At 61.8% G+C, this 56715-nt stretch carries 54 protein-coding genes and 1 tRNA gene (1 of these 55 only partly in view); 11 read left to right on the forward strand and 44 right to left on the reverse strand.

From position 1 onward, the window contains the following. Positions 1-349: 349 nt before the first annotated feature. The 3 genes from MR825_RS00130 to MR825_RS00140 all read right to left on the reverse strand — a co-directional run bounded on the left by MR825_RS00130 (position 350) and on the right by MR825_RS00140 (position 3185). Positions 350-425, reverse strand: a tRNA-Ala gene (locus tag MR825_RS00130). A 150-nt stretch (positions 426-575) separates the two neighbouring features. Then, positions 576-1892, reverse strand: coding sequence for an Ig-like domain-containing protein (locus MR825_RS00135; protein ID WP_287877887.1), 1317 nt, complete (start codon positions 1890-1892; stop codon positions 576-578). Between the two features lie 105 nt (positions 1893-1997). Next, a complete protein-coding gene (locus tag MR825_RS00140; RefSeq protein WP_186908262.1) occupies positions 1998-3185 on the reverse strand; it encodes an FtsW/RodA/SpoVE family cell cycle protein in 1188 nt (395 codons plus the stop codon). Positions 3186-3353: 168 nt separating this feature from the next. On the opposite strand from MR825_RS00140, the gene tsaE reads away from it, so the two are divergent. From tsaE to upp, 3 genes are read left to right on the forward strand one after another with little or no spacing between them, the layout of a single operon-like run. Continuing rightward, on the forward strand, positions 3354-3782 hold the full coding sequence (gene tsaE, locus MR825_RS00145; protein WP_186908261.1) for a tRNA (adenosine(37)-N6)-threonylcarbamoyltransferase complex ATPase subunit type 1 TsaE: 429 nt from the start codon (positions 3354-3356) through the stop codon (positions 3780-3782). Further along, positions 3779-4489 (forward strand): tRNA (adenosine(37)-N6)-threonylcarbamoyltransferase complex dimerization subunit type 1 TsaB, encoded by a 711-nt coding sequence (gene tsaB, locus MR825_RS00150; protein ID WP_186908260.1) that lies wholly within the window; start codon positions 3779-3781, stop codon positions 4487-4489. The genes tsaE and tsaB overlap by 4 nt, the downstream gene beginning before the upstream one ends. A gap of 10 nt (positions 4490-4499) precedes the next feature. Beyond that, positions 4500-5129, forward strand: a complete 630-nt coding sequence (upp, locus tag MR825_RS00155; RefSeq protein ID WP_186908290.1) for a uracil phosphoribosyltransferase — start codon at positions 4500-4502, stop codon at positions 5127-5129. A 254-nt stretch (positions 5130-5383) separates the two neighbouring features. Here the strand turns inward: upp and MR825_RS00160 are convergent, their stop codons facing one another. The 5 genes from MR825_RS00160 to MR825_RS00180 all read right to left on the reverse strand — a co-directional run bounded on the left by MR825_RS00160 (position 5384) and on the right by MR825_RS00180 (position 11115). After that, positions 5384-6223, reverse strand: coding sequence for a metal ABC transporter permease (locus tag MR825_RS00160; RefSeq protein WP_186908259.1), 840 nt, complete (start codon positions 6221-6223; stop codon positions 5384-5386). Then, positions 6223-6993 carry a metal ABC transporter ATP-binding protein gene (locus MR825_RS00165; RefSeq protein WP_186908258.1) on the reverse strand — a complete coding sequence of 257 codons (771 nt, stop codon included), beginning with the start codon at positions 6991-6993 and terminating at the stop codon, positions 6223-6225. The genes MR825_RS00160 and MR825_RS00165 overlap by 1 nt, the downstream gene beginning before the upstream one ends. Further along, positions 6990-7901, reverse strand: coding sequence for a metal ABC transporter substrate-binding protein (locus MR825_RS00170; protein ID WP_256174582.1), 912 nt, complete (start codon positions 7899-7901; stop codon positions 6990-6992). The genes MR825_RS00165 and MR825_RS00170 overlap by 4 nt, the downstream gene beginning before the upstream one ends. A gap of 97 nt (positions 7902-7998) precedes the next feature. Beyond that, positions 7999-8841, reverse strand: coding sequence for a hypothetical protein (locus tag MR825_RS00175; protein WP_186908256.1), 843 nt, complete (start codon positions 8839-8841; stop codon positions 7999-8001). 27 nt (positions 8842-8868) lie between these two features. Further along, a complete protein-coding gene (locus MR825_RS00180) occupies positions 8869-11115 on the reverse strand; it encodes a hydratase (protein WP_186908255.1) in 2247 nt (748 codons plus the stop codon). A gap of 196 nt (positions 11116-11311) precedes the next feature. On the opposite strand from MR825_RS00180, the gene MR825_RS00185 reads away from it, so the two are divergent. Next, complete coding sequence (locus MR825_RS00185) at positions 11312-11677, forward strand: hypothetical protein (RefSeq protein ID WP_287877902.1); 366 nt, start codon at positions 11312-11314, stop codon at positions 11675-11677. 152 nt (positions 11678-11829) lie between these two features. On the opposite strand, the gene MR825_RS00190 is transcribed toward MR825_RS00185, so the two are convergent. The 7 genes from MR825_RS00190 to MR825_RS00220 all read right to left on the reverse strand — a co-directional run bounded on the left by MR825_RS00190 (position 11830) and on the right by MR825_RS00220 (position 18381). Beyond that, positions 11830-12726, reverse strand: coding sequence for a sensor histidine kinase (locus MR825_RS00190; RefSeq protein WP_287877905.1), 897 nt, complete (start codon positions 12724-12726; stop codon positions 11830-11832). A 286-nt stretch (positions 12727-13012) separates the two neighbouring features. Continuing rightward, complete coding sequence (locus MR825_RS00195) at positions 13013-13768, reverse strand: ABC transporter permease subunit (protein WP_256174578.1); 756 nt, start codon at positions 13766-13768, stop codon at positions 13013-13015. Between the two features lie 21 nt (positions 13769-13789). Next, on the reverse strand, positions 13790-14545 hold the full coding sequence (locus MR825_RS00200) for an ABC transporter permease (protein WP_287877908.1): 756 nt from the start codon (positions 14543-14545) through the stop codon (positions 13790-13792). Next, complete coding sequence (locus MR825_RS00205; protein WP_186906079.1) at positions 14538-15461, reverse strand: ABC transporter ATP-binding protein; 924 nt, start codon at positions 15459-15461, stop codon at positions 14538-14540. Before MR825_RS00205 ends, MR825_RS00200 begins: the two co-directional genes overlap by 8 nt. Before the next feature lie 82 nt (positions 15462-15543). Next, entirely contained in the window at positions 15544-16251 is a 708-nt protein-coding gene (locus MR825_RS00210; RefSeq protein ID WP_186906080.1) for a response regulator transcription factor, read from the reverse strand. Between the two features lies 1 nt (position 16252). Continuing rightward, positions 16253-17977 carry an Rqc2 family fibronectin-binding protein gene (locus MR825_RS00215; protein WP_186906081.1) on the reverse strand — a complete coding sequence of 575 codons (1725 nt, stop codon included), beginning with the start codon at positions 17975-17977 and terminating at the stop codon, positions 16253-16255. Next, entirely contained in the window at positions 17968-18381 is a 414-nt protein-coding gene (locus MR825_RS00220; protein ID WP_186906082.1) for a Mini-ribonuclease 3, read from the reverse strand. The genes MR825_RS00215 and MR825_RS00220 overlap by 10 nt, the downstream gene beginning before the upstream one ends. Positions 18382-18467: 86 nt before the next feature. Between MR825_RS00220 and MR825_RS00225 the strand changes: the two genes are divergently transcribed. Together MR825_RS00225 and MR825_RS00230 are read left to right on the forward strand one after the other, a co-directional pair. Then, the gene (locus MR825_RS00225) at positions 18468-19088 is read left to right on the forward strand and encodes a superoxide dismutase (protein ID WP_186906083.1); all 621 of its coding nucleotides are present in this window, start codon (positions 18468-18470) and stop codon (positions 19086-19088) included. A gap of 71 nt (positions 19089-19159) precedes the next feature. Further along, complete coding sequence (locus MR825_RS00230; protein WP_287877913.1) at positions 19160-20536, forward strand: PepSY1/2 domain-containing protein; 1377 nt, start codon at positions 19160-19162, stop codon at positions 20534-20536. 130 nt (positions 20537-20666) lie between these two features. Here the strand turns inward: MR825_RS00230 and MR825_RS00235 are convergent, their stop codons facing one another. The 13 genes from MR825_RS00235 to MR825_RS00295 form a co-directional block, all read right to left on the reverse strand. Continuing rightward, positions 20667-21560: a DMT family transporter gene (locus tag MR825_RS00235; protein WP_186906085.1), complete on the reverse strand. Its 894-nt coding sequence runs from the start codon at positions 21558-21560 to the stop codon at positions 20667-20669. Positions 21561-21579: 19 nt separating this feature from the next. Beyond that, complete coding sequence (locus MR825_RS00240) at positions 21580-21999, reverse strand: aconitase X swivel domain-containing protein (protein WP_186906086.1); 420 nt, start codon at positions 21997-21999, stop codon at positions 21580-21582. Positions 22000-22001: 2 nt separating this feature from the next. Further along, complete coding sequence (locus MR825_RS00245; protein ID WP_186906087.1) at positions 22002-23216, reverse strand: aconitase X; 1215 nt, start codon at positions 23214-23216, stop codon at positions 22002-22004. 36 nt (positions 23217-23252) lie between these two features. Beyond that, positions 23253-23921: an RraA family protein gene (locus MR825_RS00250; protein ID WP_243204621.1), complete on the reverse strand. Its 669-nt coding sequence runs from the start codon at positions 23919-23921 to the stop codon at positions 23253-23255. A gap of 99 nt (positions 23922-24020) precedes the next feature. Beyond that, positions 24021-24635, reverse strand: coding sequence for an RraA family protein (locus tag MR825_RS00255; RefSeq protein ID WP_287877923.1), 615 nt, complete (start codon positions 24633-24635; stop codon positions 24021-24023). A 15-nt stretch (positions 24636-24650) separates the two neighbouring features. Continuing rightward, positions 24651-26006 carry a UbiD family decarboxylase gene (locus MR825_RS00260; RefSeq protein ID WP_287877926.1) on the reverse strand — a complete coding sequence of 452 codons (1356 nt, stop codon included), beginning with the start codon at positions 26004-26006 and terminating at the stop codon, positions 24651-24653. A 16-nt stretch (positions 26007-26022) separates the two neighbouring features. Beyond that, complete coding sequence (locus MR825_RS00265) at positions 26023-27924, reverse strand: TRAP transporter permease (protein ID WP_287877929.1); 1902 nt, start codon at positions 27922-27924, stop codon at positions 26023-26025. A gap of 79 nt (positions 27925-28003) precedes the next feature. Next, complete coding sequence (locus MR825_RS00270; RefSeq protein WP_287877931.1) at positions 28004-29065, reverse strand: TAXI family TRAP transporter solute-binding subunit; 1062 nt, start codon at positions 29063-29065, stop codon at positions 28004-28006. Between the two features lie 89 nt (positions 29066-29154). Further along, positions 29155-30174, reverse strand: coding sequence for a TAXI family TRAP transporter solute-binding subunit (locus tag MR825_RS00275; protein ID WP_287877933.1), 1020 nt, complete (start codon positions 30172-30174; stop codon positions 29155-29157). Positions 30175-30214: 40 nt separating this feature from the next. Continuing rightward, positions 30215-32170, reverse strand: a complete 1956-nt coding sequence (locus tag MR825_RS00280; RefSeq protein ID WP_287877935.1) for a TRAP transporter permease — start codon at positions 32168-32170, stop codon at positions 30215-30217. A gap of 59 nt (positions 32171-32229) precedes the next feature. After that, on the reverse strand, positions 32230-32895 hold the full coding sequence (locus MR825_RS00285) for an RraA family protein (RefSeq protein ID WP_287877938.1): 666 nt from the start codon (positions 32893-32895) through the stop codon (positions 32230-32232). A 1-nt stretch (position 32896) separates the two neighbouring features. After that, a complete protein-coding gene (locus MR825_RS00290) occupies positions 32897-34537 on the reverse strand; it encodes an FAD-binding protein (RefSeq protein WP_186906093.1) in 1641 nt (546 codons plus the stop codon). Positions 34538-34564: 27 nt separating this feature from the next. Beyond that, complete coding sequence (locus MR825_RS00295; protein ID WP_186906094.1) at positions 34565-35770, reverse strand: 4Fe-4S binding protein; 1206 nt, start codon at positions 35768-35770, stop codon at positions 34565-34567. 476 nt (positions 35771-36246) lie between these two features. On the opposite strand from MR825_RS00295, the gene MR825_RS00300 reads away from it, so the two are divergent. Together MR825_RS00300 and MR825_RS00305 are read left to right on the forward strand one after the other, a co-directional pair. Continuing rightward, positions 36247-36840 carry a UbiX family flavin prenyltransferase gene (locus MR825_RS00300; protein WP_186906095.1) on the forward strand — a complete coding sequence of 198 codons (594 nt, stop codon included), beginning with the start codon at positions 36247-36249 and terminating at the stop codon, positions 36838-36840. Positions 36841-36844: 4 nt separating this feature from the next. After that, entirely contained in the window at positions 36845-37507 is a 663-nt protein-coding gene (locus MR825_RS00305) for a GntR family transcriptional regulator (RefSeq protein ID WP_186906096.1), read from the forward strand. 383 nt (positions 37508-37890) lie between these two features. Here MR825_RS00305 and MR825_RS00310 read toward each other — a convergent pair whose 3' ends face one another. From MR825_RS00310 to MR825_RS00360, 11 genes are all read right to left on the reverse strand, one after another. After that, entirely contained in the window at positions 37891-38820 is a 930-nt protein-coding gene (locus MR825_RS00310; protein WP_186906097.1) for a tocopherol cyclase family protein, read from the reverse strand. Between the two features lie 16 nt (positions 38821-38836). Further along, positions 38837-39478 (reverse strand): HDIG domain-containing metalloprotein, encoded by a 642-nt coding sequence (locus MR825_RS00315; RefSeq protein ID WP_287877944.1) that lies wholly within the window; start codon positions 39476-39478, stop codon positions 38837-38839. A gap of 795 nt (positions 39479-40273) precedes the next feature. Further along, positions 40274-41398 (reverse strand): ABC transporter ATP-binding protein, encoded by a 1125-nt coding sequence (locus MR825_RS00320; protein WP_287877946.1) that lies wholly within the window; start codon positions 41396-41398, stop codon positions 40274-40276. 186 nt (positions 41399-41584) lie between these two features. Beyond that, positions 41585-42712, reverse strand: a complete 1128-nt coding sequence (nagA, locus tag MR825_RS00325) for an N-acetylglucosamine-6-phosphate deacetylase (RefSeq protein ID WP_186906098.1) — start codon at positions 42710-42712, stop codon at positions 41585-41587. Beyond that, entirely contained in the window at positions 42703-43455 is a 753-nt protein-coding gene (gene nagB / locus MR825_RS00330; RefSeq protein ID WP_186906353.1) for a glucosamine-6-phosphate deaminase, read from the reverse strand. The genes nagA and nagB overlap by 10 nt, the downstream gene beginning before the upstream one ends. 104 nt (positions 43456-43559) lie before the next feature. Then, a complete protein-coding gene (locus MR825_RS00335) occupies positions 43560-44465 on the reverse strand; it encodes a dihydrodipicolinate synthase family protein (protein WP_186906099.1) in 906 nt (301 codons plus the stop codon). Between the two features lie 79 nt (positions 44466-44544). Beyond that, positions 44545-45468, reverse strand: a complete 924-nt coding sequence (locus tag MR825_RS00340; protein ID WP_186906100.1) for a carbohydrate ABC transporter permease — start codon at positions 45466-45468, stop codon at positions 44545-44547. Positions 45469-45483: 15 nt separating this feature from the next. Continuing rightward, positions 45484-46365, reverse strand: coding sequence for a carbohydrate ABC transporter permease (locus MR825_RS00345; RefSeq protein WP_287878066.1), 882 nt, complete (start codon positions 46363-46365; stop codon positions 45484-45486). A gap of 209 nt (positions 46366-46574) precedes the next feature. Continuing rightward, positions 46575-47945, reverse strand: coding sequence for an extracellular solute-binding protein (locus MR825_RS00350; protein ID WP_287877951.1), 1371 nt, complete (start codon positions 47943-47945; stop codon positions 46575-46577). A gap of 159 nt (positions 47946-48104) precedes the next feature. Then, positions 48105-48959: a MurR/RpiR family transcriptional regulator gene (locus tag MR825_RS00355; protein WP_186906102.1), complete on the reverse strand. Its 855-nt coding sequence runs from the start codon at positions 48957-48959 to the stop codon at positions 48105-48107. 11 nt (positions 48960-48970) lie between these two features. Then, on the reverse strand, positions 48971-50176 hold the full coding sequence (locus MR825_RS00360) for an AGE family epimerase/isomerase (protein WP_186906103.1): 1206 nt from the start codon (positions 50174-50176) through the stop codon (positions 48971-48973). Positions 50177-50362: 186 nt separating this feature from the next. On the opposite strand from MR825_RS00360, the gene MR825_RS00365 reads away from it, so the two are divergent. Further along, positions 50363-51745, forward strand: a complete 1383-nt coding sequence (locus MR825_RS00365; protein ID WP_186906104.1) for an ROK family protein — start codon at positions 50363-50365, stop codon at positions 51743-51745. Positions 51746-51755: 10 nt separating this feature from the next. Then, a complete protein-coding gene (locus MR825_RS00370) occupies positions 51756-52418 on the forward strand; it encodes a GDSL-type esterase/lipase family protein (protein ID WP_186906105.1) in 663 nt (220 codons plus the stop codon). A gap of 63 nt (positions 52419-52481) precedes the next feature. Here the strand turns inward: MR825_RS00370 and pepT are convergent, their stop codons facing one another. Continuing rightward, on the reverse strand, positions 52482-53699 hold the full coding sequence (pepT, locus tag MR825_RS00375; protein ID WP_352408164.1) for a peptidase T: 1218 nt from the start codon (positions 53697-53699) through the stop codon (positions 52482-52484). Between the two features lie 105 nt (positions 53700-53804). On the opposite strand from pepT, the gene MR825_RS00380 reads away from it, so the two are divergent. Next, positions 53805-54740, forward strand: a complete 936-nt coding sequence (locus tag MR825_RS00380; protein ID WP_186906107.1) for an alpha/beta hydrolase — start codon at positions 53805-53807, stop codon at positions 54738-54740. A gap of 53 nt (positions 54741-54793) precedes the next feature. On the opposite strand, the gene MR825_RS00385 is transcribed toward MR825_RS00380, so the two are convergent. The 4 genes from MR825_RS00385 to plsX form a co-directional block, all read right to left on the reverse strand. Next, on the reverse strand, positions 54794-55147 hold the full coding sequence (locus tag MR825_RS00385) for an arsenate reductase family protein (protein WP_186906108.1): 354 nt from the start codon (positions 55145-55147) through the stop codon (positions 54794-54796). A 287-nt stretch (positions 55148-55434) separates the two neighbouring features. Further along, a complete protein-coding gene (rnc, locus tag MR825_RS00390; RefSeq protein WP_186906109.1) occupies positions 55435-56106 on the reverse strand; it encodes a ribonuclease III in 672 nt (223 codons plus the stop codon). A 65-nt stretch (positions 56107-56171) separates the two neighbouring features. Next, entirely contained in the window at positions 56172-56405 is a 234-nt protein-coding gene (acpP, locus tag MR825_RS00395; RefSeq protein ID WP_186906110.1) for an acyl carrier protein, read from the reverse strand. Positions 56406-56498: 93 nt separating this feature from the next. After that, on the reverse strand, positions 56499-56715 hold the end of the coding sequence (plsX, locus tag MR825_RS00400) for a phosphate acyltransferase PlsX (protein WP_186906111.1). 821 nt of this gene lie beyond the right edge of the window; the window shows 217 of its 1038 coding nt (coding positions 822-1038); the start codon falls outside the window, past its right edge; its stop codon occupies positions 56499-56501.

The following is a 56715-nucleotide window of genomic DNA, read 5'->3' on the forward strand; positions in this document are numbered from 1 at the left end:
TTTATTAAGTTTTGTGAGGGGTGTGTAACCGCTTCAACCGGGCTCCCAGCTGAGCTATACCCCCAGATGTGGGAAAGAACGTTTATTTAGTTTTGTTGAGGGGTGCTGTTACACGCTTGTACCGCGCTCCCAGCTGAGCTATACCCCCATGTAAGGGGTGCGCTGAGTAATTTCTTATTCAATTAGTGCGGGGGTTGTTTACCGCTTCAACCGGGCTCCCAGCTGAGCTATACCCCCAAATAAAAGGGTGTGCTGAGTATTTCTTATTCAATTCTTCTGAGGGGTGTGTAACCGCTTCAACCGGGCTCCCAGCTGAGCTATACCCCCAGATACGATATTCAGTTGTAATTGGTGGAGATAAGCGGGATCGAACCGCTGACCTCTTGAATGCCATTCAAGCGCTCTCCCAGCTGAGCTATACCCCCAGATGACGTTCGGCGCACACCGTTTTCTCGACCGAACGCATATTATTTTAGCAAATCCCCGTAGGTTTGTCAACACAATTTCACGATTTCTTCCCGCAATTTTTAAAAATGGGGAGCGCGACCCTGCCGCACTCCCCATTGGGAACGTCTTCACCACTGAAGCCAGCCGCCGTTGTCCCGATTATCCATCAGTTCCAGCGCGGCACACAGCATTTGTGCAGCCTCGCCGCGGGTCAGGACTTCCGACAGGGCCTGTGCGCTGCTTCCATTCACCGGAAGCACGCCGCAGGTGGCCAAATTTGCCGCCGACTGGCTGGCCCAGGTCGGAACGGCATCCGTATCCATCGTAGGCGCGCTCACATCGGTGACCTGGAGAGCCCGATCCAGCAGGACCGCGGCCTCGGCAGGGGTGATGCCGTCTCCGGCGTTGAAGACCACCCGTCCCTGCGCATCCCGGCTCCCCTGAACCAGTCCGGATTTTAAAGCGGAGGATACATAGCCCTTGGCCCAGGTCGGGATGGCGTCATCGTCATAAAAGCCGGTACGCTCCACCCCCTCCAGTACTTTCGCTCCGGCGCACTCCATGGCCATAGCCACGAACTGGCTCCGGGTGACCGGCGTGTCCGGCTGGAAGAAATACTGCGCGCCCATACGCTCGCCCACAAAAATCCCCTCCTCCGCCAGGCGGATAGCGGCTTTGTGCGCGGGATGGCCCGAGAGATCCGCGTAGGTGACCTTCGTATCGGCCTTCGCGATCCGGATCTTGACCGTGGCGGGATCGGAGGAGTTGCCCACGGTATCCACCGCCACATACGTGAAGCTGTCCTTTCCCGTCTTGTTTTCGTAGGGCGTGTAGACAAACTCGCCGCTCCCATCCTCCGATAGGGTCACGGCGCCTCGGGCAGGTTTGCCGACGATGTGGAACGTCAGCAGATCCCCTTCCGGGTCTACGGCGGCAAACTGTGCGGTAATCGCTACATTTTTATAGGTGCTCAATTCCAGATTTTCTGCAATCGGCGCGCTGTTTTCCGCTGCAAGCAGATAGAGACCCACACTCACGCCGCTCCCCTGCCGGCCGTCGGAAAAGATCGGGACAAAAGAGAATGCGGCGGAGGAGACTGTGGCTGCGGCCAGGGGCGTAAAGCGCAGTCCGTCCACGGCGTTCATCGTCACCACGTCGCCTATGCCCACCGCCTGTCCGCCCAGTGTGAGGGCGCCGGCCGCCGGGTCGGGCAGCGAGCTGATGACGATGGAGTCCAGCGTGGTCTTACCGTCCTCCACACGAAAATCCGCTTGTGTGAAGGAGATGGCGCCGGTAACAGGGCCGTTTTTGGAGAAAGCGGCTACGGTAGGAGCCGCCTCCTCATTGCGAAAGAGAAGCGCGGATGCGGGAAGCGACGCGGAGAGCAGGACGGCCGCCAGTGCCGCCGCGGGGAGCGCACGGCGCAGAAGAACACGGTGTTTCAAGGGAATGACCTCCTTATTTGGTAGAGACTGTAGTCATAGTCTTTGCCAAAGAAAGGAGAATATGCAGCCGGGGCGCACGGAGGATCTCCGTGCGCCCCGGTCGCGTCAAATCCTGCTGCGGTCCCGCAGCCAGCTGGGCAGGCTGCGCATCTTGATGCTGGAAACCACGCCCATGGCGGCGTACATGGTAACGATGGAGGAGCCTCCATAGCTGATGAACGGCAAGGTCAGCCCTACGACCGGGAACACATACAGGCACATGCCCACATTGACGCCGACCTGTACCATCAGCATGCCCGCATAGCCCATGGCGATCAGTGCCGATTGGGGGGAACAGGCCCTCCGGGCCACCCAGATGCAGCGCAGGATGATGGCCGCCAGGATCAAAAGCAGCAGCAGGCAGCCGGCCAGGCCAAACTCCTCGCCGCAGACCGCGAAGATCTCATCGGTCTCACGGGCGGGCAGGGAGCTCTCGTAGACGCTCTGGGTCTGGATCCCCTGGAGATAACCCAGGCCGGTAAGCCCTCCGCTGCCGATGGCCAGAATGCTGCGATACTGCTGCCAGCCCGCGCCCTGGGTCTGCTCCCAGAGAGTCTCCGTATTGCCCCGCAGGCGGTCTACCACCACCAGGATGCGCTTGGCAAAATATTTGTCGCTGATGTGGGGCCAGATCACCGCCACCGCGATCACACCCAGGATCACAGCCAGCAGAAACCAGCGCTTTTTCACCCCGCCCGCCCAGGCCATGATAACGAAAATCAACAGATACGTCAGGCCCATGCCAAAATCCCCGGAGGTAACGGCAATGAGGGCGAACATGAACAGGGTGTGCCCCGCCAGCTGGAACACAGACCAGGGGCGGCTGATTCCCCGTTCGCCCAGGCGGGTCATCTGCCAGGCCAGCAGAAGAACAAAGGTGAGCTTGGCAAGCTCCGCAGGCTGGAGATTCACCGGAAAGCCGGGGATGTGGACCCAGCTGCGGTTGCCGCCCACCTCCACCCCCAGCGGCGTGCGGACCAGCACGTTGATGGCGGCGTTGAACAGGAGCATCAGCTTCCAGGATTTTTCCGTAAAAAGCTCAATATCCACCGACGACATGACCACGTAGACCAGGATACCCAGGAGGATGGCCGCAGTCTGGACGATCATGTTGCGGTTGCGGTTGAACTCCAGGTAGCGGGTGGCGCTGTAAATCAGGACCAGGCCGTATCCGCTGGCGAGGATACACAGGCAGAGCAGCAGCAGGTCTCCTTTGCGGAAAAATGCACGGATGGAATCAGAAAACCAGGACAACCGCTCTCACCTCCCTTTTCTCTGGACTGCGGACTGCGCGTTGGGGCTGTACCGGGATCAGCGCTTCCGGCTTTGGATCGGAAAGCGGATTTAGTTTATCATCTTTTTTGCATTTGGTAAACGGGTGTGGTACAATATTTAAGTTAAATTTCACATTTGAGGTGTTCCATGGAATATCGATCCAATTCCCCCGGGGAAACCGAGGCGCTCGGCGCGGCTTTGGCCAAACTGCTTTGGCCGGGCGCAGTGGTGGCCTTTACCGGGGACCTGGGGGCGGGCAAGACCGCCTTTGTACGCGGGATGGCCCAGGGCCTTGGTGTGGCCGGGCGGGTGACCAGCCCCACCTTTACCATCGTCAACGAGTATGAGGGCGGCCGCCTGCCTCTCTTCCACTTCGATCTGTACCGTCTCGCCTCCTCCGACGAGCTGTTTGAGATCGGCTGGGAGGACTATCTCCGCCGGGGGGGCGTGTGTGCGGTGGAGTGGAGCGAAAACGCCGCCGGCGCGCTGGAGAGAGACACCGTCCGGGTAGACCTGCGCCGGGGCGCGGAAGACGGACAGCGTGTGATCACGATCCAGGGGGTGGATGGAATATGAAGATACTGGCTCTGGAGTCCTCTGCCGCGGCCTGCTCCGCGGCCTTGTGCGAGGACGAATTTTTGCTGGCGCAATCCTTCCAAAACAGCGGCCTGACCCACTCCCGCACCCTGATGCCCATGGTACAGTCCATGCTGGAGCACTGCGGCCATACCCTGGCGGAGGTGGACGTAGTGGCGGTAGCGGCCGGCCCCGGCTCCTTTACGGGGCTTCGGATCGGCGTATCCGCAGCAAAGGGTCTGGCCTGGCCCGACGAAAAGCCCTGTGCGGCCTGCTCCACACTGGAATCCATGGCCTGGTGCCTGGCTCACACCGGCATGGAGCTCTGCGCCGTGATGGACGCCCGGCGCAATCAGGTCTATAACGCCCGCTTTCGCTCCACCGGCGACGGCCTCCTCCGCCTGTGTCCCGACCGTGCCGTCGCCCTGGCCGAACTGGCCGAAGAATTAAAAACCAGCGGAAAACCGCAAATTTTGGTTGGAGACGGCGCGGTTTTATGCTATACTACCCTCAAGGAATCGGGGCTGGACGTCCGCCTGGCGCCGCCGCATCTGCGTTTCCAGAGCGCCTGGGGCGTTGCCCGCTGTGCGCTGGAGCAGGTCAGGACGGGGCGGCTCACCGACGCGGCGAGCCTCTCACCGGACTATCACCGGCTCTCCCAGGCCGAACGGGAGCGGCTGGCAAAAGAACAAAACAAAGGGGAATAGCGCCATGAACATGGAAAAGGTACACATTCTGGATCACCCGCTGCTCCAGCACAAGCTCTCCATCCTGCGAGATGAGAACACCGGCGTCAAGGACTTCCGCGAGGTCGTCTCCGAGATCGCCACCCTGATGTGCTATGAGGCCACCCGCGACCTGCCGCTGGAGGACGTGGAGATCAAGACGCCCATCACCACCGCTACCTTCAAGAGCATCGCCGGCAAAAAGCTGGCCATTGTTCCGGTGCTGCGGGCCGGTCTGGGCATGGTGGACGGCATCCTCACCCTCATCCCCTCCGCCAAGGTGGGCCACATCGGCCTTTACCGGGACCCGGAGACCCTGGAACCGGTGGAATACTACTGCAAGATGCCCACCGATATCGCCGAGCGCGACGTGATCATCCTGGACCCCATGCTGGCCACCGGCGGCTCCGCCTCCGCGGCCATCCAGTTCATCAAAAACTACGAGGTCAAGCACATCAAGCTGATGAACATCATCGCCGCCCCCGAGGGCATCGAGCGGGTGCGCCACGATCATCCCGACGTGGAGATTTACTGCGCCGCTCTGGATGAAAAGCTCAACGACCACGGCTACATCGTGCCCGGCCTGGGCGACGCGGGCGACCGCATTTTCGGTACAAAATAACACACGCCAATCCCAAAAACGGCCGGACAGCAAATGCTGTCCGGCCGTTCCGCTTGTCGAAAACGCCTCCTGCAGGAGCGCCTCGCGGAGCTTCGCCGTCACCTCCGCGCCGGGAGGCGCCCTGCGGCGGCTGCGCTGCGAAACGCGCCTGCGGGTGCAGGCAGGCGGCGCAACAACCTCAGGCCCCCTTTTTCCGGTACGCCGGGCTCCCGGGCCGGCGCAGGTCCTCACGCTGCGGCCCGAGACATCACGTCTTACATCCGCCGCTTCCGGAACAGGAAGGTCACGGCGAAGAAGGCCGCCAGATACAAGGTGATGGAGGCCCCGGCGGAGGCGCCGATATAATAGGAGGTCATCAGTCCCGCGATTCCCGCCGCAACGGCTCCTAGGAGGGAAAACAGGTGGTACTGCCGCATATTCTTCGCCAGATTGCGCCCCGCCGCCGCTGGGAGCACCAGCAGAGCGTTAATGACCAGCAGTCCCACCCAGGTCATGGCCACCGTGACCACCACGGCGATGGCGGCGGAAAAGACCGCCTCCTGCCAGAAGACCTTGATCCCGCGGCTGTCCGCCAGGGCGGGGTGCACCGAGGCGAGCATCAGCTGGTTGAAGGAGCATACCCACAGCACCACGACCACAGCCAGGATGACGGCCAGAAGGGCGATCTTCCCCGCCTCCACGCTGAGGATATCGCCGATGAGAATGCTGTTGAATCTCGTAAAGCTGCCTCCATTGAGCGTCGCGATAAAGATGCCCAAAGCCACGGCTGTGGAAGAAAAGACGCCGATGACCGTATCGCTGGCCATATTGGACTTGCGCCGGACATAGGTGAACAGCACGGCAAAGACCAGCGCCAGCAGGACCGCGCACCACATGGGGTCGCTCAGGCCGCACAGCACGCCCACGGCGATGCCGGTAAAGGCCGAATGCCCCAGCGCATCGGAAAAGAAGGACATGCGGCTTTCCACCACCATGGTGGAGAGCAGGCCGAACAGGGGCGAGATGACCAGCACCGCCAGCAGGGCCGAGCGCATAAAGCCGTGGTCGGCCCACTCAAAGGGCAGCAGGTCCATCAAAACGTTCCAGACGCCCATCAGCGCGTCCCCCCCTTCCCCAGGTCCAGGTGGAACACGGCGCGGAATTCCGGCGAGGAGAGGACCTGCTCCGGCGGCCCCACCCGCAGCACGGAATTTTTCAGCAGGATCACCTGGTCGGCATACTGATCCAGCGTGGCAAAGTCGTGGGTGGACAGCAGGATGGACAGGTCGTACTGGCTGCGGATCTCGTCCAGCATATCCAGCAGTTGGCGCTCCCCATCGATGTCCACCCCGGAGAGCGGCTCGTCCAAAATGAGGATATGGGGCAGGGGCTCCAGCGCCAGGGCCAGCAGCACCCGCTGCAGCTCGCCGCCGGAGAGCGCGCCCAGGCGTTTGTCGATCAGGCTGTCCCCATGTACCCGCGCAAGGCACTCCAGCACCCGTGCGCGCAGGCGTCTGGGCGTGGGCAGAAAGACCGGCCAGTCCGAAATGGCGGCGGAGAAAAAGTCCAGGACGCTCACCGGGTCCCCCCGGTCGAAGCTGGGGGACTGGGGCACATACCCGATCAGGGGCCGCGCCCTGCCGCCCCCCGCGCGCTGGAACACGATGCTCCCGCTGTGGGGCACCTGTCCCAGAATGGTGCGGAACAGGGAACTCTTCCCCGCCCCGTTGGGGCCGATCAGGGCCACGATCTCCCCGCAGTGAAGGTGAAAGGACACGTTTTGGAGCACTTCTTCCCCGCCGAAGTGCACACCCAGCCCCTCCACCTTCAGGCAGCAGGCGCCCGCGCAGCCGCTTCCCGCGTTTTCGTGCTTGCGTACGCTCATCCCAATGCCTCCACGATGGTGTCAAGGTTCTTCTGCATGGCGTCGAGATAGGGCTGCATGCCCGTGCCGTCGCCGCTCATGATCATGTCCAGCGCATACACCTCACAGCCGGTCTCCCGGGCGATGGCCTGAGCGGTGGCGTCGGAGCCGTTGACCTCCGTAAAGATCGCGGGGATATCGTACTCCTCCACGAGGGAGACGATCTCCTTGATCTCAGCGGCGGAGGCCTCGCTGCCCTCCTCCTCCTCGATGGCCTTGAGCAGATCCAGGCCGAAGGCCTGGGCAAAGTACCGGAAACCGTCGTGGAAGGTGATCAGGCCATTTCCCTGCAGGGGCTCCATCTGCTCCTGCCAGCGCTGTCTGGCCTGCTCCAACATGTCCTTTGCCGCCAACTGTCCGGTATGGAATTCTCCGTGAGAGGCCCAGTCGTCGCCGTAGACCAGCTCCCCCAGCCCCATAGAGATGGCGCTGAGCATCCCCTGGACATAGCTGGGATCCATCCAGATGTGGGGATCGTACTCGGTATCGTGGTCATGGCCTTCGTGACCCTGGGCGGGCAGCAGCTCGACGCCCGCCGAGCAGTCGATCACGGGCGCGTCCGAGGCGGCCAGGGCGTCATCCATGAAGTCCTCCAGCCCCGCGCCGTTCCTGACGATCACGTCGGCCCTCTCGATGGCCTTCATGTCGCCGACGGTAAGGGTATAGTCGTGCAGGCAGGAGGTCTGCTGGTTGACCAGCAGACTCACCTCCACCCCCTCCACCCCCTCGGTCACCGCCGTGGTGAAGAGGTAGACCGGGTAGGTGGTGGCCAGCACATGGAGGGTATCGTCCTGCTCCGGCGCGGCGGGCGCGCCGCAGGCGGAGAGGAGCAGCGTCAGGGCCAGGAGCGGCCCAAGGATCTTTTTCATAGAGTTCTCCTATTCCAAAAAGACGGTATGCCGGGCCGCATGGCCCGGCATACCCTATTATACCGCGTTTTCCGCGTCCTGTAAAATGATTCTTGGCCTACCGGGCCAAAAAGGACACGGCCAAGTGGAGAGGCAGGTAACCCACAGCATAGCTGGCCGCATTGGCGCACACGGCATATCCCACCCGCCGGCCCGTGCTGTGCTCCTGGAGGAGGATGCGGTAGGCCACGATCTCCACCACGAGGACGATCGCCTCCAAGGGGAGTATCATCAGATAGTAGAAGTAGTGTCCCCCCGTGGCCATCATGGTGGAGCCCAGCGCCGCATGGAGCCCCAGCTGGGTGGCTAGGTTGACCAGAGCGAACACCAGCCAGTCCTGCCGGCTGCGGAAGCCGAACAGCCACAGCAGCGCCCCCTCCACCAGCAGGGTGGGAATGAGGGTGGAGAGGAACTGGGTCAGGTAGAAGCCCACCGTGGAGGTGGCCTTCGTGATGGTGTTGGTGGCCCAGTTGTAGGTCAGGTGGGTATAGAACACCGTACGGGTGAAGGAGCTCTCCGTGGCCTGGGCCCCCTGGGCGGATGAGACGGCGATGCGGAAGGTCCTGGGCAGGCCGTGGTAGGTGAAGCGGTGGGTGCCGTCCTCCCCCGGCGTCAGGTCACCGAAGAGAGGTACATCCGTGCCCTCCAGCAGGGCGGGCCACCACCCCTCCCCCTCCCAGCTCCGCAGACCGTCCAGCAGGGTGGGGTCGTAGTCCTCGGGGTCGATGTTGGGATAGTCCCCCGGGTCTTGGATCAGCAGATCCAGGTAGTAGTCCCCCGCCGGGGCGTTGACCACGGTGATGGTCACCGCAGGCTTGGGGCCCGTGTCGGCGGAGGCGCTGACCGGCAACACCGCCAGGCAGAGCAGGACGCAGAGGAGGAGACGCTGGATACGCTTCATAGGGGCCTCCTTTCCGAACGGAAGGCTTTACTTGGCGTAGTAGTTGATCAGGCAGCCGGCCAAAACGATATCCCGCTCCTCGCGGGTCATGCCGGGGAGCTTGAGGGTGACGTGCTTTTCCGCTCCGTGCTGGATCAGGGTAGCGTCGATCTCCTCCGCCCCGCCGTCCACGGCGGCCCGGACACTGGGGATATACAGCTTGTCGCCGGGCTGGATATCCCAGTCCTTCACACCTTCGGCGATGAAGGGCAGCATGCCCCAGTTGACCACGTTGGAGCGGTAACGCTTGGTGGCATACTCGGCGGCCAGGTTGGCCGCGCCGCCCAGCACCCGCTGGCAGGAGGCGGCCTGCTCCCGGGCGGAGCCGTCGCCGGGCTTGAGGGCCATGACCAGGGAGCCCAGTCCAGTGGCGGCGGGGTCGTGGCCCATCAGGGCCTGCCGGACCTCAGGGGCGGCGGGGTCGGCGCGGCGCAGGCGCTCCACCGCCAGCACCTGTTTGGCCCGGGGCACATACTGGGGATCCTTGCGGCTCAGGGCAAACTCGGAGAGCTTGATGGGGTTGGAGCGGTAAGAAGAGGTCTCCCCGGAGGGGATGAGCTCATCGGTGGTGGTGACCGGATCGTAGATGGCCGAGCACACGGTCAGCAGCAGGTTTTCCGGCAGGGCCACCTGCTCCGGCCAGTCGGCGATGTTGGGGCCGAACACCAGCTCCTGCGCCGGATCGGGTTTGCCCACGCCGAAATAGACCCGTGCCTTGTAGGGCGTGTCGTCATAGGCGAAGGGCTCCACCGCCGGGTCCGCCGGGATCTCGGGCAGCTCGTCCGCGCCGGTGAGCACGCCGCCGTTCCGTGCGGTGGCGGCAATGCTTCGCGCGTCCATCAGCGCCACATAGGACACCTGTCCATCGGAGGGCTTGCTCCCCTCCCGGTTGGGGAAATTCCGGGTGGAGTGCCGGATGGAGAAGGCCCCGTTGGCGGGCACGTCCCCCGCGCCGAAGCAGGGGCCGCAGAAACAGGACCGGATGGACGCGCCGGCGGCCATAAGGGAGGCGATATACCCCTTGCGGGTCAGCTCCAGGTTCACCGGCTGGCTGGTGGGGTAGACGGACAGCCAGAACTCATCCGAGCCGATGGCGTGGCCGTCCAGGATCTGGGCCGCCCGGACGATATTCTGGTACGTGCCGCCGGAGCAGCCGGCGATGACGCCCTGATCCACCCGGAATTTGCCGTCCACGATCTTCTCCCGCAGAGAGGCCGGCCTGTGCTTGAGGCCCAGCTGCCGCACGGCATCCTCGTCCACCTGATGGAGCAGCTCGTCCAGATTGGCTTTGAACTCCCGGATGGTGTATGCGTTGGAGGGGTGGAACGGCAGAGCGATCATGGGCTCGATCCGGTCCAGCGCCACCTCGATGACTCCGTCATAGTACGCGCCCTCGGCCGGCGCCTGACGCTGGTACGCGTCCCCGCGGCCCAGTACGGTCAGATGGTCCCTGAGGGTGTCGTCGGTCTCCCACACGGAGGACAGGCAGGTGGTCTCGGTGGTCATCACGTCGATCCCGGAGCGGTAATCCATGGACAGGCTCTTTACGCCCGGTCCAAAGAACTCCATGACGGCGTTCTTCACCACGCCCTGCTGGAAGGTGGCCTTCACCAGCGCCAGCGCCACGTCCTGCGGGCCCACACCGGGCCGGGGCGCCCCGGTGAGGTAGATGGCGATCACCTTCGGATAGGCGATGTTATAGGTTTTTTTCAGCAGCTGCCGGGCCAGCTCGGGCCCGCCCTCGCCGATGGCCATCGTCCCGTAAGCGCCGTAACGGGTGTGGGAATCGGATCCCAGGATCATTTTGCCGGGGGCGGCGTAGCGTTCCCGCATATAGGAGTGGATCACGCTCTGGTGGGCGGGGACGAACTCGCCGCCGTACTTCTTGGCGGCGGACAGGCCGAAGACGTGATCGTCCTCGTTGATGGTACCGCCCACGGCGCACAGAGAATTGTGACAGTTGGTCAGCACATAGGGCACTGGGAATTCCGTCATGCCGGAGGCACGGGCCGTCTGGATGATGCCCACATAGGTAATGTCGTGGGAGGCCATGGCGTCAAATCGGATCGCCAGCTCTTCCATGCCCCGCGCCGTGTTGTGCTTGGACAGGATGGCATAGGCCATGGTCCCCTTTTTGGCTTCCTCCGGTGCGGGCAGCCCGGCGGCGGGGCCTTCCCGGGCCGGGAGAAAGGCGCCGTTTTTGTAATAGACGCCCTCGCGCTTACTGTTCAGCATATCGGTTCCCTCCAGGTGTGATTGCAAGATACTTTATCATAGCAAATTTTTGCCCAAAACGCAAGGGACGCCGCTTCTCTTTTCTCCGGCTTAAAATCTCCGGCGATTGACCAGCTATTGAAAATAGTTTGCCTGCATGATAAAATACATGTAGGTGTCAAAAAGTTACAAATCCGAATTTATGGAGGTGTACGGCATGAAAAAGCCGATAATATGGATTAGTGTATTGATTATTGTATTTTCACTGGCTGGCTGTTCGTTTGGAAACAAATCAAGCGAAACAGGCGACCTTCCACCTACAATTACGCTCTTTGACAGAAACTATGTTGCACCTTATATGTCAGTTGAAGATTTGCCTGATGAGTATACATACATTGGCGATTTGTCAGAGGAAACTGCAAATGACACAGGCTTAGCAGGGTGTAAAATGTATGCCGTGAAAGAAAAAGATAGCTTTGATGATTTCTATTTATATCAAGAGTGTGGAACACCTATTGACGGGAACACAGTTGATACTACACAGCTACAGTGGGCTTATGTACAGTGGATTGTATCCGAATAAATGATTACAACAACTTCCAGTTTGTAGGGGCAGCTTCGGTTATGAAGCTGCCCCTGTTATTTCGACGAAAGGTACTCCAAATGCACAAATAAGGTAAACGGGATCGCTTCTCTTTTCTCCATTGCCGTACGCTTCCCACAGGCGGGGCGGGCTCACAGCTTCCATCGGATGCGCACGAAAAAGAACGCCCCGTCCAATCCGGCCTCCAGACCGCAGCCCATCTGGTCAGCCAGCGCCTTGACGATGGCCAGTCCCAGGCCGGTGTTGCGGCCGGTGCGCACTTTGTCCGCGGTGAAGAAGCGGTCGAACACATGGGGGATATCATCCTGCGTAATGCCGCCGGAACCGTTGCGGAACAGGCTGACCACCGCATCCCCCTCCCGAAACAGACGCACCTCCATCTGTCCCTGACCATGGTCCAAGGCATTGCGGAGCAAATTGGTGAATACCCGCAGGACCCCCGACGGATCCGCCGTCACGCCGGGCAGTCCCTGGGCCAGATCCACCGTTACATCGAAGCCCGCATCGGTAAAGTCGTTGTAAAAGGCCGCCAGCAATCCGGAGAGGCTGGTATACAGGTCCACCTTTTCCCGCCGGAGCGGGTACTCCCCGCTCTCCAGCCGGGACAGGTCGTAAAAGCTGGTGATCAGGCTCTGGAGGGCTTTGGCGCGGCTGGCCACCACCGCCAGGTACTCCCTCCGCTCCGCCGCCGGCAGCGCTTCGTCCTCCAGCAGCTGGAGATAGCCCAAAATGGAGGTGAGCGGAGTACGCAGGTCGTGGGAGACATTGGCGATCTGCCGGCGCAGGGAACGCTCCCGCTCCCGAAAGGAGGCCCGGTCGGCCTGCCGCAGCTCCAGCAGTACATTCACCGCGTCCAGCAGCTCCTCCGCCGCGCGATTGGGCGCGGCCAGACGCAGACGGGCGGCGGAATCGGTGCGCTCCACCTCCCGCAGCTGTTGGGCCGCCCGATGCAGCGCCCTGCGCTGGCTCCAGACCCATATCAGCAGTATGACGCAGGCCAGCGCCAGCATCACGCACAAGATCCGCATCTCAAATTCCCCCGCTTTCCATACCAAGGGCGCGCCGGAGGGCCGGCGGGCGGCATTGCCGCTCTGCCGACACGCCCGGGCGCGCCTTTTTTGAATCAGAAGACTGCCGAGGCTGCCGGCACGGCTGCGCGAACCTTTCACCTCGATTTCCCGCAAAATGGCCGGCAAACATTTTGTGATCGGAACGGCGGCGGCAAATTTCGATTCTGCAGCCTGGAAAGCCCGCCGGCGTGACGGCGCAGCCCGCCCGCCGGGCGAAAACAGATCCTTTTCCGCTTCTTTCCCGCTAGCGCAGGTCCATCCGCCGGAAGAACAGCAGGCCCGCGCCCGCGCTGACCGCCAGCCAGCCCAGTCCGACCCCCCAGCACCAGAGCAGGTACTCCCCGCTGATCCAGCCGCTCGGCAAGCCCGATATCAGCAGCGTGCACGGTATGAGAACCGCCTGAAGCAGGCGAAACGGCCAAGCCGCCATGTTTCCCCCGAAGAAACCGGCTGCCAGAACGGTCAGGATCGGCTGGCCAATGAAAAAGGCGACGTAGTAGCCCGCCATCCATACCGCCGTGCTGCGCACCAGCAGGGCCAGTGTGTGACACAGGGCGAACATCCCGCACCACAGCGGCACGGCCCCCAGCAGGCAAACGCCCACCCGGTACAGATTGGACCACGCCGCACCGGGATCTCCCCGGGGAAGCAGCAGCCTTCCGGTGGCCAGTACGCCCCCCACCAGGATCAGGGCCAGGAGCAGCCCCAGCAGCAGCCCGGCCGCCAGCTTGCCCCAGTAGATCCGTCCCCGGCTCAGGCCGAACGAGAGCTCGTTTTTCAGGGTATCCCGGCTCCCAGCGTCTACCAAATGGGCCAGCAGCGGGGCCAGCGGCATCCCGGTGACCATGGTGAGGGAGACCCCGGCGGCCAGGTCGGCAAAGTAGCCTCCGCTGAACAGCCAGCCGTACAGGTGCGCGCAGAACAGCAGCAGCGCCGCCAGAACGTAACAGCTCTTACGCCGGAAGACCTTCCACAGCTCCGCCTTGATATAGTTGAGCACGGTCTTCCCTCCTATCCGGGCCTACCGGATCTCTTTCCGCCGGAAAATGGCCAGTCCCACGGCGGTGGACCCCACGCACCAGACCGCGCCTACGATCCAGCACAGGCCCACGTAAGGCCAGTCAAACGCCATGCTGGCCAGCGTATCCAGCATGACGCCGGGCAGGAAGTGCCGGATGCATTCAAAGACCGGGCTGATCAGCAGCCCCAGCGTCTGAAACACACTGGCCAGGACCACCAGGATACCGATCGACAGGAAGGCGGCCATGGTACTGCTGCGTACCAGGAAATAGCAGGCCATCACCAGGGCCTGGCCGCCCAGCCAGAGGGGGAAGGCCCCCGCCAGGCAATAGCCCAGCAGGCTCCAGACCGTCCCATCACTCCCGTCATGGGGGAAGAGCAGCCAACAGCCGCCCAAATAGAAGCCGATCAGCACCACACAGGCCGCCAGCGCCACCAACATGGATACCAGCAGCTTGCCCAGATAGATGCGCCCGCGGGGCAGGCCGTAGGACACCTCGTTTTTCAGGGTATTGTGCTTGTACTGATCGGAGAAGACGATATCTCCGGTGATCAGGGTGGCGTAGAGACCGAAGCTGAGGATGGCAGCTACCATGACGGAGGTGGAATGGAAACTGATATTCGTGTTGCCCCAGGAATAGGTGAGCCAGGAGCCCAGCAGCAGCAGGCTTTCCCCGGCCAGGCAAACCAGCAGGGCAATGTAGAGGTACTTGCGGCGGAAGGCCTTGGTACACTCGGCGCGCAGGTAATCAGCCATGACGGGCACCCCCGATCATGGACAGGAAGTAGTCCTCCAGATTGGCCCCCCGGCCCTCGACGCCGCCCAGGGACACGCCGCCCTCCACCAGCGCCCGGGTGACCTGCTCCGGCCGGTCCAGGCAGTCGTACAGCCGGATCACATTGCCCGGCAGCACCTCGTAGTCCCGGACCTCCAGGTCCCGCTCCAGCACCAGGGAGGCTTTGGCCGCATCGTCCACGTGCAGCTCGATGCACGCCCGGCATTTGGTCTCCAGCGCCTTGGCGGTGATCTGCTCCAGCATCAGGCCGTTGTCGATAAAGCCGTAACAGGTGGCCAGATTGGAGAGTTCGGACAGGATGTGGCTGGAGATCAATATCGTGGTCTGCCGCTGGCGGCACAGATCCAGCAGGATGTTGCGGAACTCCACGATCCCCTCTGGGTCCAGACCGTTGATGGGCTCGTCCAGCAGCAGCAGGTCGGGCCGGTTCATCAGCGCCAGCGCCAGCCCCAGGCGCTGCTTCATGCCCAGAGAGAAGTTTTTGAACTTCTTCTTCCCGGTACCGGCCAGCCCCACATCTTCCAGCGCCTCCTCCGTCACATGCCGGCCGGGGATGCCCCGCTGGAGGCGGTAATATTCCAGGTTCTCACGGGCGGTCAGGTAGGGGTAGAAACTGGGCGTCTCCACCATGACGCCGGTGCGCTGGCGCATCTGGCCCAGCTCCCTCTCCCCGGTGGCCCCGAACAGCTCGATCTCCCCGTCGGTGGGGATGGTCTGGGCTGTGATCATACGGATTATGGTGGTTTTGCCCGCACCGTTGCGGCCCACCAGGCCGTAGATCTGCCCCTGCTCCAGCGACAGATCGACATGGTCCACCGCCAGGTGGTTCCCGTAGCGCTTGGTCAGTCCCCGCAGCGCCAACACAATTTCTGACATTTGGCATCAGCCTTTCTCTTGGATTGTGATGCCAGTATACGCGCAAGGCAACAATTTGCCTTTAAGCAAAGATGAAGAAAGCTTAAAGAGGTTCGTCCTGCCCCTCCGCCAGCTTAAAGCCGATGCCCCAGACCGTTTTGATATATTCCCGCTCGCTGGCGCGGGCCAGTTTGGCGCGCAGGTTGGAGATGTGGACGTTGACGGTGTTGTCGTCCCCAACATACGCTCCGCCCCACACCTGCTCATAGAGCTGCTCCCGGGTGAAGACCTTTTTGGGGTGTTCCATCAGCAGCGTGAGGATATGAAACTCCCGGGCGGTGAGCGGCACCGGCGTTCCCGCCGCGGTGACGCTCACCCCCTCCCGGTCCAGGACCAGATCCCCATGGGTGAGCACCGCGCCGGCCGCGCCGCCCCGGTCGAACTGCTTGTAGCGCCGCAGCTGGGCCTCCACCCGGGCCAGCACCTCGGCATTGTCAAAGGGTTTGGGAAGAAAGTCGTCGGCGCCCAGCCGGAGCACGTTTACACGGTCCTCCAGCGCCGCCTTGGCGGAGAGGACGAGGATGGGCATGGTCTTTTTCCGCCGCAGCTGGGCGATGAACTCCTCCCCGCTCAGTCCGGGCAGCATCAGGTCCAGCAGCACCAGGTCATAGTCGTACCGCTCCGCCCAAAGCATCGCTTCGCTGCCGGAAAAGGCGGGGCGGCAGTCGTAGCCCGCCCCTTCCAGGATCCGGCACAGCAGCTTATTGATATCCGCATCGTCTTCCACCACAAGAATATGACAGGTATCCATCTCATTTCACCCTCAATCGCTTGGCCAATTCCGGGTCCGGGTCCACCACGGCGGTCTGATAGGTGGAATAGACCACCATGCCGGGCCGGGCTCCCGCCGGCTTTTTCACATATTTCACCGGGGTATAGTCCACCGGCACCTTTTTGCCGTCCCTGGCCTGGGAAAAATACGCCGCCAGCTGGGCCGCCTCGGTCAGGCTCCGGGCGTCGGCCCCGCCCCCCTCCAGCCAGAGGATCACATGGGAGCCGTGGATCTTTTGGGTGTGCAGCCAGAGGTCGCTCTTATAGGCCTGCTTGGTGGTGAGCCGGTCGTTTTGGCTGTTGTTCTTGCCCACCGAGATCCGCAGACCGGCGGAGGAGCGAAACTCCATGGGCTTTCCGGAGACCTTCCGGCCGCGGTCTTTGGCCTTGCCCGGACGGCGGAGATAGCCGGTCTCGGCCAGCTCCTGCCGGATCTCCTGCAGATCCCGCTCCCCCTCCGCCAGGGAGATATTCTCCAGAACGCTGTTCAGATACTCCAGCTCCCGCCGCCCCTTCTCCATTTGAAGGGCAAGCATCTGCCGGGCGGTCTTGGCCTTGTTGTACGCCCTATAGTATTTGGCGGCATTCTGCTGAGGGGTGAGCAGGGGGTCCAGGGGGATGTCCGTCTGCTTCCCCTCCGGGTCATAGTAATCTACAGCCCGGAAGGTGCTCATCCCCTTTTGCATCGCGTGGAGATTGGAGGTAAGGAGATCCCCCAGCTCCCGCTGGCGCTCCCGCGTTTCGGTCGCCTCCAGCTCCTTTTCCTGGTTGGCCAGCTTGCGCGCCGTCCGGTCCCGGGCGCTGGTCACCGACTTGACCAGATCCTGCCCCCGCTGGCGCACCCGCTCCATCTGCTCCCGCTCCTCGTAGAAGCCGTCCAGAAGCTGCGAAAAGCTTTCCTGCCGGCGGCTCTCGGTCTGGGGCCCGTACTGGAGGATGGGCAGAAACGTAACGTCCGTCCCCTTCCCTTCCCGCACCAAGAGATAAGGGGCGAAGTCCTCCCGCCGGACGGCGTCCAGCAGCTTTTCCAGCTCCCGCGCCAGGGGCTCCCCATCCCCGCCCGCCCGGAACGCCAATTCCCGGGCGATCAGGGGCGACAGGCCGTTGAAGGTATCCAGCAGCAGCTTGTCCGCCTCCCGCCCGGTGGGGTTGTCCAGCGCCCGGCGCAGGCCTTCGCCGTCCAGCGCCATGGGGTCCAGTTTATCCGGCGCGGGGGGCAGGCGGTAAAACAGGCCCGGCAGCACCTGACGCTGGCGGGACATGTCGCCGTCCACCCGGCGCAGGCAGTCGATGATACGCCCCTCCCCGTCCAGCAGGATCAGATTGGAGTTGCGGCCCAGGGCCTCCAGCACCAGGCGGCGCTCCACCCGGTCCCCCAGCTCGTCGATGGTCTCCAGACGGAAGTCCAGCAGGCGCTCCATGGGGGGCTGCTTCAGCTCCAGAATGCGCCCGCCCAGCAGGTGCTTGCGCAGCAGCATGCAAAACATGGGCGGCGTGTCCGGGTTCTCCCGGTTCCGGGTCGTCAGGTGGGCCCGCGGGTGGCCCGGGTTGGCCGAGAGCAGCAGGCGCACGTTCTCCCCCCGGCCCCGGATGCAGAGCAGCAGTTCCTCCCGGGCAGGCTGATAGATCTTGTCGATCTTCCCCCCCAGGAGAGAGCGGCGCAGTTCTCCCGCCACGGCGGTCAGGCAAAGGGCGTCTAGCGGCATGGGTTCTCCTCCATCATCTGCTCGAACAGTTCATTCAGCCGTTCCGTCCGGCCCTGAAGCCAGAGCCAGCCGAACAGGGCCTCCAGTCCGGTGGCGGTCTGATAGTCCGCCCGGCTGGCGTTTTGGGGCACGCTGTGGGGGCTGGTGTTGCGGCCCCGGCGGAACACGTCGGCCTCCTCCCCGATGAGCTGCGGCAAAATCTTCTCCGCAGCCCTGGCCTGGGCCGGCGCGGCCACATAGCCCACAGTGGCCTTATGCAGCCCCCGGGAGGTGGCCTTTCCGTGCAGGCACAGCCAGGAGCGCACCATCAGCTCGAACACTCCGTCCCCCAGATGGGCCAGGCCCAGAGTGCTGATGGCCCGGACGGCGTCCGGGCGGGTGTTCAGATGAAAATAATTGGTCATAGGTATGTTTCCTCATTTGATACGAATAATATTAGACAGAGTATACCGCAAAACCGCTGGAAAAACAACCGGGAAGGATGAATCCTATGGAACTGCGCTATCCTTATCAGCTTCCTCCTCTGCCCTACGCCTACGACGCACTGGAAGATGAGATCAGCGAAAAGACCCTGCACTTTCACCACGACAAGCACTTGAAGAGCTATATCGACAATCTGAACACCGCCCTGGCCGACCGCCCCGAAGAGCAGAACAAAACGCTGGAAGAGCTGCTCCGGCACCTGGACTGTCTCTCCGAGCCCAAGCGCACCGCCATCCGCAACAACGGCGGCGGGGTATACAACCATCTGCTCTACTTCAACTGCCTGAGTCCGGAGCGGGGCCTGCGGCCCTCCGGCGGCCTGGCCGCCGCCCTGGAGCGGGATTTCGGCTCCTATGACGACTGGCGCGCCGCGATGAAGGCCGCCGCTCTGGGCCAGTTTGGCTCCGGTTACGCCTGGCTGGTCTGCGAGCGCTCCGGGGCTCTCTCGGTCCTGAAGACCGCCAACCAGGACTCTCCCCTGTCTCTGGGGCTGTGGCCCCTTCTGTGCGTGGACGTGTGGGAGCACGCCTATTATCTGGATTACCAGAACCGCCGCCCCGACTACGTGGAGCGCTGGTTCGAGCGCATCCACTGGCCCTTCGTCCAGCAGCGCTACGAACAGCGGTAACATTTTCTTGTCCCGCTCGTGAGAAAAAATGCCCTCTTTTGGTGAAACTACCGCCAAAGGAGGGCGTTTTTATGAATCGAAGAAGCCACTGGCGCCGCCGGACGCGGATCCGGGCGGCCAGCTTTTTGACGGCGGCCTTTGCGGTCGTATTGGGCTTTGCCGTCCAAAACCACATGCGGGCGCAGCAGTACCAATACCTGCTGGACACCGGCTACCGGCATGCCTTTGCGGAGCTTGCCACCGCGGCGGGCGAGCTGGATACCGCCCTGCAGAAGGCGTCCTACGCCACCACGCCCGCGCTGTTCTCCAGCCTGTGTACGCAGGCCTACGGCAAGGCGCTCTCCGCTCAGATGGCCCTGGGCGAGCTGCCCTACGGCAATGTGGAGCTGGAGCAGACCGCCGCCTTTCTGGCCAAAGCCGGAGACTACGCCATGGCGCTCTCGCGCGGCGCTTACGACGCGCAGACGTGCACCCAGGAGGAGCGTTCCGGGCTGCATGCGCTGGCCCAGACGGCGTCCACCCTGGCCGATGCGCTGCAGAGCCTCCAGTCCGACCTGGACGGCCGTACCGTCACACTGGAGGATCTGGAGGCGGTACGCTCCCGCCTCTCCGGCGTTTCCGGCGCGTCTGCTCCGGTCACGGCGGGCTCCGCGTTTCAGACGGTGGAGGCAGATTTCCCGGAGGTGCCCGCCCTGGTCTACGACGGCCCCTTCTCCGAGCACTTGTCCAACCGCACGCCCAAGTGCCTGGAAGGGCTGCCTCTGGCGGGCCAGGATGAGGCCCGGGCGGCGGCCGCGGCCTTTCTGGACCTGCGCCCGGAGATCTTCACATTGGTCTCCGACGGGGCGGGCGCCCTGCCCACCTGGGGCTTCTCCGCCGCGGTGGACGGCGGAGAGGTGTATGTAGAGGTCACGAAGCAGGGTGCTCAGGTGCTCCAGGTCACCAACTCCCGGCCCGTTTCCGGAGCCGCTCTCAGCCGGGAGGCGGCGATCCAGGCGGCGGCGGAATTTCTGCTCCAACGGGGTTATGCGAATATGGATCACAGCTATTCCATCGATCTTGGCGATGTGCTCACCGTTCATTTCGCCCCCCGGCAGGACGGAGTATACTGCTACCCCGATCTCATCAAGGTGTCCGTGGCCCTGGATAACGGGGGGCTCATCGGCTTCCAGTCGGAGGGTTATCTGATGAACCACCGGATCCGTGACCTTCCCGCTCCCGCCGTCACCGCCGATCAGGCGCGCAGCGCCGTCGGGGATGCGCTGAAGGTGCTTGCCCATCAGCTTGCCGTGATCCCCACCGGCGGCGAACACGAGGTGCTCTGCCACGAATTCAAGTGCGAAACGGAAACCGGCAGCCATATGCTGGTCTACCTCAACGCCGCCACCGGCCAGGAGGAAAATATCCTGCTGCTGCTGGAGGATGAGAGCGGCACCCTCACCCTCTGAGGCCCCGGCAAAATCAGTGCCCCGGGATACCCGCACAGGGGTACCCCGGGGCACTGTGCCGCCTTCCGGCCGCGAAGCTGTGCCAAGCGGGCAAACGAACCGGCTGAGCGCTCCCGGCGGCTCCCCGCGCTCAAAAGCAGGCCAGCAGCACGGCGCCCAGCACGGTGCTCAGCGCGCCGGCCACAAGCGCCGTGGTGGGCTTTTCCTGCCTGCCCAGCAGCAGCCGTCCCAGCAGCAGCGTAAACAGCGGCTCCGCCGCCGTCAGAGAATTGGCGATCGAGAGCGGGATCATCTGCAAAGAGGTAAACAGGAAATAGAGCGCCACGCTGGTGCTGAGTCCGGACACGGCATAATCCCGGTCCAGATGACGCAGGGCCTGCCGCAGGATACCGGGTCCGGTGATCAGCAGGAAGACGCTCAGCACGCTCAAGGCGCTGAGCGACCCCACAAACACGCCCACGGACGAGCTTGGGATCGCACTGACGCCCAGCTTTCGGAACAGGTTGCCAAGGGCCAGGAACAGGCTGGCCAGCAGTCCAAAAAGAACGCCCCGCACGGCCGTCCCGTCCCAGGCGGCGCCGCCCTGGTTCCGGCGGGCCCCGCCTATGGCGATGGTCAGCACGCCGCACAGCACCGCCGCGATCCCCAGCCAATCCAGCGGGGCGATCACCTCGTGCAGCAGAAAGACGCCGCACAGCAGCGCGAATACCGGCGTGGTGGCCTTCACCACCCCGGCCCGGGCCGCCCCCAGCAGGGAGACCGTGTAAAAGAGCAGCCCGCGGCCGATCAGGCTGTTGCACACCCCGCCCAGCACAAAAAAGACCATCCCGCGGACTGTGACCGGCGGGAGCGGCTGCGCCAAAAGGCCGCCCAGGAACATCATCAGATTGATGACGGTGTTGACCAGCAGCGAGCAGTACAGGCCGCCCAGAATACCGACCTGCGCCCGCTGCTGGGCACGCCGGGCAAATACCATCCCGCAGCTCCATCCGGCCGCGTTGATCAGGGCAAACAGTTCACCCATCGCAGCTCACCGGCCCCGGTCAGCCTTTGGGCTGCTTCGGAATAACGGTGACGGTCCCTTCCGTTGCGTTCAGGCGGACGTAATCCCCCGTATGGATCTGGCCGATGTCGATGCGGTCCACCATCGGCAGGTCGGAGACGATGGCGCCGATGACCACGATGGATTCCGCCTCGATATTGACGATGCCCAGAGGACCCACGCCGTTTTTCACCAGATCGTAGAGCATGTAGGAGCCGCCGGTGGAACCTTTGGACATGGGGAACACCAGCACCTTCCCCTTCAGGCACGCTCCCTCGATCTCATGCTTGCGTTCGATGACGTAGCCGGTCTTGGGGTTGATGGTTCCCATGAAAGAGATCGCGTCGTTGGTGACCAGGGCCTCGCCCTCTACGCAGCCCTCCACGATGCATCTGCCTCTCAGAACTTTTTCTTCACACACGGTTACTCCCCCCATTTCCCGTCGATGGCCGCCTGGATACACTCGGCGGTATTCAGCAGCACGGGCTGCAGATTCCACAGTCCCGGCGCGTAGTGGGCCATTTTCCCGGAGTTGGTGGCCACGGTCTTGTAGCCCCGCTGGGTCAGCGTGCAGCACAGTACCGGACAGGTGTCGCAGATGATCTCGCCGCCCGCCGCCTGGATGTCCTCCACAAAGCCCATCCGTTCGGCCAGCTCCCGCACCATGCGGGAGGTGCACACCCACAGATCGCTGTTCAGGCGCTTGCCCCGGACCAGGCCGGCGATCTCCTCAAATTCGCGGATGGACACATGCGGACAGCCCAGGACCACGAAATCGATGGGGCCCTTCTGGCTGAATTTTTCACAAACCTTGTCATAGGCCGCCTGATCGAAGACCACCGGCTGGATCTCGTCGCCGATGACGTCCTGCTTCGTAGGCGCTTCCGGCGTGAAGCCGACCACATGATACAAGGCGACCGCGCCCGCCGAGGCCAGGGCCGCGCCAAGCGCCTTGAACTGCTCCAGAGTGGGACGGCGCTTGATCCCCTCAAAGACCGGCACGTCTTTCCCGGCCAGCTTGCCGCCGAAATACCCCAGTACGGCAAAGTCCTTATCGGTCTTCAGGTCCACCTCCACCCGGATCAGGTGGGTGCCCTTCCGATTCTCATCCAGGTGGTAACCATAGGCCGGTACCCGTCCGGTGATCGCGGCGGCCAGGGCGGTAGGTCCGCCCTCCCGGTTGGTCCGGGCGCCGATGACCGAATTGACGAATGCCACGGCGGAGGACTCGCCCCAGGCCACGTGCTCTCCGAACATGGGCAGGTTCCCGTTCAGATAGGGGGTACAGCTGTTGGTGGGGATGGCGCCCATCTTCTCATAAGCTCTGGAGAGCTCCAGCTGCTTGCAGGAGAAGTCCTCCGGGAAGCCGATCTGCTTCCAGTCCTTTTCGTCGATGCCGATGGTGTTCAGCGTCATGGGCACTTGGAACACGGCGTCCTTGCTGGCGTCCTCCACATAGCCCAGGCCCGCGTCCCCTGCCACCCGGTAGCTGACGCCGGGGGAATGGACGTTCTTTACTTCGATCATGTGATCCGCGCCGTAGATCTCGCCCAGTGCGACCAGCACCTTCATGGACCGCCGGACCGTCTCGCCGTAGGCGCCGTCCAGCATTTTTTGCTCTTCTGCCGTTAAATGCATACGTTTCCATCTCCCAGTATGTTGGATGTGGGACTGTCAGGTCTCCTCACGGGTCTGCAGGTTGTGGTAATGCACCTTGGCGCGGGCCTCCCGCAGCGGTACGCCGCGGGCCACGCTTTCCTCGATCACCGCCTCCTTGGCGGCAATCTCTTTGGCTACTTCCAGAACGCGCGCGGCTTTTTCCTGGGGGATCACCACAACGCCGGTGGCGTCGCCCACCACCAGGTCGCCGGGCGCTACCCGGACGCCGGATACCGCTACCGGGACGTTGATCTGGTCTACCTCCACCCGGTCCTTTCCGGTGACCATATAATGGCCTTTGGTAAAAATGTTGTAGTTCAGCTTATGGACGGTGGGCAGATCCCGGCAGACGCCGTCGATCACCGTCCCGGCGATCCCCTTGTGGGTGGCCGCGATGGACATCAGGTCCCCCCAAACGGTACACCAGGTCCGCCCGCCGTTGTCGATGACCACGACCTCGCCCGGCTTCACATCATCCAGAAAATCGCCCACGGTCCCCTTCACGGTCCCGCAGGGAACATAATGCACGGTAAACGCCCGGCCGCAGAGCGCCGAGTCGGGATTGACGGGCTTGATGCCCTCCAATCCGCAGGGAATGCCCAGCCGGTCCATTGCGTCGGACAGGCAGCAGGTGTCCATCTGGCGGAATTCTTCCACCATCGCGTCGGTAATCATAGGTTCCATCATTGCGCGTCCTTTCCGGTTTCGGAAAGCCTGTTTGTACCCCCGCGGAGGAGCGGTGCGCAGCGGTTTTGAGCGGGCTGCAAACGGGCTTTCTGTGCCTCAGAGAATTTTAGAGAATTGGTAGATCTCGGCGGTGGTCCTGCCCTGCTTCAGTTCCTCCAGGACCCGGACCTCCTTCTGGGCGATAGCCTCCGCGCCCTCCAGCACCGCTTCGATGTTTTCTTTTGCCACCACGACCACGCCGTCCCGGTTTCCCACGACCAGATCGCCGGGCCGCACGGGCACGCCGCCGCAGACGATCGGGATCTCGGTCTGCCCCACCGTTTCCTTGACCGTGCCGCCGGGATTAAAGCCCCGGGAAAACACCGGGAAGCCCAGCGCCTGGATATCGTCCGCATCCCGGCAGGTACCGTCGATGACCAGACCCCGAATCCCCCGCTGCATGCAGGCAAAGCACATGATCTCTCCGATATGGCCGCCGCCGGTATAGCCGCCCGCATCAATCACCAGCACGCTGCCGTCCGGCGCCTCTGTAATGGCCTTGTGGATGGCCAGATTGTCGCCGGGGTGACAGCGCACCGTGTAGGCGCGCCCCACCATGTGCAGGCTGGGGTCCACCGGCCGGATGGCCGGATCCATGCTCCCCCGCTTTCCGTTTGCATCGCAGATATTGCCCAGCGGAAGGCGCTGGAAGCGCTCCATGACATGTTCCATCGTTTTTCTCTCCTTTTACCGGCCGCAGATCAGCTCTTCCAGATCTACGTCCTCTGTACCCGGGACCTCCACCGTCTCCGGGAAGTCTTTCAGGGGCTTGGTGGCGTCGATGCCCACTTTAGTCACCACATAGCCGTTATAGGCGGTGGGGTCCAGGGGGTGTCCCTTGGCGTTTTTGATCATAAACGCGTTTTGATCCGGTTTGAGCCGGGTGGCGATAGCCTGAAGGACGGCGCTGTCGCTGTAAATGTTCACATCGTCGTCCACCACTACGACGTATTTAATGAAGGGATCGGAAGCCAGCACGGCGCCGACGGCGTTTTTGGCCTCGCCCTCATGCCGTTTGTGGATGGAGACATAGCAGCTCAGCCGGCAGCAGCCGGACGGGGGCATGAACACATCCTTGACGGTGGGGCAGGCCATACGGACGGTTTTGTATATCGTGCTCAGGCGCCCGGTGCCTCCCAGCAGCTGGTGATCCAGATGTCCGGAGAAGCAGTCCAGATAGATGGGCTTTTTGCGCATGGTGATGGCGGTGACCGTCACTACATGGTACATGTGGGGGCCGCCGTACATGGTGGTGAACTCTCCGAAGGGCGCCTCCATCTGCCGTTCGGTGGCGCTGACATAGCCCTCCAGCACGATCTCCGCCTCGGCGGGCACTTCCAGATCACAGCTCTTGCACTTGACCAGCTCCAACGGCTGTCCCATCAGCGCCCCGGCCACGCCGTACTCATCCACGCCCACCGGCACAAAGCTCAGGCATCCCAGATAAAACGCCGGATGATGGCCCAGCGTAATGGCGATGGGCATATCCTCGCCCCTGGCCTCATACTTGCCGTAAATATAGTTGACATGGCTGGCCTCGGACATATGGATCCCCAGTTTGTTCTTGCCATGGAGCTGATGCCGGTAGACCCCGATGTTCCGGATCCCGGTATCCGGGTCCTTCGTCACCGAGGCGCCGCAGGTCACGTAGGGGCCGGCGTCCAACGCGTTGTGGGTCAGTATGGGCAGCTGGTACAGGTCCACGTCTTCCCCCTGAAGGACGATCTCCTGCACGGGTGCGGATTCTACCATGACCGGCTCGATGCGCTTGTCCTCCCGCTCCCGGTAGACGGCGTTGAGCTCCGCATCGGTGCATCCCAGCGAAAGGGCCAGACGCTTCCGGCTGGCAAAGAGATTGCTCACCACGGGATATGCGCCGCTGCCGATATCTTCAAACAGACAGGCAGGGTACTTCTCCTCTGCCTCCAGCTTGGCCAGAACGGCGGAAACCTGAAACTTCGGGTCCAGGTGTTTCTTGATCCGGACGACCTCGCCAGCTGCTTCTGCTTCCGCCAGGAAGGTCCTCAGATTCGGATTTGCCATACAAAATCACTCCTCTTCACTGTGTTTTTGCTTCCCTTTGCCCCGCCGGGGCAGCCGCGGCTTTTTTCGGCGGATGCCAGCGCAATCCCCTGCGCAGCACGATGCCCGCCGCAATCAGGGCGATGCCGATCAGGTCGGTCACGGTGCCCGGGATCATCAGGGACAGGGAGCCCGCCACGAACAGGATCCGAATGACGGGATGGAGATAGCCCTTGAAGTATCCCTCGGACGCAAACGTAAAGAAGAATACGCCCAGAGTGGCCGTGATCAGCGCCAGGATGGTGTTCATGATGCCGTCGCCGCCCTGCAGCAGGAGCACCGGGTTAAAGGCAAAGATAAAGGGGATGATATACGCCACCAGTCCCATACGGAAAGCGGTCCAGCCGGTCTTCATGGGGTCCGTATGGGCCACCGCGGAGGCGGAATAGGCCGCCAGGGCCACCGGAGGCGTGATCGCACCCACGCAGGAGAAATAGAACACAAAGAAATGGGCCGCCATATTGGTGATCCCCATCCCGGTCAGCGCAGGTACCGTCAGCGCGGCCATAATGATATACACGGCCGTGGGCGGAAGCCCCATTCCCATGATGATGGACGCCACCATGGTAAGGATGAGGGCCAGGATGGGACTGTTGCCCGCGATCTGCATCAGCAGGCTGGAAAATTTCACGCCCAGGCCGGTGGCGGACACCACGCCAACGATAATGCCTGCACAGGCACAGGCGGCGGCAATGGAAAGCGTATCCTTGGAGCCGGATATCAGGGCCTCCGCAATCGCCTTGGGGCCCATCCGGGTCCCCTTTCGGATCATTGCCAGGATCAGGATCAGGATGACGCACCAGAACGCGGATTTCAGCGCGCTCCACCCATTTACGATAAGCACGATCAGCAGCACAATGGGGATGAGCAGCTGCCCGCGATCCCGCAAAGCCGCCTTCCAGTTGGGCAGGTTCTCGGCTTCAATGCCGGTCAGGCCGCTTTTGGCCGCGCAGATATCCGCGTAGACCACCAGACTGATGTAAAACAGCAGCGCAGGCACCACTGCGGCCAGGACCACGTTGCCATAGGGAACTGCAAGGTAATCTGCGATCAAAAATGCAGCGGCGCCCATGACCGGAGGCGTGAACATGGAGCCGGTAGCGGCCACCGCCAGAATCGCCGCCCCCTCGATCATGGGATAATGGGCCGAATTCAGCAGGGGCAATGTGAACGAGCCGGTCGTGACCACGTTGGCCACCGGCGAGCCGGAGATGATCCCCATCAGCGCGTTGCTCAGGATGGTAGCCTGCGCCGGCCCGCTGCGCTTTCGCCCTGTAGCGGCCAGAGACAGATCCACAAAAAGCTGGCCCGCGCCGGATTTCGCAAGGAACGCGCCAAACAGCACGAAAACGATGATGTAGGTGGCGGAAGTGCCCATCGCCATGCCGAAAATGCCTTCCGATGTGGTATAGAGGAAGGAGGACAAGCTGCTCAGCGAAAAGCCCTTATGCTTCAGCGCGCCGGGAATATACGGGCCGAGGAAGGCGTAGGCCAGCGCAATGATGGCAATGATGGGCATCGCCATGCCCATGGTGCGCCGGGTGGCTTCCAGCACCAGGAGGACACCGATGACGCACAGCGCGATCTCCCAAACCGCAGGATCTGCGATCCGCAGCGCGTTCCTCTGCCATGTGAACACCACGTACAGGGTCGCCAAAGCGGAAACAGCCGCCAGGGCGATATCCAGCACATTGATGTTTTTTCCTTTTTTAATGGGGTACAGCAGAAAGATGCATACGATCATAAAAAGCCAGTGGATGCTCCGCTGGGCCATAGCCGACAGCAGGCCAAAGCCGGAGGTATAGAGTGCGAAAAGAGAACTGACGATCAGCAGCACATACGCAACACGCCGGCAGCCAATCTGAATTTTGGATTCCATAGTTGCTCTCCTTTTTCAAAACACACGGTGCGGGCGGGCCATACGGCCCGCCTTCACCGTGTCTCAATATACGGAAGACTCAGTCAATCAGGCCCTTTTCCTGGAAAAACCGTTCGGCGCCGGGGTGAAGGGGGATGGAGGTCTGGGTGGCTGCCTTTTCCAAGGTCAGCCCCTTGGCAGAGGGCTGAGAATTGTGGATCTTTTCCAGGTTTTCATCGGTAAAGAACAGGCTGCACAGGTCGTATACCACGTCTTCCGGCATATCGCTGCTCACGATCACAATATTGGGGGTACCAAGGGTCAGGACGTCTTCGCCCTGGTTGTACATATCCGCGGGGATGGTCACGGGCACAAAATAAGTGTACTCTTCCAGAATTGCGCTCTGCTCCTCTTCCGTGAGCGCGAGGAAGCGGAAGTCCGTATTGCTGGCAACCAGCGTGGAGACCGCAGAGGTGGGGATTCCGCCGTACACAATGGCGGCGTCCACGTGGCCGTCGGTCATCATCGTGACCCCTTCGTCATAGCTGACATAGGTAGGCGTGATGTCGGAATAAGACACGCCCTCATACTCCAGGCAGGCGGACAGGCAGGTAATGGCGCCGCCGCCGGCAGGGCCGACCGCCACCTTTTTGCCCTTCAGATCGGCAAACGTCTGGATGCTGGAGTTGCCGGGCAGCACCACCTGCATCACGCCGGTGGAGAGCCCGCCGAACAGGCAGCTGATGTTGTCCATCTGGGCCCCTTCATAGGGATCGATGCCGTTCTGGGCGTTGTAAGCCAGGTAGCCGATAGTAATGGAGAGTTCGCAATCTCCGTTGTTGGTCAGCTTGCAGTTCTCAATGCCGCCGCCGGTGGTCTGCACCGTGGCGGAGATGCCGAGGTCGGAGGTGGAGACGATGTCGGACATGACCGCGCCGATGGGATACCAGGCGCCGCCGGAGGCTGCCGTACCAATGGCGATATCTTTGATGGTCTTCCCAGTTTCGGGCGCCTTTGTCTGCTCGCCGGGCTGACTGCTGCTTGGGCTGCCGGTCTCATTGGCGGCATTGCCGCCGGACGGGGAAGACGTGCTGCATCCCGCTAGCAGAAGGGACAGCATCATAGCTGCGGCCAACAAAGCCGCCCATACTCTTCTTTTCATTTCAAGGTACCTCCTTCAAGTTTTGTTTGGGATCGGTTTGTGATAGACTCGTCAGGCCGTTTTCTGCCTCTTTCAGGGCGGATCGTCTCTCAATCCAGCTCGAAGCCCATCTCCTCATAGAAACGGCGCGCACCGGGATGCAGGGGGACCAGCGAATCCTTGTATCCCTGGAAGTCCATTGGTTCCAGAGACGCATGGATGGTATGCAGGTACTCCAAATTCTCGTAGATCGCCTTTGTGATCTGGTAGACCGTCTCCTCGTCCATATCCGCGCTGCAGACCAGGATATCCTGTACGCCCAGGGAGGTGATGTCCTCATCCAAGCCGGCATAGGTTCCACCCGGGATCACCGCAGCGTCATAATAGGGCAGGTCCGCCGTGACCTTTTCCAAAATATCAGGCTCCATGCTGATGATGCTGATGGGATTTGTGACCGCTGTGGTAGAAATAGCCTCCAGCGGGGGCGCTCCATGCGGAACGTTCACGTCGATCCGTCCGTCCGTCAGGGCTTCGCCGCCATCGGCATAGGACATATAGCTGACGGTCATATCATTCATCGAAAGATCCCAATAGGGCAGAAGTTCTTCAAAAATCAAAGCTCCGCCGCCGCCCGCCGGACCAATGGAGACTTTCTTTCCCTTCAGGTCCGTCATTTTGGTAATGCCGCTGGATGCCAGGGAGTTAAACTGGATGATGCTGTACTGCAGAGAGCAGATGCCCATGATGTCATAGGACTGCTCAAAGGGGGCCACCCCGTCGATCGCCCGTATGCCGGCATAGTAGTTGGTAATCCCCAACTCAGACTCGCCGGTCCCGACTTTGATGGCATTGCCTGTAGATCCCTGGGAAACTACGTTATTGACTGTGATTCCGTCTACATTCTGATTGATTACCTCCGCCAGGCCCGAACCTACAATATAGTAGGTTCCGCCCAAGCTGGCCGTCACCAGGGAGTACACCTGGTTTCCAGCCGGTGATGCGCTCTGGGGCTGCCCGCTGCTGGCGGGCGCAGGTGTTGTCGTGGCGGACGAATTTCCGCCGCAGGAAGCCAGGAAGAGAAAACCGGCAGCAAGGGTACCGCACATGAGGCGCTTCATACTCTTTTTCATCTTGACAACTCCTTTTCCATTCAGCTTATAACAAACCATACTAAGCCGCAGCGATCGGCGGGTATTGGGATGCATCCTTTTTCTGCAGGATGTGAAGGATCGCCCAGAGCGCTATGATGCCAATGGTGGCGATCAAATCCGCCCAGTTTCCGGTATCCAGGAAAATCAGAGCGCTGAGCACGGCGAACGCGATCCGGATATAAATGGGAAGCTTTCGCTTTCCAAGAAAGCCGGATACCGTAAAGGTCATGCTGATCACCGCTATCACTGAGAAGCTCACATCGATCAGCGAGGGAAGGAACGGGGTACCGATGAGCATGATACTGGGCTTATAGACGGCCAGGAAAGGCACAATATAGCCGGCCAGCCCCAGGGTAAATGCCGTCCAGCCAGTCTTCATGGGGTCTGAGCCCGCGATCCCTGCCCCGGCATATGCCGATAGCGCTACAGGAGGGGTGATGGTCGAGATACAGGCAAAGAAGAAGATAAAGAAGTGCGCCGCCAGCGGGGTCACACCCAGCTCAATCAGTGCAGGGCTGGTGAGCACAGCCAGAATGACATAGGCCGCCGAAGTGGGCAGCCCCATGCCCATAATGATCGCCGCCAGCATCGTCAGCAACAGCATGACCAGCAGATTGCCGCCGGAGAGCTGGATCAGGATGGAGGAAAAGCGCAGCCCAAGCCCGGTGAGGGAGATAACGCCGGAAATGATGCCCGCACAGGCACAGGCGATGGCAACCGCCGCCGCAGAGTAAACGCCGTTTTGGATGGCATGTACGATGGACTTCCATCCCATGCGCGTGTCCTTTTTGATCGCTGCGGTGGCGATGAGGAGGATAATGCTCCAAAAAACAGATTTCCCGGGGGAATAGCCGCTGACCAGCAGGAAAATGAGCACCACCAGAGGGATGAGCATATGGCCCCGCTTCTTCAGCGCCGTTTTGATGGAAGGCAATTCAGACGCTTCAAGCCCTTTCAGACCGTTCTTTTTTGCCTCTGCGTCCAAACAAATGAACAAGTAAAAATAGTAAAGCAATGCCGGAACAAGTGCCGATACAGCCACGATGCCATAGGCCACGTCACAGTTCGTTGCGATCATAAAGGCGGCCGCCCCCATGATGGGCGGCATAAACTGCCCTCCACAGGACGCCACAGCCTCTACCGCGCCGGCAAAATGAGATTTATAGCCGCCCTTTTTCATCAGGGGAATGGTAAACGTGCCGGTAGTGACCACGTTGGCCACAGCCGCCCCGGAGATCATACCGAACAGGCAGCTGCTTACCACAGCCGATTTGGCGGGTCCGCCGCGGAAACGTCCCACCAGTCCAAAGGCTACATCGGTGAAAAGCTCGCCGCCTCCGGACTCCTGCAGGAAGGAACCGAAGAGGATGAAGAGCACGACATAAGAGGCCGAGACGCCGATCGGCATCCCGAAAATGCCGTCCGTGCTGGCAAACAGCGTGCGGACCACCTGGTTCAGGGTAAAATCCTTGCTGGCAAAGATGCCGCTGATATGGCCGCCGAAGAAGGCATACGCCAAAAAAATCAGGGATACGATCACCAGCGGGATTCCGATCGCCCGCCGGGTCAGCTCCAACACCAGCAGCACCAGAACGATCCCTACGATCGTATCCATGGTGGTGATAAAGCCGAAATTGCGTGCAATCCGGTCCCAGGAGAAAAACAGATAAATGCAGCACGCCGCAGTCAACACGGCAAAAATGATGTCATAAACAGGGACCTTATCCGTATGTCGCGAGGGATTGATTCCATAGAGCAAAAAACCCAAAAAGCCGATATACATCCAATGGAATGCCCGGAGTTGAAGCTCTGTCATAGCGCCGAATCCGGCGTTATACAGCTGAAAAACGACACCTACGACGCAAACAGCAGTAGCTATGATTTCGAGTGCTCCGGTCAGGTTCCGCTTGGTTACAACCGCCTGCTTCTCAGGCTTTTCCGCTCCTGATGCTTCTTTCTTCCGGAATAAACTCATTCGCAGTGTCCCCCTTTTCCGTTTGTTTCCAAACCACAGGGCTTCCGGCGGGCATGGAGTTACTTCAGCATCCGCTCATACTGGAACGCCTCGTCCACCTCAATCATGGTCTTTCCTGCGCGGATCTGCGCTACCATCCCCTCTTCCTTCCGGAAGAGCTGCTCGGCCTTATCCAGCACCTGGTCCACCCATTCCACCGGGACCACTACCACGCCGCTCTTATCGCCCATGACAATGTCTCCGGGGCGGACCTGAACGCCGCCGAACTGGACCATGACGTTCGTGGCCTCCTCCTGGACCCGTCCGCGGGCCGTGGCCACCACGGTTCCGCGGGCGTAAACCGGAAAATTCAGCTCTACGCAGTCATCCAGATCCCGGCAGGCGCCGTCGATGACCACGCCGGAGATGCCCTTCACGCTGGCCCCGGTGGCCAGAACGCCGCCCCAGCAGGAGGTGTCGATCCGTCCGCCGTTATCCACCACGATCACATCGCCCGGCTCCGCCGCGTCGATGGCCCGCACACCCAGATGATATTTGCCCTTGGTCTGGCCCGCGGCGGTCATCTTCAGCGTTACCGCCGGTCCCAGGACCTTCTCCATGGTATGCCACATAGGCCGGATGCCGTAGGTGGCGCCATGGATGCCCAGCGCATCCATGGCGTCGGAAACATTTGTCGTCGAGAGCGCCGCGAAGCGCGCCCGGTATTCTTCCGTAAACCGTTCCATATCATTTCGCCTCATTTTCATCTTGGCACAGTACCGCTTCCCCGTCGGCGCCCCGGCGGAAGACCAAACGGCGGCGCCATTCCGGCGCTGTCTCCGGATGATCCTCCCGGTAATGGGTGCCCCGGCTCTCCGTCCGGGTGAGCTGCGCCATGGCGAACAGTCTGCCCAACAGCAGACGGTTGCGCAGCGGTGCGGAGATGCCCGGCCGCAGGTGCGCTCCGGTAAAGTCCAGCACACGCTGAAGTCCCTGGCTATTGCGCACCACCGTCAGGTTCTGGTAGTACAGCCGCTCGCTCTGAGCAATGAGCGCCCGCTCCTCCTCGTCAGGCTCCAGGCGCGGTCCCGCTTCTTCCAGGACCACCGCCGCAGCCGGCGCAGAGGCCGCATGATCCGCGGCGGCCCGTCCGGCGCGGTAGCCGAAGACCTGGGTATCCGTCAGATTGTTTCCGCCGGGCCGGTCCGACCCGTGGACGCCCCCGGTGATCTCCCCCGCCGCGTACAATCCCTCGACTCCGGTGAAGCCGTTGGTGTCGATCAGGATCCCGCCGTTGAAGTTCTGCACCGCCATGGTGACCTGCAGCGGTTCCACGGCACAGTCGATCCCCGCCCGGAGCAGCGTGTTGTACGTGATGGGCGCCTTGGCCAGCAGTTCTTCCCGGGTCACGTGGGACACATCAAACCATATGCCGCCCTCTTCGGTGCCCCGGCCCTGGGCGATTTCCTGGAAGATGCCGATGTCCACATACTTGGCGTCTGTACGGACCGAGAAGGGATAGGACATGGCCTTCCGATCCAAAGCCTCCTCCGGGGTCGTGCCGCCTTGGCAGTATCGCGCCAGGAACTCCGCGCCATCGCGGTTGGTAAGCTTGGGCAGAAACCGCCACATATGGCTGTGGATAATAAAGGTAAGCCCCGGGCAGACCACCGCCGGACCGATCTGGAAAAACTCCATATTGACGAACCGGCACCCGGCCTCATAGGCCATAGCCCAGCCGTCTCCGGTCTGGGTCGGCGGCGTGACGTTGACGGAAAAAATGCTCCCTGCGCCCCCGGTGGCCAGGACGACCGCCCCGGCGCGGATTCGCAGCGCACCAGCCTCATCCCGACCCCAGGCGCCGCAGACACGGCCGTTTTCCTCCCGGCAGAGCCCCAGTATGGACACCTGCTCCAACAGGCGAACGCCCTGTGCCAGCGCGGCCTGCTTGAGGCAGCGGGTAATCTGACGCCCTGTGCTGCCGCCGCAGGTCAAAGAGCGGGCCCTGGTGCACCCGGAGAGCTTTTGCTGCTCCAGATGCCCGCCCCTGTGCGCGAAAGGAACGCCAAGCTCCGCCAACTCCCGTACCCGGTCGGCAGCCTCGTGGGCCAGGACCCAGCAGAGGGCCGAATCGCCCAGCCCTCCGCCGGTTTGGAGCGTGTCCTCCAGGTAGATCTCCGGATCGTCCCCGTCCCCCTCACAGTTGAAGGGCGCGTTGATGCCCAGAGCCTCCGAGGCCACCATATTGGTGCTGCCGCCGGTCTCATACCGGCCGGTGACGGCCAGGCACACCTCTAATTCCGGGTGCGCCCTCTTGGCCTCGTAAGCGGCTCTGGTGCCGGCGGCGCCGCCGCCGACCACCAGAACGCCGCATTGAAGTTCTCTCACTTGCAGGACCTCCTGGTCAAAGCAACATTAATTCGCCCGCTTCTGGGGAGAGGTCATGGACACGGCGTTGGCCGGGCAGACCTCCATGCACATGCCGCAGCCGTCGCACTTGTGCTGGTCGATGACCGCGCCGCACTTGGTCAGGGTAATGGCGTCATAGAAGCAGCTGCGCTTGCACACGCCGCACTTGGTGCACTTGTCGTAGTCCACCTTGGCGTACACGCCCTCGGGCGCGCGCTCCACCTGAGCGGTCTTCAGGACGTTGGGCAGGGCGATGCCGCGGATATCGTCCAGAGAGCTGTAACCGCGGGCATCCAGCCACTGGCTGATGTGCTCGTTCCACTTCTTGGCCACGTCGTACCCCTGGAGCATGATGCCCACGCCGGACTGCACCAGAGAAGCGCCCACCATGGTGTACTTGATGATGTCGCGCCAATCCCACACGCCCAGACCGGCGATGATGGGAATGCTCAGCTTGTTGGCGGCCAGCGCGCAGTTCTTCAGGCCGTAGCCGATGAAGTAGGGGCCACCCCAGCCGCCCTGGGCGCCGGGGCCCACGGGACGGGCCTGATCGATATCCAGGTCAAAGCCGGAGAAGCGTGCAGACAGGTTGATGCACTGGGCGCCGGCTTCCTGGCAGGCCAGCGCCACGGAAGACTGATCCACGGTCTGGGGAGAGACCTTGACGCTGAAGGGCTTCTTCAGCAGGTTGGCGCAGGTACGGACCACGTCGGCGGTCATATCCACGGCTCCGGCGCCCATCTTGACGCCCATGTCGGCGGCGAAGGGGCAGGATACGTTCAGCTCCACCCAGTCGGCATTGGTCTCGTTCACCAGGCCCACCATCTCCTGCCACTCGTCCAGGGTAACGCCGGACAGGCTGGCCATGACGATGCCCTTATCGCCCACTGCGTCCTTGGCCCGGTTTACATCCTCCATGTACTCCTGGTAACCAAAGTGGGAGCACTCCTCCAGGGAGTTCAGCGTAAACGCATGGGGCAGGGACTGGGGATAGCCGGGATAGGTCTTGTAGTCATAGAGCTTGAAGCGGGGACGGGGGAAGTTGCGGCCCAGCTTGCCTTTTTCACCGAACAGGGACTTCACGATCACGCCGCCGGAGCCGCCCTCAATGCCTTTCTTGACGCCGATCCAGTCCATAGAAGGAGAGGCAGAGCCCACAATAACAGGATTGGGGAACTCCACGCCAGCCACGTTTACCTTCAGATTCGCCATATTCTTGTTCCTCCTTAAGCAATTCTGATTGAATACAATGAGCATACAATTTAGAACAAAAAATAAATTGTTTGAAGTTTTTTATTGAAATTGTATTTTCATTGTATACAACCTTGTGTCACATATTCTAGCGGAATCTCTGGTATATTTCAATAGCCTTTTTCATATTTTTCGCCTCTAATTGGTCTTTTTCGATAATTTCATCGCTTCCGCTAAAATGTACAGGGTTGTTTTAGTTATTATTTTAAAGCGATAAATAGAAATTAAATGCATTACTTTTTGTATAAAAGCAAATATGTCCGTAAAAAAGTTCTTATTTTGACCAAAAACTTAAAAATTCAAGATTTTACCTTGACATGGAATGTCAAATGGTCTACAATAAGCACAGATTGTATACAATGTGAAGAGGAATTTTAACGTGCAGCACCGCTTGTACTCTCATTTTGGGGTGTGAACCGACAACAAGGAGGGGTCGTATGGAGCGTCCACGTATCGTGGTGGGCATCTCCGGCGCCACCGGCGCCATTTATGGAATCCGTCTGCTGGAACTGCTGCGGGAATGCAGTGATGCAGAGCTCCATCTGGTGGTCAGCCGGTGGGCGGAGGAGACCATCCGCCTGGAGACGGACTACACGCCGGAACAGGTCCGGGCCCTGGCCGATGTGTCCTATCAAGCCGACGCACTGGGGGCGGCCATTTCCAGCGGCTCGTTCCGCACGATGGGAATGATCATCCTGCCCTGCAGCATGAAGACATTGAGCGCGATTGCCAACGGGTATGACCATGATCTTCTCGCCCGGGCGGCGGACGTGACTTTGAAAGAGGGCCGCCCGCTGGTGCTCTGCCCCAGGGAGACGCCTCTCAACGCCATCCACCTGGAGAACATGCTCAAGCTGAGCCGCCTGGGAGTACGGATCGTGCCGCCCATGCCCAGCTTTTATCACCGCCCCAGACAAATCGAGGATCTGATCCGTTATCAGGTGGTTCGGGTGCTGGACCAGTTCGGGCTCCGCGCCGGAGAGGACGGCCGTTGGGGCGCAGCACCCGCTGAGTCGAAAGGAGAAACGTAACATCATGGGAAAACGCGGTTTAAAAAATGTAGCTTACGATTATTTGCTGGATGCGATCATGTCTTATGAGCTGAAGCCAGGGCAGGCCATCGTCGAGCAGGACATATCGGATCGGCTCAACATCAGCCGCACTCCGATCCGGGAGGCCTTCAAGCAGCTGGAATCCGAAGGGCTGGTCCGCCATCTGCCCTCCCGGGGGACCTTTGTGACCAATCTGACCGTGCAGGACGTGGAGGAGATCTTTCAGCTCCGGGAGCTCTTTGAGATCACCGCCCTGAAAAGTGCGATCAACTGCATCACCGACGACGAGCTGGACTACATTGAGGACCGGGTGCGTTATCTGGACGATAAAAAAAGCGAAGAACCCCCCACGCAGGAGGCCTTCTATCGCTCGGACCGCGACCTGCACATGATGATCATGAAATATTCCGGCAACTCCCGCATGATCAAATTCCACAAGACGCTGGAGGCCCAGCTGGAGCAGCTGCGCCGGATCTCGGCCATGACGCCCAAGCGCCTGGTAAAATCCCGGCAGGAGCACCTGGATATCATCTATGCCCTGCGCACGCGTGATCTGGTCAGCGCCACCAGGCATCTCTCCATCCACCTCCAGAACATCAAGGAGAGCACGCTGAACGTCTGCAGGAACATGGTCTCGCAGTACTGACCGCCCGCCAGGCACAATCGCAGAAAAACGCCAGGTGTGGCACCAATGCATATGGCTCGGCCCGCAAGCGGCTTCGACACGCTTGGGAACATCTCAGGCGGGGGGCCTCTGCAAAACAGAGGACCCCCGCCTCAGCTTGTCGAAAAAGGCTAAAGGCCTTTTTCGACAGAGGGGTACATGACGGCCAGGGCTCGATTCCTGCGGAAAAGTCGCCCTGGCCGTCATGAGAGGAGTCATTTCCGACGCGCATGTCGCCGGAAATGACGGAGCTTCCTTTCCTTCCGTCGTCTGTGGACGACGGAACTCTGCGAGGCCTTCCCCCGGGAGGTTTTTTGACGGTCTGAGGCGGGGGGCCTTTGCAAAACAGAGGACCCCCGCCTGTTTCAATCGCTCCACACGGCTGATGCGTCCGGCCGGTACGCTTGCTCCGCAAACTCAAAGCTGGCATGCGCATCGGTATGCTCGAACAAAAGCGCGTTTTCCTTCCAAAACCGGTAGCGCACTTTGGCGCTGAGCCGTTCGTATATGATACGGCCCATACCGCCTTCCACGGGGGCCCGCAGGGGATGTCCCCGCCCCTCCAGCACTTCCGCCTCCAGGCGGTACCGCCCCTGACGGATCAGCGCTCCGCCGCCGGACCATCGCTCGACCCGGGCGCCCTGATAGGTGGCCAGGCGGTATTCCCGCCCTTGATGCAGCACCGCGCAGATACATCCGGTGAAGCTCCCCGCCGCCAGCGGTATGTCCGCAATGGAGAGCATCAGGCTGCTGCACCGCGTCTCCCGCCACGCGCATTGGGTCCAGAGATAAGCGCTGGGAAAAGACCGCCCGCGGTCCGTCTCCACATAACCGGTACCGCCGGTAAAGTCCATGGCCGCGCCGTTCAGGGTCAACGTTCCTTCCAGCGTATGGCCCATGCTGATCACACCGTGGCGGCACTCCATTCCCGGCAAAAAGCGGAATGGCCCCATAATGTCCGATTTGAGCGGCGTAAAGGGGCCGCAGAGCAGCGCTCCCCGGAGGGAAAGTCCGCTTTGCTCCACGTTCAGCCAGATCCCCTTGCGGTTAAAGAGGTTCCCATCCAGCCAGATCTGGAACACGCCCTCAGATGCCTGCAGCGCCGCATCCGGATATTCCGCCCACCAGGCCCCGCCGTCCGCAATGACCTGGAGGGAGGCGCTGCGCCGCCCCGCACGGTCGACGTGCAGGGCGGGAATCAGCGCCAGGCCCCTTCCGTCCTTTGTCTGGCACTTCAGATACCAGCCCTCAAAGTAGGGGCCCGCCCGTCCCGCGCCATGATAATACTTCGCCATTCCGTTCCCCCTCCGCTCAGCGGCCGCAGCGCTCCAAAAAGATCCGGATGTTCTCCGCCTCCTGCTCCGCATCCGCGTTCAGCCGGCCCATACGGTCGCACAGGCCCAGCAGCGCCACTTCCTCCAGGTCAGCGTTTTCCCGCATCCCGTTCACGTCGGCAAAAGGCATTCCCTTCCCGACGAACAGGACCTGCATATGGTATCGGATCAATGCGCACACCCGGCCGATTAGGTCCTGATCGGCCGAAAAGCGCTGCAAAAACCTCCGGGCCAGTTCCGCACCCAAGGTTTCATGTCCGTAAGAGGTGATTTTCCCCTTTCGGACGCGGGTCGTATCCGGCTTTCCAACGTCATGGAGCAGCGCAGCCCACATCAGGGCCGCAGGATCTTTGCTCTCCGCCCGCCGCTTCGCCGCTTCATCCACCACCAGCATCGTATGGTTCCATACGTTTCCCTCCGGATGATGGACCGGCGACTGCGCCGTGGTCTTCATCCGGCGCAGCGGCTCAAATTCGGGCGGAACCGCTCCCGCAAACAGCGCCTCCAGCGCTATGCTGGGCCGCAGGTCTTCCATCAGGCTCCGTTCCAGCGCGCGAAACAGCGCTTCCCGCTCCATAGTCTCAGACAGCTCGATCGCCCCCGTGTCCCTATTCCGCATAATCGGGACTATTTTTATCGTCCCCTGTCCCCTGAGTAGTATTGCAGCCCCGCCGGCAGGTTATGCTCGAAACCCGCATCCTTTTTCCGCCGGTCCGGTCTGCGGCGCCCGCTTTTGGTATACGGAAAAACCAGGCGGACGGCCACCGCGCCCGGTAAGCGTTGCCCTTGCCCTCTGTTTTGGGGGGTGTTCGGGCTGGCTGGGCGGACTTTGGTCTTATTAGGGCAAGCGTGCTTCCGTCTGCGTCCCCGGCGTCCAAAACGACCCGTTACGGGGCTGAGAGCCGGCGTCTCAAGTGAGACGCCGGCTCTCAGCCAAGCAGGGAGGAAGAAAAAAGGGACTGCACCCAACCGCAGAGACAAAACAAAACGCCTCCGGTCCCTGGACCGCAGGCGGAAGCAGCGCACCCTGCAGATGGTGCGCATACGGCCGCCCCCGGTTCCGGCAGGGGTGTACGCCTTCCGACATGTATCTGACTTATCCCGTTTCCGGGCTTCACAGTGACCGACTCGTGGGGCATTGCACCCGCTTCCATGGCTGCCTGCCTAAGACAGGCTCGAACGACGTTATTGTATTGTCTTTTATCGTATACGCACCGCAAGACGCTCTGTAAAGGGATATTTTTACGATATCTATGGAAAACTTCCACATCATGCGCCAGTGCCCCGGCGGTTTCGTCCGCAGCCGCGCGCAAAAAAACCGGAGCTGCGCCGCTTTGCGGCGCAGCTCCGGTCCGGCTGCTCCCTGCTTCCCGCAGCCCGGCTCGGGCTGCGGCGCTCAGGGGCTAGGACGCCCTTACAGACCCAGAAGATTCAGCTCGGTCTGGGGATCGAACAGGTGGATGAGCTCCGGCCGGAAGGTAAAGTGCACCTCGGAGCCGTACGGGATGCCGCCGCGGTACTCGGCGGGCAGGTCGGTGGTGGGAATCCGCAGTACCACGTCCTTTTCCCCGGCCGTCACGTGCAGATGGACCTCGCTGCCCATCATCTCGGACACATCCACCTTGCCGGTGATGGTGTGGCTTCCGGTATCCTTTGCAAAGGTGATGTGCTCGGGACGCACGCCCAAGGTCACGTCCATGGGAGAAATCCCTCTGGCAGCCAGAGCCTTGCAGGTCTCCTCCGCCAAAGGCATCACCGCGCCGGCCACCGCCGCCTGATAGGCGTCGCCCGCCTTCTCCAGCTTGGCGTCGAAGAAATTCATCTGGGGGGAGCCGATAAAGCCCGCCACAAAAACGTTGGCCGGATGGTCAAAGACCTCCTGCGGCGTGCCGATCTGCATGATGAAGCCGTCCTTCATGATCACGATGCGGTCGCCCAGCGTCATGGCCTCGGTCTGGTCATGCGTTACGTAAATAAAGGTGGTGTTGATGCGCTGACGAAGCTTGATGATCTCCGCGCGCATCTGGTTGCGCAGCTTGGCGTCCAGATTGGACAGCGGTTCGTCCATCAGGAAGACCTGCGGGTCCCGAACGATGGCGCGGCCGATGGCGACACGCTGCCGCTGGCCGCCGGAGAGCGCCTTGGGCTTGCGGTCCAGATACTGGGTGATATCCAGGATCTCGGCCGCCTCACGGACCTTCCGGTCGATTTCGTCCTTGGGCGTCTTGCGCAGCTTCAGGGCGAAGGCCATGTTTTCATAGACCGTCATGTGCGGGTAGAGCGCGTAGTTCTGGAAGACCATGGCGATATCCCGGTCCTTGGGTTCCACGTCGTTCATCCGCTTGTCGCCGATGAACAGGTCGCCCTCGGAGATGTCCTCCAGTCCGGCCACCATCCGCAGGGTGGTGGATTTGCCGCAGCCGGAGGGGCCTACCAGCACGATGAATTCCTTATCCGCGATCTCCAGATTAAAGTCGTGGACGGCGGTCACCTTGTTGTCGTAGATCTTTTTGATGTTCTTCAGGGTCACAGTTGCCATGCGCATGGGCCGTAAGGGCAGAGCCTTCGCACCTACCCCCTTGTCCGCAGGCGCTTGGTCCTGCGGACGTTACGACAGGTCTCCACACTGCCGCACCGCCGGCCCGGCGGGGTTTTCCTCCTTTTTTACGGCTCCCCCATTTCTATTGAAATGGAGTAGAAATGGGATGCCTTTTTATGGGGGTCTCTATCCTTCACCGCGAACCAGTTCGCCGCGGAAGAAGACATCCTTGAGCTCCAGACGTTCATCCAGAATGACTACATTGGCTCGCTTGCCCGGCTCCAGGCTGCCGCACCGGCTGTAAATGCCGATGGCGCGGGCCGGATTGACCGCCGCGGCGCGCACTGCGGCATGCAGCGGGATCCCAAAGGATACGGCAGTTTTCAGGCAGCCCATCAGGTCGGTGACCGAACCGGCGATGGTGCCGTCGGCCAGCGTAGCGAGCTTGCCCTTCACGGTCACATCCTGTCCGCCCAGAGTATATTGCCCGTCCGGCATACCGGCCGCCCGCATGGAGTCGGAAATGAGGATCACGCGCTGCTCACCGAACATTTTAAACACCGAGCGCACCACTGCCGGGTGGATGTGTATGCCGTCACAGATCAGCTCCACCATACAGCCCGGCGTATCCAGCGCCGCACCCACTACGCCGGGGGCGCGGTGGGAAAAGGGCGGCATGGCGTTGAACAGGTGGGTCACCTGCCGGGCGCCCAGACGAAAGGCCTCCATGGCGGTATCATAATCCGCGGTCGTATGCGCCAGGGAGACCGTGACGATCTCCTCCACCGCTTCGATGAATTCCATGGCGCCGGGCAGTTCCGGGGCCACCGACACCAGCTTCACCAGCCCCTTGGACTCCGCCAGCAGCCGCCGCAGCAGCGCCGGATCGGGATCGCGCAGCCAGTCGCCGTTTTGGGCGCCCTTTTTGGCCCGGGACAGGAAGGGCCCTTCCAGGTTCACCCCGCACAGGGCCGCGCCGGGCCGGTCGGCCTCCCGATGGGCGGCCGCTACCCGGCAGATCCGGATCAGCTGATCCTCCAGCAGGGTCATGCCCGCGGGACAGATCTGGGTCACCCCCCTGGAAAGCTCGTACTTTGCCATGGTCTCCAGGCCCCCGGCGTCACCGTCGGAGAAGTCCTGACCCTTGCAGCCATGGAAGTGCAGGTCGGTCAGGCCCGGGATCACATAGCAGCCTGCGGCGTCGTAGATCTTGCCGTCGCTGCTGGAGTCGGAAAGGAGCCGCCCGTCGAAGCACACATCCCGCCGGAGAAAGCCCTCATGCAAATCAAAGACCTGACCGCCGGTTATCCGCATACCGTCTCACCTGCCTCAGCCAGCTTGTGCAGCGCAGCCTTGTCGCCCACCAGCGTCACGTCGGGGTGCAGCTGCAGCACGGAGGCGGGCACCTGCTTGGTAACGGGACCGCAGAACGCCTGGTACACCGCTTCCGCCTTTTCCTCGCCGTTGACGACGATGAGGATGCGCCGGGCGTTCATGATGTTCTTGATCCCCATGCTCAGGGCATGGCGCGGTACCTCATCCCGGCTGGCAAAGAAGCGGGCGTTGGCCTCGATGGTGTTCTCCGTCAGGCTGACCAGGTGGGTCTCCAGGCCGAAGTCGTCCCCCGGCTCGTTGAATGCGATATGCCCGTTGCGCCCCATGCCCAGCAGCTGCAGGTCGATCCCGCCCAGATCCCGGATGAGCTTGTTGTAAGCGGCGCACTCGACGGCCGGGTCTTTGGCCAGTCCGTTGAGCACATGGGTATTTTCCGGCTTGATATCGATATGGTCAAACAGGTTGGTCTGCATGAAATAGCGGTAGCTCTGCTCATGATGGGGGGACAGGCCCAGATACTCATCCAGATTCACGGAGCGAACCTCTGCAAAGCTCAGATCGCCCTTCTGAAACCACTCCACCAACTGCTGGTAAGTGCCCACGGGGGTTCCCCCGGTGGCCAGTCCCAGCACACAGTCCGGCTTATAAATGACCTGGGCGGAGATGATATTGGCCGCCCGGCGGCTCATGGCCTGATAGGTTTCTGCCTGATAGATGCGCATGTCGATCGACACCTCAGTCACTCGGGCGCAGAAGGCAGCCCGGTATTTTTAGAAAAAGAGGGCGGGCGCATCCTGCGCCCGCCCTTGGGCGCTTGCACGGGGGATCAGCAGTAGGTTTTGACGGCTGCGGCAATCATGGCCGCGGCCTCGTCCACCACGGCGGCGTCGCTGCCGGCGAGCGCGGGCAGCGGCTTGCGGACGCTGCCGCAGTGCACCCCGTTTTGATCCAGGATGGCCTTCATTACGGCGTACAGGTTGCCGTGGGCGGAGCACATCTTGTAAATGATGCGGCAGATCTCGTTTTGAATCTGGCGCGCGGTCTCCATTTCGCCCTTGCGGAAGCAGTCATATACCTTCAGGAAGAGCTCCGGCATGACGGCATAGGTGCCGCCGATCCCGGCGCAGGCCCCCATGGCCAGGCCGGAGACATACTGCTCGTCGGGGCCGTTGAAGACGATGACGCCCTCGTCCCGCCACATCTGGATATCCTGGGCAGGCATGGAGGAATTCTTTACGCCGATGACCCGGGGATTCTTCTTCATCTCCCGCAGCAGGGACGGGGTCAATGCCACGCCGGCCAGCTGGGGGATATTATAGATGATAAAATCCGTATTGGGCGCGGCGGCGGAGATATCGTTCCAGTACTGGGCGATGGCGTACTCGGGCAGGTGGAAGTAGATGGGCGGGATGGAGGCGATCGCGTCCACCCCCAGGCCTTCGGCATGGGCGGCCAGTATCCGGCTGTCCGCAGTATTGTTGCAGGCCACGTGGGCGATGACCGCGATCTTTCCTTTGGCCTGGGCCATCACGTTCTCCAGCACCGTCTTGCGCTCGTCAACGCTCTGGTAAATGCATTCGCCGGAGGAGCCGCCTACGTACAGGCCGTTGACGCCCTTTTCGATGAGATAACGGGTCAATTCCTGCACCCGCTGAGGGGAAACGGTCCCCTGGTCGTCGTAACAGGCGTAAAACGCCGGGATCACGCCGCTGTATTTCTTCAAATCGCTCATTATAATGATCCTTCTCTCATTGGATATTGTACAACATTCATCATCAAGATGCAAGTACTCAAGCACGTTTCTCCACGTCTCAGCCCTTCACCGCGCCCATCGTGATCCCCTTGGTAAAATACTTCTGGAAGATGAGGAACACGATGATGATGGGAATGGCGGCCAGCGCGGCTCCCGCCATCAAAAGTCCCATATCCACAGTGGTCTCCGCCTGCAGGGTCGCAATGCCCAGGGAGATGGTGAAGTTGGAATTGCTGGACAGCATGACCAGCTGCATAAAGTAGTCGTTCCAGGAGTTGATGAAGGTGAAGATCGCCAGTGCGCCGATGCCCGGCTTGACCATGGGCAGGACGATCGTGATGAAGGTCTTCGCCTCATTGGCGCCGTCCACGCGGGCGGCCTCCAGAATCTCTCCCGGGATGCCCTCGCAGAACTGCTTCATCAGGAACACGCCGAAGGGCCAGCCCACCGTTGGGAAGATCACGGCCCACAGACTGTTGACGAGGTTGAGCGCGGCCATCTCCTTGATCAGCGGAATGAGGATGACCTGCTTGGGCAGGGCCATGGCGCATACGATCAGGGAGAACAACAGCGTACGGCCCACAAAGCGCTTCTTGGCCAATGCGTAGCCCGCCATGGCGGCGGTGATGCAGGTGAGGATCATGGCCATGACCGACATAAACACCGTATTCACCAGCCAGCGGATGGCGCCTGGTACGATGGGGCCGGTGGAAAACACCAGGGGATCGCCGTTTGCGTCCTGCGCGAAGGGGACGTGCAGTTCCCACAGAGGAGCAGAGCGCTTGGCAAACAGCTTTTCAAAGTTGGTGGTCACCCACTCGGTGGGAAACAGCTTTGGTTCCGCGGCATAGATGTCCTGGGCGGACTTAAACGAACCGGTGACAATCCAATAGAGCGGGAACAGGAACAACAGCGCCAGCACGATGAGGATAAGGATGCTGGCGATCCGATAGGCCTTGGTGCGCCCGGATCCGATTTTCATTACTCCGCTCCCCCCTTACTTCTCTTTGGCCAGCCGGAACTGAACGGCGGACAGCAGGCCGATGAAGATGGCCAGTACCACGCCCATGGCGTTGGCATAGCCGAAGTGGCCCGCCTGCTCCGTCAGCTTGAAGGCGGTCCAGTAGATATAGAACATGACCGTGTTGGTGTCGGAGCCGCCCTGGGTCAGCAGCTGGATCAGGGCGAAACACTGGAAGGAATTGATGGTGGTGATGACCAGGATATAGAGGGTGGTGGGCATCATCTGGGCCCACTTGACCCGCCAGAAGACCTGGAAATGATTGGCCCCGTCCACCTGGGCCGCCTCCACCAGGGACTGATCCACGTTGCCCAGGGCGGAGACGTAGAGGACGATGGGCTGGCCCACCGAGGTGGTAAACAGGATCAGGATGATGCACCAGATGGCAAACCGGGAATCGCCCAGCCAGTTGATGGTATCCGCTCCGACGCCTTTCAAAATCTGGTTGAAGATGCCGTTATAGTTGTCGTACATCCACTTCCACACCACGGTGACGGCCACGGAGCCGGTGACCACGGGCAGGTAGAAGATGCAGCGGAACGCGGAGAGCACGGGGCCCTTCAGCTTATAGATGGCCGAGGCCACCCACAGGGAGAACGCACACACCGTCGGCACGGACACGATGACGATCAGGAAGGTATTCTTCAAGGCCTTCAGAAAGGTCACGTCCTGCCACAGATCGATAAAGTTTCTCAGTCCCACGAATTGGACGTCGCCAGGGTGCATATTGGCGTTGGTAAAGCTGTTGAAGATACAAATGACCATGGGGATGATAACAAATCCCAGGAAAAAGATCAGGCTGGGCAGCAGAAACAGATAACCGGAGATGGTCTCCCGGCGTACCAATGCCCGGCTCATCGTGGTTTGGGGCTGTTTGGCCAAAATAGACCGCTCCTCTCTCTCGAAGTGGATTTATGGGTGGGGGTACGCACCGAAGGCCCGGCGGAACCGGGCCGTCCATGCATAGCCCCATCCGGGAGGAAAAGACACGCCCCTTCCCCGCGCGGGGCGGGGAAGGGGCGCGCGAACCCGTTTGCGAATCAGGTCACTTACCGTTTGACTGGATCTCAGCCGGCGGCAGCGGCATTGGCATTTGCCATGTGAGTGGCGATGGTCTCGGTCATATCAGCGCCGTTGCCGATTTCCTGGAGCATGTTCCACCACTCGGTACGGGCGGCGGCCCAGCCCTTGATGACGTTGTAGTAGTCGCCCAGGTTGGGGAGCATCAGAGCGGCGTAATCATTCATCATCTCGTTGTCGAACAGCTTGGTCAGGTCGGTGCCCTCGGCGGAGGTGCGGGCCGCGAAGAAGGTGGAGGTAGACACGGCATCGGCGGTGCTGGGGGAGTCACACATGAACTTGATGAATTTCTTGGCGGCCTCGATCTTGGTGGCGTCGCCCTTGTCAAAGATGCCAAAGCCCCAGATGCCGCCGCACAGTTCGGCGGGAGAGCCGTCAGCGGTGGGGAAGTTCATGTAGACGATCTCTTCGCCGGTGACGGTCTTGCCCTCGCCGGTATCGGCGCTGTTGGGGTTGAGCTGCTGGGCGCTGTTCCAGCAGAACGCCATCTTCAGAGCGCCCTGATAGAACTTGGCGATCTCGTCGCCGCCCTGGAGGGAGGCGTCAAAGGCGATGCCGTCCATGGACAGCAGCTGCTCGATCGCCTGGATGTTCTTGGGGTCGTCCCAGGTATAGGCGGTGTGGTCGGCGTTGGTGAAGGTGCCGCCGTACATGTTGTTGATGAGCGCGCGGGTGCCCTGGTCGCCGCCCTGGCCGCCGCAGTACACGGCGCCCACGGTGCTGCCGAATTCGGCATACAGGGCCTCGACGGCCTTGATGAAGTTGTCGGTGCTCCAGGTGCGGGTCTCCAGATCGATGTACTGGTCAGCGCCGACGGCCTTAAAGGCGTCCAGATTGATGGCCATGCAGTGGGCGGTCATGCACATGGGGTACTCGTACATCTTGCCCTCGGCGTTGATACAGGGGGCAAGGGCCGCGGGGATGATCTCGCTCTTGTCGGTGTCGTCCAGCATGTCGGCCAGATCCACCAGATAGCCGTTGGCGCCCCAGTTGGCCACCAGGCGCTCAGGGCCTTCCAGGATCAGGTCGGGCTGGTTGCCGGCCGTGATGGCGGTGTTGACCTTGTCGTCGCCGTCGGCATAGGCCAGGTACTCCACCTTGACGGAGATGCCGGTCTCGGCGGTGAATGCGTCGGTCAGGGCCTTGACCTTGGTTTCGTCGCCCCAGCCGCCGACGGGGTACACCCACAGCGAAATGCTGGTGGCGTCGCCGGTCGAAGGAGCCGTCGTTTCCGGGGCGGAGGTCTCGGGCGCGCTGGTCTCAGGCGTGCCGGCGCCGGTACCGCCGGAGCAGGCGGCCAACGAAACGACCAGGCACAGGCTCAGCAAGAGAGCAAGGATCCGATGGGTCTTCTTCATTATAGGTCCTCCTTCAGTTTCTACAAATTTCGAACGCCCGGTGCGGCGCCCTGTTGGGTAGATTGTATAATCCCTCGCTGCGTTTGTCAACAGAAATTTGAAAAAAATTTTATCTAATTTTTAATCTTGCAAATTTTTTTCAATTTCAGTCTGATTTCGTCAGATGTGCTTATCCGAAAGCACCTCGGCCACCAGTTCCCTCCGCTCCCGGCACCCCTCCAGATCCCGGCGGCAAAGCTCGCTGAAGAGCACGTCCACCACATAGAGCTGCGCAATCCGGGCGGCCACAGAGCCGCCCTGGAACGGCCCCTCATGGGAGCCGCACTGGAGCACCACATCGGCGTAGGCCGCGCCGGGCGACTTGGGGAAGCGGGTGATCAGGATGACCCCAGCCCCCCGTTCCCGCGCGATCTTCAGATTGTCCAGCAGCTCCTTGGTGGAGCCGGAATAGGAGAAGTAGAGCACCACGTCCCGCCGGGTGAGCTGGGCGGTCAGCATCGCCTGGATATGGGAATCCACCACCGGGAAAAAGTTGGGCAGGGCGGTGGCGAACAGATGGGCCGCCTCCTGGGCCAGGATCATGGAGCCGCCCTGGCCCATGCACAGCACCTTGTCCGCCCCCATCATCAGGGACGCCGCGGCCCGGACGGCCTCCGGGCGAAGCAGCCCCAGCGTCTGCGTCATAGCGTCCACATTCGCGGCATAGATCTTCTGGCACAGGTCCGCGATGGTATCCTCGGGCAGGACCTCCCCTGAGAGGGGGTTGAGCTCGCTGCGTCCGGCGGTGGAGTTGGCCACCGCCAGTTTGAACGCGTTATAGCCCTTATAGCCCAGCCGCCGGCAGAAGCGGGAGATGGTGGCCTCCGCCACGCCCGCCTCTTCCGCCAGCTCGGAGATGGACATATACTGGGTCTTCTGCTGATGGGCCACCGCGTAGTCGGCCACTTTCTTTTCTGCGCCGGTCAGCTGGTAATATTCGTTATTGATCTTTGCAAATACGTTTCCGTAGGGCATAGGCGCTCCCCTCATGCATCCGCCAGAAGCTCCGAGAGCATCTGGTCGCACATACTCAGCATCCGCGGCAGATGGAAGGGCCCCTTGAAGGTGCTGCCCTTGCAGGGCGGCTGGGTGGGCTTGCCGTCCCGGCGCAGGTAGCCGTACCACTCCCCATAGGCAGGATCGGCAAAATGCTCCTTGCAGTAGTCCAGGGTCCTCTCAAACCAATCCAGATACCGCTGCTCCCCGGTATCCCGATAGAGCATCAGCGAGGCGATCAGGATCTCGTCGTGGGGCCACCAGAGTTTCATATCGTGCTCATAGGCCTCGGGCGGCTTGCCCAGACAGTCGATGAAGTAGAGCAGTCCGCCGTACTCCTTGTCCCAGCCGGCCTCGATGGCCCAGTCGAATATCTGGGCCGCCTTTTGGACCAGCTCCCGGTCGCCGGTCCGCTTGGCGTGCTCCAGCAGGAACCAGACGCCCTCGATATCGTGGCCTGGGTTGACGATGCGCCCTTCGGTGTAGTAGAGGCGGGCGGCGCCGTCCTGCGCTACGTTCTCCAGCACACATTTCAGCTCCGGCTTGACGTGATACCGGAAGATCTCATCCACACACCGGGCGGAACGCTCCTCGTACAGCGCCTTGCGCTCCGGGTCCACCCGCAGCAGCACGCCGGTGACGTTCAGAAGGATCATGGGGATGCCGAAGGCGCGTCCGGTGCGGGTCTCGGGGATGGTCTTGGGCCCCAGGCCGGTGGGGTCGGCCATTCCGTGGTTCAGGTCCCAATACAGGTCGTAGGCCCGGCGGGCGCGCTCCAGGTGCTCCCGCCGGCCGGTAACGCCGTAATATTCCGCGTTGGCCAGGGCGTAAAACGCCTCGGAGAAGCAGTAGCGGCGCTGGCGCAGGGGCTTTCCCTCTGCGGTAACGGTGAAATACAGCCGCCCGGCCGCGTCGTGGTTGACGCAGTGCTCCTCCAGAAAGTCGATGCAGCTCTTGCTGGCCGCAAGCCATTCGTCCTTCACGCCGTACAGATGGCACAGATAGGAGAAAATCCAGCCGCAGCGCCCCTGCATCCAGACGCTCTTGTCGGTGGAAAAGACCTCTCCCGTCCGATCCAGGCAAGTGTATACGCCGCCGTTGACCGGGTCCATACCATGTTCCAGCCAGAACGCCACACAGCGCTCCAGCTCCTCCCTGATCCACTTCTGATGGCCCTGCAGCCGTGCAGTATCCATAATCAATTCCACCTTTCCTTTCCGTAAGCTTCCGTTCTGCCCTCATCATAACCGCGCCACTGGTCATCGTCAAGCAGATTCTGAAAATAATTTTCAAAAACTTGAAAAAGCGCTTGACAGTTCCAAAAAAACGGATAGCATATAAGCGAAGGAATTTTCAAAACCAACCGACAGGAGGGCTTTTTTATGAATCATCTGGGCATCGAAGTCCCCGTGCAGCACGTACCGGAACTGGACCCCGGCTTTCTCCCCCTGGGCAAATTCAACGCGGCGTTCCGAACGGACGCCAAAAAGCCTCTGGCGCTGGCGGTAGAACGTTCGCAGGGTCAGGTGGCCGTCTACCGCACCTTCATCCACGGCACCCCGGAGCGGGCGCAGGCCGACTGCTACTACGTGGAGCGCATCATCAAAACCATGCTGTGGCTTTACGGCGGCTTCCGGGTCTATATCAGCGGAGACCGGGAAATCTGCGCCAAAATGCAGCAGATCTACTGCCCCGGCGGCCAGCAGGCGTTCGACTTCGACTACATGGCCAATGTGTTCGAGCATCCCTTCGAGGTGGTCTACTGCGATCAGATCCCCGCGGAAAAGGGCGACCCCAAAGCCATCGGCCGCCACCTGGAGGGCTGCCGCATCGGCTTCGACGCGGGCGGGTCCGACCGGAAGGTGTCCGCCGTCGTCGACGGCGAGCCGGTCTTCTCCGAGGAGGTGGTCTGGTTCCCCAAGATCAATTCCGATCCGGACTATCACTATGACGGCATCGTCTCCGCCCTCAAGTCCGCCGCGGAGCATATGCCCCGGGTGGACGCGGTGGGCGTTTCCTCCGCCGGGGTGTATATCGACAACCGCACCATGAACGCCTCCCTGTTCCTGCAGGTCCCCAAGGACGCCTTTGACGCCAAGGTGAAGGACATCTATATCCGCGCCATCCGCGACACCTTTGGGGACGTGCCCTACGCCGTATGCAACGACGGCGACGTGTCCGCCCTGGCGGGAGCCATGAACCTGGGCGAAAACAATGTGCTGGGCATCGCCATGGGCACCAGCGAGGCTGTGGGCTATGTGGACCCGGAAGGCCGCATCACCGGCTGGCTCAACGAGCTGGCCTTCGTCCCCGTGGACGCCTCCCCCGCCGCCATGCGGGACGAGTGGTCGGGCGACATCGGCTGCGGCGTGAAGTATTTTTCCCAGGACGCGGTCATCAAGCTGGCGCCCGCGGCTGGGATCAATCTCTCCGAGAAGCTCTCCCCCGCCGAGAAGCTTAAGGAGGTCCAAAAGCTGATGGATGTGCCCGGCTCCCCTGCCGAGGCGATTTACCGCTCCATCGGCGTGTATCTGGGCCACTCCCTGGCCCTGTACCACCACTTCTACCGCTTCAGGCACGTGCTGCTGCTGGGCCGGGTCATGTCCGGCCGGGGCGGCGATCTCATCCTGGACACCGCCAAGAAGGTCCTGGCGGAGGAATATCCTGAGATCGCACGGCAGATCTGCCCCACCCTCCCGGACGAGAAGTCCCGCCGGGTCGGCCAGTCCGTGGCGGCCGCCTCTCTGCCCGAGCTGGGCCGGTGAGGGCCGGAACATGAAGAAGCATATCGTCTGTCTGGGGGATTCCAACACGCACGGCTACTGCGCCGATCCCGCCGACTGTGCCGACGGGGCCCTCCAGCGCTTCAACGAAGAGGAGAGGTGGACCTGCCTGCTCCAAAAGAAGCTCGGGGAGGACTACCTGGTGGCGGAAGAGGGCCTTTCCGGCCGCACCACCGTGTTTGACGACCCGCTCTATGAGCACCTGTCCGCCCTGGATTACCTCTACCCCTGTCTGAAAAGCCACGAGCCGGTGAGCCTGCTGATCGTCATGCTGGGCACCAACGACACCAAACAGCGGCTGGGCGCCAACGCTTACGCCATCGGCCTTGGGCTGCGCCGTCTGGTCCGGAAGGCCCAGACGGTAGACTGCTGGGGTCCCGGCGGCACGCCCAATATCCTGGTTATCGCCCCGCTGCCCATCGACCCCCGGGTGGAGCGCTCCCCCGTCGCCCAGGAGATGGGCGCGGGCGCGGTGGAAAAGTCCCAACGGCTGCCGGGACAGTTCCGTGCGGTGGCAGGCGAGACCGGATGCCATTTTCTGGACGCCGCCGCGCTGGGCTGCGCGTACAATCAAATTGACTTCATGCATCTGACCCGCCGCAGCCACGCGGCCCTGGCCGCCGCCCTGGCGGAGACCGTCCCCACCCTGCTGTAGACGCGCGCAATTGCCGGAATAAGCGGACGCCCCGGCGGCCCAATGGGCCGCCGGGGCGTCCGCTTATTCCGCTTTTACCAGATTCACCAGTACTTGCGTCATGGTCTCCAGCGCGCCGGCCGGGATATATTCGTGGACGCCGTGGAAATTCACGCCGCCGGTACACAGGTTGGGGCATGGCAGGCCCATATAGCTCAGCCGGGCCCCGTCGGTGCCGCCCCGGATGGGCACCTCCACCGGCGTCACCCCCGCCGCTTCCATCGCGGCCCGCGCCCGGTGGATCAGATACATATGGGGCTCGATCTGCTCCCGCATGTTATAATAGCTGTCGCTCAGCTCCAGCTCCACCGTGCCGGCGCCGTACTTGTCGTTGAGATAGGCGCTCAGGCGCCGAAGGTAGTCCTTGCGCGCCTCAAATGCCGCGCGGTCGTGGTCCCGGACGATGAGGCGCAACTCGGCCCCGCTTTCATCGCCGCTCAGTGCAGTCAAGTGATAAAAGCCCTCGTAGCCCTCGGTATGGGCGGGCGTCTCCGCCGGTGGGAGCATATTCGCCAGCTCCACGGCAAGGAGCAGGGCGTTTTTCATCTTGTTTTTGGCGGACCCCGGATGGATGTTCACGCCGTGAATGCTCACACGGGCGGAGGCGGCGTTGAAATTTTCATACTCCAGCTCGCCCAGCTCGCCGCCGTCCACGGTATACGCCACCGCCGCGCCGAAGCCCTCCACATCGAAGTGATCAGCCCCCTGGCCCACCTCTTCGTCGGGGGTAACGGCCACGGCAATGCGTCCATGTGGGATCTCCGGATGCTGGAGCAGGTACTCCACGGCGGCAAAGATCTCCGCCACGCCCGCCTTATCGTCGGCCCCCAGCAGGGTGGTGCCGTCGGTGACGATCAGGTCTTGTCCCTTGTATTTGGCCAGGCTCTCGAATTCCGAGGCAGACATGACGATGCCCTTCTCTTCGTTGAGGACGATATCGCCTCCCTCGTAATGCACGATGCGGGCCCTTACCCCCGCGCCGGAGACGCCGGGCGCGGTGTCCATGTGGGCGATCAGGCCCATGCACGGCACCCCCTCGTACCCCACGCTGGCGGGCAGCCAGCCGTAGACATAGCCGTATTCGTCCATGTGGGCGTTATGCAGCCCCAGCTGCCCCAGTTCTTCCGCCAGGGCGGCGCCCAGTACCTTCTGCTTTCCGGTGGAGGGGCAGGTATCGCTCTCCTCGTCGGACTGGGTGTCAAAGCGGATATACTTCATAAAACGGTCAATAGCATTCATCACGATCAACCTTTCTTCCGTCTACCCCTCTGTCCCTTGACGGGAGCGCGGTGTTGGAATAAACTAAGAGGGACTTTTTTATTTTATCATAAAAGGAGCGGTTTGACTATGGCAACCATGCGGGAATTTACGTTTCCCTCCAGCGATGGGACCCATTCGGTGGGCGCCGTCTGGTGGCTGCCGGATGAGGGCGCGCCCCGTGCTGTCGTCCAGCTGGTTCACGGTATTTCGGAATATATCGGCCGTTATGCCCCCTTTGCCCGCTATCTGACCGATCACGGCTTTGCGGTGGTCGGTCATGATCACCTGGGACACGGCCGCACGGCCAAGGGGCGGGAGGAATACGGCTGGTTTGCGGAACGGGACGGCTGGAAATACGTGCTCAAAGATACGCACACCCTGCGGCAGCTGGCCGGGGAGGCGTATCCCGGCCTGCCCTATTTTATCCTGGGCCATTCCATGGGCTCGTTTGTCACCCGTGGATATCTGATGTTTTATCCCGGCACGGTGGATGGGGCCATCCTGTCGGGCACCGGGCAGGAGTCCGCCGCCACCGTGGCGGCCGGCCGCGTCCTGTCCGCGCTGCTCTGCAGGCTCCGGGGGAGCCGCGCCAGCAGCCGGCTGCTCAACGCCCTGTCCGTCGGGGCGTACAACCGGCAATTTTCGCCCAACCGCACCGGCGCCGACTGGATCTGCACAGACGAAGCGGTGGTAGACGCCTATGTACAGGATCCGCTGTGCCGGTTTCTGCCCACCGTGGGGATGTATCACGACATGATGGTGGGGCTTCAGCTGCTGGTGAAACCGGAGCATCTCCGCCGTATGGACCCGGATACGCCGGTCTATTTCTTCGCCGGGGACAAAGACCCGGTGGGGGCTTCCGGCGCGGGCGTGCGGAAGGTGGCGAACCTGTTCCGCCAGTATGGCGTCCGGGATGTGACCGTAACGCTCTACCCCGGCGGGCGGCATGAGATGCTCAACGAGCCCAACAAGGAGCAGGTATTCGCGGATACTTTGGCCTGGCTGGAGGCGCATATGCCCTGAAACAGCGGGGGAGGACGGCAAACTGCCGTCCTCCCCCGCTGTTTTGCTGCGCCTTATCCGCCCAGCCGCGTCTCCCACTCCGCCTGGCGGAATCCCACCAGCACGAAGTCTTCTCCCACCAGGATGGGGCGCTTGACCAGCATCCCGTCGGCGGCCAGCAGGGCCAGCTGCTCTTCCTCGCTCATGCCGCCCAGACGGTCCTTGAGCCCCAGCGCTTTATACTGCAGGCCGCTGGTGTTGAAAAAACGTTTCAGGGGCAGGGCGCTTATGGCGTGCCAGCGGCGCAGCTCCTCCGCCGTCGGACGCTCCTGCTTGATATCCCGCAGTTCAAAGGACAGGCCCCGCTCCTCCAGCCAAGCCTTGGCTTTTTGACAGGTGCTGCATTTGGGATAACAGACAAACAGCATACCGTTTCCTCCTTGTTCTGTGTCATCGCGGCCGCCCCGGGCTGCCCGGCATCCTGGGCGCCCCCCTTTTCCTGCGTGGGGGCGGAAGGGCCGCAAGGGGTACGCCGCATCCGCAAGACGGCAAAGCCGTCAACGGCTGCGCAGGGAATCCGCCCGGCATCCTGCCCCAGCTCGCCTTCTCCCGGTCCGATCGGGACCATTCGCCCAGGGGATTTGCCCGGCAAAGCGCCGGTGCTCGGCTTATGCGGCGGCCTGCTTACGCCCGGAGGCGGCGAAGCGAACGCCCCTCACCGGTTCAGCGCTTCGATCGCCGCGCGCGCGGCGTTCTGCTCCGCCTCTTTTTTGCTGTGGCCCTTGCCCTGGCCTACGGTAGCGCCGTTCAGGTCCACCTCCATGGAGAAGACCTTGGCATGGTCCGGCCCTTCCGCGCCGGTGAGGCGGTAGGTCAGCACCTGACCGCTCTCCCGCTGCACCATCTCCTGCAGGGCCGTCTTATAGTCCCGGCTGGCCCCTTTTTCCTCCTCCCGGTCCAGGATGAACCGGCGGATGATCTTGCGGGCGGAGCCGATGCCCCCATCCAGGTACACAGCGGCCAGCACGGCCTCCACCGCGTCGGCCAGGATGGAGGGCCGGGTGCGGCCGCCGCCGGCGTCCTCTCCCTTCCCGAGCTTCAGATAAGCGCCAAGCCCCAACTGCTGGGCCACCTCTACCAGGCTGCCTTCGCATACCAGGGCCGCGCGGGTCCGGGTCAAGTCTCCCTCAGGCAGGTCCGGGTGGGCGCGGTAAAGGTAGTCGGCCACCACCATGCCCAGCACGGAATCTCCCAAAAATTCCAGCCGCTCGTTGCTCTGCATCTCCCGGTCCCGGCTCTCGTTGGCGTAGGAGCTGTGGGTCAGGGCGTTTTCCAGCAGCGCCGGTTGTTCAAACTGATAGCCCAGCTTTTCTTCCAAGGCTTCCATGCGTGTCCCTCTTTCCTCGAAAGCAGAAGCCCCGCTCTGCAGCGGGGCTTCTGCCCATTCTCTGTTCAATCCTCCAGCTTGTCGCTCACATAGCGGACCAGGTCGCTCACGGTGGAGATGCCGGACAGATCCTCCTCCTCCATCTCACCGATGCCGAACTCCTCCTCCAGAGCCATGGTGAGCTCCACCACGTCCAGGGAATCGGCCCCCAGGTCCTCAAAGCTGGTGTCCATAGTGATCTCATCCTGTTCGATACCGAACTGCTCTGCCAGGATCGAGGCGATTTTCTCAAAGATCATTACTCATCTACTCCTATCGCTTCCGCCGGCACTGGCGGCGTCGTCATTGCACTATGATAATAGGCAAGATTCCACAGCCTGTCAATAGGAAAGTCAAATTTTTTCCATTCCGCCTACGGGAAGGCGCATATGCCCGATGTTTTCGGTAATATCCTCGATGATGCCGGCCGAAGCGAACGCGGCCGCCTGCCGGATGGCGTTCTTGATGGCGAAGTCGTCGGAGGAGCCGTGGGCCTTGATGACCGGCTTGGAAATGCCCACCAGCGCGGTGCCGCCCACCTCGCCCGCGTCCATCAGCTTTTTGAACTGC

Source organism: Lawsonibacter sp. (assembly GCF_022777125.1).
Classification (GTDB): Bacteria; Bacillota; Clostridia; order Oscillospirales; family Oscillospiraceae; genus Lawsonibacter_A; species Lawsonibacter_A hominis.

Excerpts from the sequence above, each read along its gene's own strand:
- MR825_RS00370 (WP_186906105.1), top strand. The coding sequence starts at position 51,756 with ATGAAGAAGCATATCGTCTGTCTGGGGGATTCCAACACGCACGGCTAC.
- MR825_RS00210 (WP_186906080.1), bottom strand. The coding sequence starts at position 16,251 with ATGGATACCTGTCATATTCTTGTGGTGGAAGACGATGCGGATATCAAT.
- MR825_RS00250 (WP_243204621.1), bottom strand. The coding sequence starts at position 23,921 with ATGGAACCTATGATTACCGACGCGATGGTGGAAGAATTCCGCCAGATG.
- MR825_RS00180 (WP_186908255.1), bottom strand. The coding sequence starts at position 11,115 with ATGCTGAACAGTAAGCGCGAGGGCGTCTATTACAAAAACGGCGCCTTT.
- nagA (WP_186906098.1), bottom strand. The coding sequence starts at position 42,712 with ATGCGGATAACCGGCGGTCAGGTCTTTGATTTGCATGAGGGCTTTCTC.
- MR825_RS00380 (WP_186906107.1), top strand. The coding sequence starts at position 53,805 with ATGGCAACCATGCGGGAATTTACGTTTCCCTCCAGCGATGGGACCCAT.
- acpP (WP_186906110.1), bottom strand. The coding sequence starts at position 56,405 with ATGATCTTTGAGAAAATCGCCTCGATCCTGGCAGAGCAGTTCGGTATC.
- MR825_RS00315 (WP_287877944.1), bottom strand. The coding sequence starts at position 39,478 with ATGCGGAATAGGGACACGGGGGCGATCGAGCTGTCTGAGACTATGGAG.
- tsaE (WP_186908261.1), top strand. The coding sequence starts at position 3,354 with ATGGAATATCGATCCAATTCCCCCGGGGAAACCGAGGCGCTCGGCGCG.
- MR825_RS00260 (WP_287877926.1), bottom strand. The coding sequence starts at position 26,006 with ATGGCAAATCCGAATCTGAGGACCTTCCTGGCGGAAGCAGAAGCAGCT.
- tsaB (WP_186908260.1), top strand. The coding sequence starts at position 3,779 with ATGAAGATACTGGCTCTGGAGTCCTCTGCCGCGGCCTGCTCCGCGGCC.
- MR825_RS00295 (WP_186906094.1), bottom strand. The coding sequence starts at position 35,770 with ATGGCGAATCTGAAGGTAAACGTGGCTGGCGTGGAGTTCCCCAATCCT.
- MR825_RS00185 (WP_287877902.1), top strand. The coding sequence starts at position 11,312 with ATGAAAAAGCCGATAATATGGATTAGTGTATTGATTATTGTATTTTCA.
- MR825_RS00170 (WP_256174582.1), bottom strand. The coding sequence starts at position 7,901 with ATGAAAAAGATCCTTGGGCCGCTCCTGGCCCTGACGCTGCTCCTCTCC.
- MR825_RS00285 (WP_287877938.1), bottom strand. The coding sequence starts at position 32,895 with ATGGAACGGTTTACGGAAGAATACCGGGCGCGCTTCGCGGCGCTCTCG.
- MR825_RS00160 (WP_186908259.1), bottom strand. The coding sequence starts at position 6,223 with ATGGGCGTCTGGAACGTTTTGATGGACCTGCTGCCCTTTGAGTGGGCC.
- nagB (WP_186906353.1), bottom strand. The coding sequence starts at position 43,455 with ATGCGCATCTATCAGGCAGAAACCTATCAGGCCATGAGCCGCCGGGCG.
- MR825_RS00360 (WP_186906103.1), bottom strand. The coding sequence starts at position 50,176 with ATGGATACTGCACGGCTGCAGGGCCATCAGAAGTGGATCAGGGAGGAG.
- MR825_RS00235 (WP_186906085.1), bottom strand. The coding sequence starts at position 21,560 with ATGGGTGAACTGTTTGCCCTGATCAACGCGGCCGGATGGAGCTGCGGG.
- MR825_RS00275 (WP_287877933.1), bottom strand. The coding sequence starts at position 30,174 with ATGAAAAAGAGTATGAAGCGCCTCATGTGCGGTACCCTTGCTGCCGGT.
- MR825_RS00280 (WP_287877935.1), bottom strand. The coding sequence starts at position 32,170 with ATGAGTTTATTCCGGAAGAAAGAAGCATCAGGAGCGGAAAAGCCTGAG.
- MR825_RS00385 (WP_186906108.1), bottom strand. The coding sequence starts at position 55,147 with ATGCTGTTTGTCTGTTATCCCAAATGCAGCACCTGTCAAAAAGCCAAG.
- MR825_RS00265 (WP_287877929.1), bottom strand. The coding sequence starts at position 27,924 with ATGGAATCCAAAATTCAGATTGGCTGCCGGCGTGTTGCGTATGTGCTG.
- MR825_RS00320 (WP_287877946.1), bottom strand. The coding sequence starts at position 41,398 with ATGGCAACTGTGACCCTGAAGAACATCAAAAAGATCTACGACAACAAG.
- MR825_RS00205 (WP_186906079.1), bottom strand. The coding sequence starts at position 15,461 with ATGTCAGAAATTGTGTTGGCGCTGCGGGGACTGACCAAGCGCTACGGG.
- MR825_RS00190 (WP_287877905.1), bottom strand. The coding sequence starts at position 12,726 with ATGCGGATCTTGTGCGTGATGCTGGCGCTGGCCTGCGTCATACTGCTG.
- MR825_RS00365 (WP_186906104.1), top strand. The coding sequence starts at position 50,363 with ATGAATCATCTGGGCATCGAAGTCCCCGTGCAGCACGTACCGGAACTG.
- MR825_RS00245 (WP_186906087.1), bottom strand. The coding sequence starts at position 23,216 with ATGCATTTAACGGCAGAAGAGCAAAAAATGCTGGACGGCGCCTACGGC.
- MR825_RS00355 (WP_186906102.1), bottom strand. The coding sequence starts at position 48,959 with ATGCCCTACGGAAACGTATTTGCAAAGATCAATAACGAATATTACCAG.
- rnc (WP_186906109.1), bottom strand. The coding sequence starts at position 56,106 with ATGGAAGCCTTGGAAGAAAAGCTGGGCTATCAGTTTGAACAACCGGCG.
- MR825_RS00200 (WP_287877908.1), bottom strand. The coding sequence starts at position 14,545 with ATGGCTGATTACCTGCGCGCCGAGTGTACCAAGGCCTTCCGCCGCAAG.
- MR825_RS00175 (WP_186908256.1), bottom strand. The coding sequence starts at position 8,841 with ATGAAGCGTATCCAGCGTCTCCTCCTCTGCGTCCTGCTCTGCCTGGCG.
- MR825_RS00345 (WP_287878066.1), bottom strand. The coding sequence starts at position 46,365 with ATGAGCCGGGCATTGGTACGCCGGGAGACCATCTCCGGTTATCTGTTT.
- MR825_RS00310 (WP_186906097.1), bottom strand. The coding sequence starts at position 38,820 with ATGGCGAAGTATTATCATGGCGCGGGACGGGCGGGCCCCTACTTTGAG.
- MR825_RS00225 (WP_186906083.1), top strand. The coding sequence starts at position 18,468 with ATGGAACTGCGCTATCCTTATCAGCTTCCTCCTCTGCCCTACGCCTAC.
- MR825_RS00300 (WP_186906095.1), top strand. The coding sequence starts at position 36,247 with ATGGAGCGTCCACGTATCGTGGTGGGCATCTCCGGCGCCACCGGCGCC.
- MR825_RS00220 (WP_186906082.1), bottom strand. The coding sequence starts at position 18,381 with ATGACCAATTATTTTCATCTGAACACCCGCCCGGACGCCGTCCGGGCC.
- MR825_RS00350 (WP_287877951.1), bottom strand. The coding sequence starts at position 47,945 with ATGAAGAAGACCCATCGGATCCTTGCTCTCTTGCTGAGCCTGTGCCTG.
- MR825_RS00230 (WP_287877913.1), top strand. The coding sequence starts at position 19,160 with ATGAATCGAAGAAGCCACTGGCGCCGCCGGACGCGGATCCGGGCGGCC.
- MR825_RS00335 (WP_186906099.1), bottom strand. The coding sequence starts at position 44,465 with ATGAGCGATTTGAAGAAATACAGCGGCGTGATCCCGGCGTTTTACGCC.
- MR825_RS00305 (WP_186906096.1), top strand. The coding sequence starts at position 36,845 with ATGGGAAAACGCGGTTTAAAAAATGTAGCTTACGATTATTTGCTGGAT.
- MR825_RS00255 (WP_287877923.1), bottom strand. The coding sequence starts at position 24,635 with ATGGAACATGTCATGGAGCGCTTCCAGCGCCTTCCGCTGGGCAATATC.
- MR825_RS00340 (WP_186906100.1), bottom strand. The coding sequence starts at position 45,468 with ATGAAAATCGGATCCGGGCGCACCAAGGCCTATCGGATCGCCAGCATC.
- MR825_RS00270 (WP_287877931.1), bottom strand. The coding sequence starts at position 29,065 with ATGAAAAGAAGAGTATGGGCGGCTTTGTTGGCCGCAGCTATGATGCTG.
- MR825_RS00165 (WP_186908258.1), bottom strand. The coding sequence starts at position 6,993 with ATGAGCGTACGCAAGCACGAAAACGCGGGAAGCGGCTGCGCGGGCGCC.
- upp (WP_186908290.1), top strand. The coding sequence starts at position 4,500 with ATGGAAAAGGTACACATTCTGGATCACCCGCTGCTCCAGCACAAGCTC.
- MR825_RS00215 (WP_186906081.1), bottom strand. The coding sequence starts at position 17,977 with ATGCCGCTAGACGCCCTTTGCCTGACCGCCGTGGCGGGAGAACTGCGC.